Source organism: Streptomyces flaveolus, from assembly GCF_000716535.1.
Lineage (GTDB): Bacteria > Actinomycetota > Actinomycetes > Streptomycetales > Streptomycetaceae > Streptomyces > Streptomyces flaveolus_A.
On sequence record NZ_JNWV01000029.1, the window covers coordinates 56,732 to 114,402 of the forward strand.

48 protein-coding genes (1 of these 48 cut by a window edge) are annotated in these 57,671 nt (G+C 71.4%); 17 read left to right on the plus strand and 31 right to left on the minus strand.

Annotated elements, in window-relative coordinates; all coding sequences use genetic code 11:
- Nucleotides 1-43 carry the final stretch of a DUF397 domain-containing protein gene (locus OO52_RS29500; protein ID WP_030653358.1) on the plus strand. The gene continues 161 nt to the left of window position 1, outside the view, so 43 of the gene's 204 nt are visible here — the last part of the coding sequence; the start codon falls outside the window, past its left edge; it ends in the stop codon at nt 41-43.
- Nucleotides 44-114: 71 nt separating this feature from the next.
- On the opposite strand, the gene OO52_RS29505 is transcribed toward OO52_RS29500, so the two are convergent.
- The 3 genes from OO52_RS29505 to OO52_RS29515 all read right to left on the minus strand — a co-directional run bounded on the left by OO52_RS29505 (nt 115) and on the right by OO52_RS29515 (nt 3,581).
- A complete protein-coding gene (locus tag OO52_RS29505) occupies nt 115-2,058 on the minus strand; it encodes a S53 family peptidase (RefSeq protein WP_030653355.1) in 1,944 nt (647 codons plus the stop codon).
- Between the two features lie 210 nt (nt 2,059-2,268).
- The gene (locus tag OO52_RS29510; RefSeq protein WP_030653352.1) at nt 2,269-2,901 is read right to left on the minus strand and encodes a DUF305 domain-containing protein; all 633 of its coding nucleotides are present in this window, start codon (nt 2,899-2,901) and stop codon (nt 2,269-2,271) included.
- A complete protein-coding gene (locus tag OO52_RS29515; protein WP_030653348.1) occupies nt 2,898-3,581 on the minus strand; it encodes a DUF3105 domain-containing protein in 684 nt (227 codons plus the stop codon). Before OO52_RS29515 ends, OO52_RS29510 begins: the two co-directional genes overlap by 4 nt.
- A gap of 135 nt (nt 3,582-3,716) precedes the next feature.
- Here OO52_RS29515 and OO52_RS29520 point away from each other — a divergent pair, with 135 nt between their 5' ends.
- Complete coding sequence (locus tag OO52_RS29520; RefSeq protein ID WP_030653345.1) at nt 3,717-4,169, plus strand: RrF2 family transcriptional regulator; 453 nt, start codon at nt 3,717-3,719, stop codon at nt 4,167-4,169.
- 114 nt (nt 4,170-4,283) lie between these two features.
- Here OO52_RS29520 and OO52_RS29525 read toward each other — a convergent pair whose 3' ends face one another.
- Nucleotides 4,284-5,468 carry a globin domain-containing protein gene (locus OO52_RS29525; RefSeq protein ID WP_030653341.1) on the minus strand — a complete coding sequence of 395 codons (1,185 nt, stop codon included), beginning with the start codon at nt 5,466-5,468 and terminating at the stop codon, nt 4,284-4,286.
- A gap of 308 nt (nt 5,469-5,776) precedes the next feature.
- Between OO52_RS29525 and glnA the strand changes: the two genes are divergently transcribed.
- A complete protein-coding gene (glnA, locus tag OO52_RS29530; protein WP_030653337.1) occupies nt 5,777-7,138 on the plus strand; it encodes a type I glutamate--ammonia ligase in 1,362 nt (453 codons plus the stop codon).
- A gap of 166 nt (nt 7,139-7,304) precedes the next feature.
- Nucleotides 7,305-8,654 (plus strand): MFS transporter, encoded by a 1,350-nt coding sequence (locus tag OO52_RS29535; RefSeq protein ID WP_030653335.1) that lies wholly within the window; start codon nt 7,305-7,307, stop codon nt 8,652-8,654.
- A 47-nt stretch (nt 8,655-8,701) separates the two neighbouring features.
- Here OO52_RS29535 and OO52_RS29540 read toward each other — a convergent pair whose 3' ends face one another.
- From OO52_RS29540 to OO52_RS29555, 4 genes are all read right to left on the minus strand, one after another.
- Nucleotides 8,702-11,065 (minus strand): Orn/Lys/Arg decarboxylase N-terminal domain-containing protein, encoded by a 2,364-nt coding sequence (locus tag OO52_RS29540; protein WP_030653332.1) that lies wholly within the window; start codon nt 11,063-11,065, stop codon nt 8,702-8,704.
- Nucleotides 11,066-11,207: 142 nt separating this feature from the next.
- Nucleotides 11,208-12,227: a TolB family protein gene (locus tag OO52_RS29545; protein ID WP_030653329.1), complete on the minus strand. Its 1,020-nt coding sequence runs from the start codon at nt 12,225-12,227 to the stop codon at nt 11,208-11,210.
- The gene (locus OO52_RS29550; protein ID WP_030653326.1) at nt 12,224-13,477 is read right to left on the minus strand and encodes an MFS transporter; all 1,254 of its coding nucleotides are present in this window, start codon (nt 13,475-13,477) and stop codon (nt 12,224-12,226) included. The genes OO52_RS29545 and OO52_RS29550 overlap by 4 nt, the downstream gene beginning before the upstream one ends.
- 1 nt (nt 13,478) lies before the next feature.
- A complete protein-coding gene (locus OO52_RS29555) occupies nt 13,479-14,366 on the minus strand; it encodes an alkaline phosphatase family protein (RefSeq protein ID WP_030653324.1) in 888 nt (295 codons plus the stop codon).
- A gap of 128 nt (nt 14,367-14,494) precedes the next feature.
- Here OO52_RS29555 and OO52_RS29560 point away from each other — a divergent pair, with 128 nt between their 5' ends.
- Entirely contained in the window at nt 14,495-15,505 is a 1,011-nt protein-coding gene (locus OO52_RS29560) for a DUF72 domain-containing protein (RefSeq protein ID WP_420711437.1), read from the plus strand.
- Between the two features lie 835 nt (nt 15,506-16,340).
- Nucleotides 16,341-19,361 carry a bifunctional [glutamine synthetase] adenylyltransferase/[glutamine synthetase]-adenylyl-L-tyrosine phosphorylase gene (locus OO52_RS29570; RefSeq protein WP_030656556.1) on the plus strand — a complete coding sequence of 1,007 codons (3,021 nt, stop codon included), beginning with the start codon at nt 16,341-16,343 and terminating at the stop codon, nt 19,359-19,361.
- On the opposite strand, the gene OO52_RS29575 is transcribed toward OO52_RS29570, so the two are convergent.
- Both OO52_RS29575 and OO52_RS29580 read right to left on the minus strand, forming a co-directional pair.
- The gene (locus OO52_RS29575) at nt 19,343-20,203 is read right to left on the minus strand and encodes a phosphatase PAP2 family protein (RefSeq protein ID WP_030656559.1); all 861 of its coding nucleotides are present in this window, start codon (nt 20,201-20,203) and stop codon (nt 19,343-19,345) included. The two genes, OO52_RS29570 and OO52_RS29575, sit on opposite strands and share 19 nt — an antisense overlap.
- 69 nt (nt 20,204-20,272) lie before the next feature.
- Complete coding sequence (locus OO52_RS29580; protein WP_030656561.1) at nt 20,273-21,307, minus strand: LacI family DNA-binding transcriptional regulator; 1,035 nt, start codon at nt 21,305-21,307, stop codon at nt 20,273-20,275.
- Nucleotides 21,308-21,684: 377 nt separating this feature from the next.
- On the opposite strand from OO52_RS29580, the gene OO52_RS29585 reads away from it, so the two are divergent.
- From OO52_RS29585 to OO52_RS29615, 7 genes are all read left to right on the plus strand, one after another.
- On the plus strand, nt 21,685-22,959 hold the full coding sequence (locus OO52_RS29585; protein ID WP_030656563.1) for an extracellular solute-binding protein: 1,275 nt from the start codon (nt 21,685-21,687) through the stop codon (nt 22,957-22,959).
- Between the two features lie 105 nt (nt 22,960-23,064).
- The gene (locus tag OO52_RS29590; RefSeq protein ID WP_030656565.1) at nt 23,065-24,069 is read left to right on the plus strand and encodes a carbohydrate ABC transporter permease; all 1,005 of its coding nucleotides are present in this window, start codon (nt 23,065-23,067) and stop codon (nt 24,067-24,069) included.
- Nucleotides 24,070-24,088: 19 nt separating this feature from the next.
- Nucleotides 24,089-24,994 (plus strand): sugar ABC transporter permease, encoded by a 906-nt coding sequence (locus tag OO52_RS29595; RefSeq protein ID WP_030656567.1) that lies wholly within the window; start codon nt 24,089-24,091, stop codon nt 24,992-24,994.
- A 152-nt stretch (nt 24,995-25,146) separates the two neighbouring features.
- Nucleotides 25,147-26,829 carry a glycoside hydrolase family 13 protein gene (locus OO52_RS29600; RefSeq protein ID WP_030656569.1) on the plus strand — a complete coding sequence of 561 codons (1,683 nt, stop codon included), beginning with the start codon at nt 25,147-25,149 and terminating at the stop codon, nt 26,827-26,829.
- Between the two features lie 177 nt (nt 26,830-27,006).
- Nucleotides 27,007-28,383, plus strand: a complete 1,377-nt coding sequence (locus OO52_RS29605; RefSeq protein WP_030656571.1) for an alpha-amylase — start codon at nt 27,007-27,009, stop codon at nt 28,381-28,383.
- Nucleotides 28,384-28,473: 90 nt separating this feature from the next.
- On the plus strand, nt 28,474-33,873 hold the full coding sequence (gene pulA, locus OO52_RS29610; RefSeq protein ID WP_030656573.1) for a pullulanase-type alpha-1,6-glucosidase: 5,400 nt from the start codon (nt 28,474-28,476) through the stop codon (nt 33,871-33,873).
- Nucleotides 33,874-33,905: 32 nt separating this feature from the next.
- Entirely contained in the window at nt 33,906-34,268 is a 363-nt protein-coding gene (locus OO52_RS29615) for a 5-carboxymethyl-2-hydroxymuconate Delta-isomerase (RefSeq protein WP_030656575.1), read from the plus strand.
- A 1-nt stretch (nt 34,269) separates the two neighbouring features.
- Here the strand turns inward: OO52_RS29615 and OO52_RS29620 are convergent, their stop codons facing one another.
- From OO52_RS29620 to OO52_RS29640, 5 genes are all read right to left on the minus strand, one after another.
- Entirely contained in the window at nt 34,270-34,959 is a 690-nt protein-coding gene (locus OO52_RS29620) for a TetR/AcrR family transcriptional regulator (protein WP_106972082.1), read from the minus strand.
- 36 nt (nt 34,960-34,995) lie between these two features.
- A complete protein-coding gene (locus tag OO52_RS29625; protein WP_030656579.1) occupies nt 34,996-36,057 on the minus strand; it encodes a PDR/VanB family oxidoreductase in 1,062 nt (353 codons plus the stop codon).
- Nucleotides 36,054-36,932: a metal-dependent hydrolase gene (locus tag OO52_RS29630; protein ID WP_030656581.1), complete on the minus strand. Its 879-nt coding sequence runs from the start codon at nt 36,930-36,932 to the stop codon at nt 36,054-36,056. Before OO52_RS29630 ends, OO52_RS29625 begins: the two co-directional genes overlap by 4 nt.
- Nucleotides 36,933-37,001: 69 nt before the next feature.
- A complete protein-coding gene (locus OO52_RS29635; RefSeq protein WP_030656583.1) occupies nt 37,002-38,915 on the minus strand; it encodes a hypothetical protein in 1,914 nt (637 codons plus the stop codon).
- A 49-nt stretch (nt 38,916-38,964) separates the two neighbouring features.
- Nucleotides 38,965-39,465, minus strand: coding sequence for a tetratricopeptide repeat protein (locus OO52_RS29640; protein ID WP_234317125.1), 501 nt, complete (start codon nt 39,463-39,465; stop codon nt 38,965-38,967).
- A gap of 114 nt (nt 39,466-39,579) precedes the next feature.
- Here OO52_RS29640 and OO52_RS29645 point away from each other — a divergent pair, with 114 nt between their 5' ends.
- Nucleotides 39,580-39,972 carry a hypothetical protein gene (locus tag OO52_RS29645; protein ID WP_030656586.1) on the plus strand — a complete coding sequence of 131 codons (393 nt, stop codon included), beginning with the start codon at nt 39,580-39,582 and terminating at the stop codon, nt 39,970-39,972.
- A gap of 80 nt (nt 39,973-40,052) precedes the next feature.
- Here the strand turns inward: OO52_RS29645 and OO52_RS29650 are convergent, their stop codons facing one another.
- The 7 genes from OO52_RS29650 to OO52_RS29680 all read right to left on the minus strand — a co-directional run bounded on the left by OO52_RS29650 (nt 40,053) and on the right by OO52_RS29680 (nt 48,324).
- Entirely contained in the window at nt 40,053-41,630 is a 1,578-nt protein-coding gene (locus tag OO52_RS29650; RefSeq protein WP_030656587.1) for a DUF1996 domain-containing protein, read from the minus strand.
- Nucleotides 41,631-41,766: 136 nt separating this feature from the next.
- Nucleotides 41,767-42,420: a LuxR C-terminal-related transcriptional regulator gene (locus OO52_RS29655; RefSeq protein WP_030656588.1), complete on the minus strand. Its 654-nt coding sequence runs from the start codon at nt 42,418-42,420 to the stop codon at nt 41,767-41,769.
- Nucleotides 42,405-43,691, minus strand: coding sequence for a sensor histidine kinase (locus OO52_RS29660; protein WP_030656589.1), 1,287 nt, complete (start codon nt 43,689-43,691; stop codon nt 42,405-42,407). Before OO52_RS29660 ends, OO52_RS29655 begins: the two co-directional genes overlap by 16 nt.
- Nucleotides 43,692-43,722: 31 nt before the next feature.
- Complete coding sequence (locus OO52_RS29665) at nt 43,723-44,772, minus strand: SDR family oxidoreductase (RefSeq protein WP_030656590.1); 1,050 nt, start codon at nt 44,770-44,772, stop codon at nt 43,723-43,725.
- A 780-nt stretch (nt 44,773-45,552) separates the two neighbouring features.
- Nucleotides 45,553-46,128 (minus strand): winged helix-turn-helix domain-containing protein, encoded by a 576-nt coding sequence (locus OO52_RS29670; protein WP_030656591.1) that lies wholly within the window; start codon nt 46,126-46,128, stop codon nt 45,553-45,555.
- Nucleotides 46,129-46,621: 493 nt separating this feature from the next.
- On the minus strand, nt 46,622-47,653 hold the full coding sequence (glnII, locus tag OO52_RS29675; RefSeq protein ID WP_030656592.1) for a glutamine synthetase: 1,032 nt from the start codon (nt 47,651-47,653) through the stop codon (nt 46,622-46,624).
- A gap of 206 nt (nt 47,654-47,859) precedes the next feature.
- Entirely contained in the window at nt 47,860-48,324 is a 465-nt protein-coding gene (locus tag OO52_RS29680; protein ID WP_030656594.1) for a MarR family winged helix-turn-helix transcriptional regulator, read from the minus strand.
- A gap of 68 nt (nt 48,325-48,392) precedes the next feature.
- On the opposite strand from OO52_RS29680, the gene OO52_RS29685 reads away from it, so the two are divergent.
- Nucleotides 48,393-49,247, plus strand: a complete 855-nt coding sequence (locus OO52_RS29685; protein WP_030656596.1) for an alpha/beta fold hydrolase — start codon at nt 48,393-48,395, stop codon at nt 49,245-49,247.
- A 3-nt stretch (nt 49,248-49,250) separates the two neighbouring features.
- Here the strand turns inward: OO52_RS29685 and OO52_RS29690 are convergent, their stop codons facing one another.
- Nucleotides 49,251-49,946, minus strand: coding sequence for a hypothetical protein (locus tag OO52_RS29690; RefSeq protein WP_030656597.1), 696 nt, complete (start codon nt 49,944-49,946; stop codon nt 49,251-49,253).
- A 97-nt stretch (nt 49,947-50,043) separates the two neighbouring features.
- Nucleotides 50,044-50,445, minus strand: a complete 402-nt coding sequence (locus tag OO52_RS29695; RefSeq protein WP_051818984.1) for an ArsC/Spx/MgsR family protein — start codon at nt 50,443-50,445, stop codon at nt 50,044-50,046.
- A gap of 163 nt (nt 50,446-50,608) precedes the next feature.
- Between OO52_RS29695 and OO52_RS29700 the strand changes: the two genes are divergently transcribed.
- On the plus strand, nt 50,609-50,923 hold the full coding sequence (locus tag OO52_RS29700) for a hypothetical protein (RefSeq protein ID WP_030656602.1): 315 nt from the start codon (nt 50,609-50,611) through the stop codon (nt 50,921-50,923).
- Between the two features lie 54 nt (nt 50,924-50,977).
- Here OO52_RS29700 and OO52_RS29705 read toward each other — a convergent pair whose 3' ends face one another.
- Together OO52_RS29705 and OO52_RS54695 are read right to left on the minus strand one after the other, a co-directional pair.
- Nucleotides 50,978-52,159 carry a winged helix DNA-binding domain-containing protein gene (locus OO52_RS29705; RefSeq protein WP_030656604.1) on the minus strand — a complete coding sequence of 394 codons (1,182 nt, stop codon included), beginning with the start codon at nt 52,157-52,159 and terminating at the stop codon, nt 50,978-50,980.
- A gap of 178 nt (nt 52,160-52,337) precedes the next feature.
- Nucleotides 52,338-52,715, minus strand: coding sequence for a hypothetical protein (locus tag OO52_RS54695; RefSeq protein WP_420711438.1), 378 nt, complete (start codon nt 52,713-52,715; stop codon nt 52,338-52,340).
- 481 nt (nt 52,716-53,196) lie between these two features.
- On the opposite strand from OO52_RS54695, the gene OO52_RS29715 reads away from it, so the two are divergent.
- Nucleotides 53,197-53,472: a hypothetical protein gene (locus OO52_RS29715; RefSeq protein WP_030656606.1), complete on the plus strand. Its 276-nt coding sequence runs from the start codon at nt 53,197-53,199 to the stop codon at nt 53,470-53,472.
- A gap of 18 nt (nt 53,473-53,490) precedes the next feature.
- Here OO52_RS29715 and pspAB read toward each other — a convergent pair whose 3' ends face one another.
- The 5 genes from pspAB to OO52_RS51035 form a co-directional block, all read right to left on the minus strand.
- A complete protein-coding gene (gene pspAB / locus OO52_RS29720) occupies nt 53,491-54,075 on the minus strand; it encodes a PspA-associated protein PspAB (RefSeq protein WP_030656608.1) in 585 nt (194 codons plus the stop codon).
- A gap of 3 nt (nt 54,076-54,078) precedes the next feature.
- On the minus strand, nt 54,079-54,999 hold the full coding sequence (gene htpX / locus OO52_RS29725) for a zinc metalloprotease HtpX (RefSeq protein WP_030656610.1): 921 nt from the start codon (nt 54,997-54,999) through the stop codon (nt 54,079-54,081).
- Between the two features lie 98 nt (nt 55,000-55,097).
- Entirely contained in the window at nt 55,098-55,352 is a 255-nt protein-coding gene (locus tag OO52_RS29730) for a hypothetical protein (RefSeq protein WP_030656612.1), read from the minus strand.
- Nucleotides 55,353-55,711: 359 nt separating this feature from the next.
- Nucleotides 55,712-56,653, minus strand: coding sequence for a reverse transcriptase family protein (locus OO52_RS48045; protein WP_158712577.1), 942 nt, complete (start codon nt 56,651-56,653; stop codon nt 55,712-55,714).
- Nucleotides 56,654-56,791: 138 nt separating this feature from the next.
- Nucleotides 56,792-57,493: a hypothetical protein gene (locus tag OO52_RS51035; RefSeq protein WP_158712578.1), complete on the minus strand. Its 702-nt coding sequence runs from the start codon at nt 57,491-57,493 to the stop codon at nt 56,792-56,794.
- Between the last annotated feature and the right edge of the window lie 178 nt (nt 57,494-57,671).

The window sequence follows — 57,671 nt, forward strand, 5'->3', positions numbered from 1 at the left end:
CACCGCCTGGACCCCTTTCATCACCGCGCTCAAGTCCGAGTAACCGGCAACGCGAACGGGGCGTGAGGTGCCCGGCACCTCACGCCCCGTTCGCGTTACAGCGAGCCCGGCGCCTTACGGCTGCCGGAACGACTGCACGTAGCCGTTGGCCGGCGAGCCGACCCCCGTCACGTCGTCGTAGCCCTTCACCGCGGTCAGCGAGCTGTCCTTGCCCAGGCTGCGGACCGAGGTCAGCAGGCCGTCAGCCGCGTCGTACCCGTTCGCGAAGTCCACACGGGCCACAGCCAGCCCCGACCCCGTCGGGTTGTCCGTGACGTCGTGGAAGACGCCCTTCTTGCCGTACTTGGCGTAGATGGCCGGGTTGGCGAAGCCGAGGGCCTTGCCACCGCGGGCCTCCTGGGCCAGGGCCTGGACCGCCGCGATGACCGGCGCGGCCAGCGAGGTGCCGCCGATGCGGTACTCGCTGTACTGCTCCGTGCCGTCCGGGAAGGTCTGGGTCTGGCCGACCAGGAAGCCGGTGTTCGGGTCGGCGATGGCCGCGATGTCCGGGACGACGCGGTTGCCGGAGGCGTTGTTGGCCGTGGCCAACCCCTGCGGCACGACGCCCTTCTGGTAGTACGGCTGGGGCACCGTCTTGCTGGTGCCGCCGCCCGCGCCCGAGGTGAACGCGCCGGGGAAGCCGACCCAGCTCTTGCCGTCGGGGGACAGCGAGGCCTTCTCGGTGCCCCAGCCGGTCTCCCACTGGTACTTGTCGCCCTTGCCGACGGCCAGCGAGGTGCCGCCGACCGCGGTGACCCAGGCGGAGTTGGCCGGGGTGTCGACCTGCTTCACGCCGGTGTTGGCGACCTGGTCGCCGTCGTCGCCGGAGGAGAAGTAGAAGCCGATGCCCTGGACCGCGCCGAGCTGGAAGACCTGGTCGTAGGCGGCGGCGAGGTCCGGCGTCTGGTTGGCCTCGATGTCGCCCCAGGAGTTGGAGACGATGTCGGCCAGGTGGCTGTCGACGATCTTGCTGAGGGAGTCCAGCAGGTCGTCGTCGTAGCAGGAGGCCGCGCCCACGTAGGTGACGTCGGCGTTCGGCGCGACCGCGTGGACCGCCTCGACGTCCAGGGTCTCCTCGCCGTACCAGCCGGCCGCCCCGCACTCGTCGGTCTTGGTGTAGTTCTTCGGCAGCACCTGGTGGAGCTGGCCGGTCTTCCAGGCCGCGTCACCGTTCTTCAACGCGTACTTGCCGGCGTCGTAGGCGATCGTCGGCGAGGCGTACGCGTCCGTGATCGCGATGCGGACGTTCTTGCCGGTGTACGTGCCGGCGCCGTACGCGGCGCGCAGCTGCTTGCCGGTGTAGCCCTTGATCGCGTACGGGATCTTCTGGCCGTAGGCGTCCGGGAGCGTCGTCGCGACGTTCGAGCCGTAGTACGACGAGAAGGGGCCCGCGTTCTTGAAGACCGCGTCCGGGGGCGGCAGCTGGTCGTCGTGGTTCGCCTTGTGCGGGGCGTTGTCCAGGCCGGTGACGGTGAGGACCGCGCCCTTCAGGGCGGTCGGGGCGGAGGCCGTGCGCGCCGGGGCGCGGTAGGTCTTGGAGCCCTTGGCGTAGTTGTGCAGCTGGGTGCCGAACGCCTTCTCGGCGGCGGCCACGTCACCGGTGACGGCGACGTAGTGCGGGGTGACCGCGGTGACCGTCAGACCGGCCGACTTCAGCCAGGACGTGACGGCGGCCACCTGGGCCTTGGTGGCCCCGAAGCGGGCCTGCGCCTTCTTGGCGCTGAGGTACTTGCCGTACAGCGGCGAGCTGGGGTCGGACACCGCCTTGGCGTAGGCGGCGAGTCCGGCCGCGTCCCGGCCGGCCAGGTAGACGCGGGCCTTGACCTGGGCCTTGTCCGAGGTCGCGCCCTTGTCCGCCTTGGCCGTGGCCCAGAGCGGCTTGGTGCCCTTCAGAACGTCACGAGCGGGGCTGTCCGCGGCGTGTGCCGCGGGTATGCCCAGCGCCAGCGCACCGGCGATCATGGGCAGTGTCGCTGCCATGCTCACACCGGCGCGCACGGTGGCGCGGTTGGATCTCATAGAACCCCCTGCGATGCGGTTCGCATGCATGTAGTGGTTGGCACGTCGTGGAGGCGCGCGCCGGCCCGCGGCGGTGTCGGCCGACGAGTGGATCACACGATGGGGGCCACTCTTGCGATGAACCGTTCATGCAAGGGGAACGTAAAAGTCAAGAGAAGCTCAAGTAACCGCCAGGGAGGGTGATTTGACCCTTTGATCCTTACGGCGGTGTTACGAACGGGCTTGGGCGCCACGCTCCTTGAGCATTCCGGCCATCAGCTCGATCTCCGACTGCTGGGCGTCGACCATGCCCTGCGCGAGCCGCTTCTCCACGCCGACGGTGCACTTGGCGACGCAGCCCTCGGCCATGTGGATGCCGCCCTTGTGATGGTCCGTCATGAGCTGGAGGTAGAAGATCTCCGCTTGCCTGCCGTTCAGCGTTCCGAGTTTCTTCAGCTCGGTGTTGGTCGCCATCCCCGGCATCAGCGCGCCGTCCTTGCCGGAGGCCATGCCGCCCATGCCCATCCAGGTCATCGGCGGGTCGGCGGACACCTTCGGCAGGTCCCACAGGTCCAGCCAGCCCAGCAGCATCCCGCGCTGGTTGGCCTGCGTCTGCGCGATGTCGTAGGCGAGCCGCCGTACCTCCTCGTCCTTCGTGCGGTCGCGCACGATGTACGACATCTCGACGGCCTGCTGGTGGTGGACGGCCATGTCCCGGGCGAACCCGGCGTCCGCCGAGTCCGCGCTCGGCGTCTTCGGGTCCGATCCGCCGGTCTCCTCGGCCACCGCGTAGGTGATCGCACCGGCCGCGACGAGCACCGCCGCCGCGGCCCCGGCGACCCAGCCGACGTGCTGCCGCCTCACTTCATGACCCCGCCGGTGCACGAGGCGCCCGGCTCGGGCGTCTGCCGGCCCTGCACGTACGTGGCGAAGAACTTGTCCACTTCCGGGTCCTTCGCGCTCTTCACCGCCACCTGGTGACCCCAGGCCGACAGGATCAGCGGGGCCTCCTGCTTCTCGTACGGGCTCATCAGCGAGTACGGCGTCTTCTTCACCTTGGCCGCGAGCGCGTCGACGTCGGCCTTGGGCGCCTTGTCGGTGTACGTCACCCAGACCGCGCCGTGCTCCAGCGAGTGCACGGCGTTCTCGTCGGGCACCGCCTTGGTGTAGACGTCACCGTTGCAGTTCAGCCAGACCGGGTTGTGGTTGCCGCCGACCGGCGGGTGCATCGGGTACGACACCTTCGTCGTCACATGCGTCCGGGACAGCTTGCCCGACCAGGTCTTCACCCCGTCCGCGCCGGTGGTGAACTTCCCGGAGTCCCCGGAGCCCTTGGCGTCGCCGCTCGGCGTCGCCTGGTCCTTGCCGGAGTCGCTCTGCGTCTTCACCAGGACCACACCGCCGACGACGAGACCGACGACGACCACCGCACTGGCGGCGATGGTGAGCACCCGGTTGCGGCGCTCGCGGGCACGCTCCGCGCGCCGCATCTCCTCGATGCGCGCCTTGCGCGCCGCGGTGCTGCTGTTCTTGCCGGAACCCATGAGGCGAGTCCTTCTGGAGAAGGGGACGTGGACGGTGGGGCCCGCTGATCGTAATGCGGCGGGAGCGCCCTTCCGTAGGAGGGCACAGGAACCGGATAATTTTGAACTGGGATGCGTATTATCTACGCTCGCGGTATGCGGCTGCTGCGCTCCACCGATCTGGCCCTGCGCGTCCTGATGCGACTCGCGGTCGTCGCCGACGCCACGCCCACGACCCGCCAGGTCGCCGCCGACATGGAGGTGCCCTACACGCACGCCGCGAAGGTCGTCGCCGAACTCCAGCACCTGGGCCTGGTCGACGCCCGGCGCGGGCGGGGCGGCGGGCTGGCGCTCACGGAGCGGGGCCGTACCGCCTCGGTGGGCGCGGTCGTGCGGACCTTCGAGGGCGACGGCGACGTCGTGGACTGCGAGGGGGCACAGGGGACGCCGGCCTGCCCCCTGCGCTCAGGCTGCCGCCTGCGGGGCGCCTTGCGGGGGGCTCAGGAGGCGTTCTTCGCCGCGCTGGACTCCGTCACGATCGGGGAGCTCGTCGCCGAGCCGACGGGGCCGTTGCTGCTGGGGATCTCTCGGCGGCCGGGGCTGGACTGAACGCATCGCGACCAGCCACGAAAGGTCGTCAGGCGTGTGCCGTGCCGTCGTGGCTGGTCGCGCAGTTCCCCGCGCCCCTTCGGGGCGCTCAGCCTCGCGCCGTCTTACGAGCGCTCAGCCCTGCGCCAGCCAGAGGTCCGGGCCGAACACCTCGTAGTGGATGTCGGCCGGGGACACGCCCTTCTCGATCAGCTGGGTGCGGATCGCGCGCATGAAGGGGAGCGGGCCGCACAGGTACGCGCGCGTGCCGGGGTGTACGGCGATGCCGGTCAGGTCGACCAGGCCGGTGCGGGTGCCCGGCTCGGCGTCGCGCTCGTAGAAGAAGTGCGCGGAGGCGTCGGGCAGCTTCTCCGCGTACGCCGTGTGGTCGGCGCGCAGGGCGTGGTCGGCGGGGGAGCGGTCGCCGTGCACGACGGTGACCGGGGCGCCGTGGCCGCCCGCCGCGAGGTCGGCCAGCATCGCGATCATCGGGGTCACGCCGATGCCCGCCGAGGCGAGCAGCAGGGGCGTGTCCGGGTCGCCGGCCAGGACCAGGTCACCGTACGGCTCGGACAGTTCCAGGACGTCGCCGGGCCGCACGCGCGCGTGGAGGTGGTCGGAGACCTCGCCGTCGGGCGTCGCCTCGCCCCGCACGCGCTTGACGCTGATCTGGCGCACGGCCTCGCCCGGTGCCCCGGTCAGGCTGTACTGCCGTATCTGCCGGGCACCGTCGGACAGGGTGACGCCGACGGAGACGTACTGCCCGGCGCGGAAGCCGGCCACCGGGCCGCCGTCGGCCGGACGCAGCCGGAAGGTGACGACGTCCGGGGTCTCCTCGACGCGCTCGACGACCTCCCAGGCGCGCAGGCCGGGGCCGCCGCTCTCCTCGTACAGCCGCTTCTCGATGGCTATGAGGGCGTTGGCCATCAGCCAGTACACCTCGTCCCACGCGGCGGCCACCTCGGGGGTGACGGCCTCGCCGAGGACCTCGGCGATGGCGGCGAAGAGGTGCTCGTGCACGACGTCGTACTGCTCGGGGGCCACGCCCAGGGAGGCGTGCTTGTGCGCGATGCGGCCGAGCATCGCGTCCGGCCGCCGGTCCGGGTGGTCCAGCAGGTGCGTGGCGAAGGCGGCGATCGAACCGGCGAGGGCCTGCTTCTGGGTGCCGGAGGCCTGGTTGCCGCGGTTGAAGAGGTTGCGCAGCAGGTCGGGGTGGGCGTCGAAGAGGCGGGCGTAGAAGCGCTCGGTGATCTCGCCGATCGCCGCGCCGACGGCGGGCAGGGTGGCGCGGACGGTGGCTGCGGACTGCTCGGTCAGCATCGGGACTCCTCGGAGAACTCGGCTGATCAACACGCTATGAAAACTTGCATCTGAGATGCAAATTTAACGGGCGTGGTGTCGGTCACGGCGGAAGCGGACCGGCCATTACGGATGTCGGTCCGAGCAGGCAAGATGGGGCGAGAGCGCAGTACACCTGCCGTACGACAGGCGTTCAGGGCGAGGACGCTCGGGCGATCAAGGTCCGCAACGCGCGTGAAATGGTGTTGTGGTGGGATGCTCAGGTGCCCGACCGCCTCCCGTGGTACGGGGGACAGGCGGCCTGACCAGCAAGGATGGGGAAGCGGAAGATGGACAAGCAGCAGGAGTTCGTGCTCCGGACCTTGGAGGAGCGCGACATCCGGTTCGTACGCCTGTGGTTCACGGACGTGCTGGGCTTCCTCAAGTCCGTCGCCGTGGCCCCCGCCGAGCTGGAACAGGCCTTCGACGAGGGCATCGGCTTCGACGGCTCCGCCATCGAGGGCTTCGCCCGGGTCTACGAGTCCGACATGATCGCCAAGCCGGACCCGTCCACCTTCCAGGTCCTGCCGTGGCGCGCGGAGACCCCCGGTACGGCCCGCATGTTCTGCGACATCCTCATGCCGGACGGCTCACCGTCCTTCGCCGACCCGCGGTACGTCCTGAAGCGCGCCCTCGCCCGCACCTCCGACCTGGGCTTCACCTTCTACACCCACCCGGAGATCGAGTTCTTCCTGCTGAAGGACCGCCCGCTGGACGGCTCCCGCCCGACCCCCGCCGACAACTCGGGCTACTTCGACCACACCCCCACCAACGTCGGCATGGACTTCCGCCGCCAGGCGATCACCATGCTGGAGTCGATGGGCATCTCGGTGGAGTTCTCCCACCACGAGGGCGCGCCGGGCCAGCAGGAGATCGACCTGCGCTACGCGGACGCCCTCTCCACGGCCGACAACATCATGACCTTCCGCCTGGTCATGAAGCAGGTGGCGCTGGAGCAGGGGGTGCAGGCGACCTTCATGCCGAAGCCGTTCTCCGAGCACCCCGGCTCCGGCATGCACACCCACCTGTCCCTCTTCGAAGGCGACCGCAACGCCTTCTACGAGTCCGGCGCCGAGTACCAGCTCTCCAAGGTCGGCCGCTCCTTCATCGCGGGCCTGCTGCGGCACGCGGCGGAGATCTCCGCGGTCACCAACCAGTGGGTGAACTCCTACAAGCGCATCTGGGGCGGCTCCGAGCGCACCGCCGGCGCCGGCGGCGAGGCCCCCTCCTACATCTGCTGGGGCCACAACAACCGCAGCGCCCTGGTCCGCGTCCCGATGTACAAGCCCGGCAAGACCGGCTCGGCCCGCGTCGAGGTCCGCTCCATCGACTCCGGCGCCAACCCGTACCTGGCCTACGCCGTCCTCCTCGCCGCCGGCCTGAAGGGCATCGAGGAGGGTTACGAGCTGCCGCCCGGCGCCGAGGACGACGTCTGGGCCCTCTCCAACGCCGAACGCCGCGCCATGGGCATCGAGCCGCTCCCGCAGAACCTCGGCGAGGCCCTGACCCTGATGGAGGGCAGCGACCTGGTCGCCGAGACCCTCGGCGAGCACGTCTTCGACTTCTTCCTGCGCAACAAGCGGCAGGAGTGGGAGGAGTACCGGTCCGAGGTGACGGCGTTCGAGCTGCGGAAGAACCTGCCGGTGCTGTAAGCGCAGGTCACGGCGGGTTTCCGCTGAAACGATCCCCTGGGGCCGACGGTCGTGGACCGTCGGCCCCGCGGCGTCCCACGGCCGTGTGCCATGACACCGCCGAGCCGCGGACTGACACGCACCCGAAGTCGTCGATCCGGCCCGCGTCCGGCCCTAGCATGCGCCTGTGGCACCGCTGCTCGCCGTGTGCGCCGGGTACTTCATGGTCATCCTGGACGTCACGATCATCAATGTCGCCGTGCCCTCGGTGGGCCGGGAGCTGGCGGCCTCGCTCACCGGCATCCAATGGATCACGGACGGCTACACCCTCGTGTTCGCCGGGTTCCTGATGACGGGCGGCGCGCTCGGTGACCGGCTGGGCAACCGGCGGGTCTTCTGCTCGGGTGTGGCGCTGTTCGTGGTGTCGTCGGCCGTGTGCGCGGGCGCGCCCAGTGCCTCCGTGCTGGTCGCGGCCCGGCTGGTGGAGGGGCTCGGCGCGGCGCTGATCGTTCCCGGCTCGCTCGCCCTGCTCCAGGAGGCCTACCCCGAGCCGGCGGCACGCTCGCGCGCCTTCGGGCTCTGGGGGTCGATGGCGGGGATCGCCGCCTCCGCCGGGCCGCTGCTGGGCGGTCTCCTGGTGTCCACCGTGGGCTGGCGGTGGGTGTTCCTCATCAACGTGCCGGTCGGCGCGGCCTGCCTGGTCCTGACGGCGCGGTACGTCGCGCTCTCGCCGCGGAACCCGGACCGGGCCGTGGACTGGCCGGCGCAAGCCGCCGTGGTGGCGGCCGTGGCGCTGCTGACCACCGCCCTGAACGAGGCCGGACGGCGCGGCTGGTCCGATCCCGCCGTCCTCGCCGGGCTGGGCCTGGCCGCCCTGGCCGTGGCCGGGTTCGCGGTGCGTGAGCGGCTCGCCCGGGCCCCGGCCCTGTCGCTGCGGCTGCTGCGCCCTCCGGCGATGAGCGGAGCGGCCGTCGTGGGGCTTCTGTTCAACTTCGGCTTCTACGGCATGGTGTTCACCGCCAGCCTGTACTTCCAGCACCAGCGCGGCTTCAGCGCCCTGCGGACCGGGCTGGCGTTGTTCCCGGCCGTGGCGGTGACCATGTTCGCGTCCGTCCTGTCCGGGCGCCTGACCCGCCGTACCGGAGACCGCCCGCTGGTGGTCTCCGGCATGCTCCTGGGCGCGCTCGGGCTGGCCGGCTGGGCCGCGGCCGGGACCGATCCGGCCTACCCGCTGCTGGTGGCGCCGATGATGGCCACCGGGTTCGGTACGTCCTTCGCGCTGACCGGCTCGACCGCCACGGTGATGGGCGCCGCACCCCGGGCGTACGCGGGAGCCGCCTCCGCCCTGTTCAACACCACCCGCCAGATCGGCAGCGCCACCGGCGTCGCACTCGGCGGCAGCCTGCTGGCGACCAGCACCGACTACGGCACCGGGGTGCGCCTCAGCATGGCCGTCGGCGCCCTCGCCTATCTGGCCGCGGCCTGCCTCGCCTGGCGGTGCGTGCCGGCCAAGGAGGCCCACGCCGCCGCCCGGTGACCGCGGACCGTACGCGTCGCGCGTGCCAGGCCGGGCCGACGGTCGGCTCAGTGATCGCGCAGGCACTCGATCTCGTAGTCCCCGCTGTCCTCGTCGATCGTCACCCCGTGCGTCTCGCTGCGGAAGCCCGGGAAGTGGCGGTCGAAGGTCTCCAGGGCCGTGAGGTAGCGCAGGAGGGGGCCGTCGGGGGCGCCGGTGGACTCGCCCGGCATGAGGACCGGGATGCCCGGCGGGGTGACCGTGACCATCGCCGCCGCCACCCGGTGCGCCGCGTCGGCGACGCGGACGCGTTCCGTGCCGCCCCGCACCAGCCGCTGGTAGCAGTGCTGGGGCGGGTGGACCGGCTCCGGCAACTGCTGGAACGCGGTGTCCAGCAGCTCCACCAGGCGCGCCGAGCGCAGCTGCTCGTGCATCTGCCGGCACAACTCCCGCAGGGTCAGGCCCGAGTAGCGGCGAGGGTGCGCGGCGACCGCCTCGGGAAGAACCCGGCCGAGCGGGGCGTCGGCGTCGTACAGGGCCTTGAAGTCCATCAGGGCGTCCAGCAGCGTGCCCCACTTGCCCTTCGTGATGCCCATCGAGAACAGGATCAGCGTGGTGTAGCTGTCGGTCTTCTCGACCACGATGTTCCGGGTGGCCAGATAGGCGGTCAGGACGCGCGCCGGGATGCCCTCCTCGGCCATCTCCCCGGTCGCGGTGATGCCGGGACAGGTCAGCGTGACCTTGACCGGGTCCAGCATGCAGTGACCCTCGGTCAGCCCGGGGAAGCCGTGCCAGGCCGCGCCCGGCTCCAGCAGCCAGCAGGACTGCTCCGTGCGCAGCAGCTCCGGCGGGGCCTCGTCGAAGGGCAGGCGTTCGCCGGTCGCCGGGTCGGTGACCTCCTCCGGCTGCCAGACGCCGAAGAACCACGGCGGCCGGTCCCCGGCGCTCTCCACCCGCCGGCGCAGCCGGACCATCTCCTGCCGGAAGCGGATCGCCTCCGTCACCGCCTCGTCCACCAGCCACTCGCCCTGCGGGCCGTCCATCATCGCCGTCGCCACGTCCAGCGAGGCGATCATCGGGTACAGGGGCGAGGTGGTGCCGTGCATCATCAGGGCCTCGTTGAACCGGTCGTGCTCCACCGGCGCCCGGGGCGCGGGCCGTACGTGCACCATCGCCGACTGGGACAGCGCGGCCAGCAGCTTGTGCGTGGACTGGGTCGCGAAGACCGTCGGCCGGTCCGGCCCGGGGAAGGCGTCCGCGTCCACCGACATGCCGTACCGGCCCCGGTACAGCGGGTGGAAACGGGCGTACGCGAACCACGCCTCGTCGAAGTGCACCCGGGGAGTGCTGGCCGCGAGCGCCCGCGCGGTCGGTACGGCGGCGTAACTCAGGCCGTCGTAGGTGGAGTTGGTGAACACCGCGTACTGCGCCTCGCGGGATGCGGCCCCCTCGGCCAGCGGGTGCGCGGCGATCCGGGCCGCGATCGAGTCCGCCGCCAGCTCGGCCGGGGGCAGCGGCCCGGCGAGACCGTACCCGTTGCGCGTGGGCACCAGGTAGACGGGCCGGGCGCCGGAGACCACCAGGCCGTGCAGCACCGACTTGTGGCAGTTGCGGTCCACCAGCGCCAGTTCGTCACGGGTGACGCTGAAGTGGCCCACCAGGCGGTTGCAGGTGGAGTCGCCGTGCAGCACGAAGTAGGTGAGGTCGGAGCCGAAGACGCGGGCCGCGTTGCGCTCCGCCTCCCCGATCGGGCCGGTGTGCTCGAAGAGAGAGCCCAGCTCCTCCACCGAGATCGACAGGTCGGAGCGGAGCAGCCGTTCGCCGAAGTAGTCGTGGAAGGCGCGCCCCGCGGGCGACTTGAGGAAGGCGACGCCACCGGAGTGGGCCGGGGTGTGCCAGGAGTACTCGTGGGCGTCGTCGAAGCGCCGCAGCGCCCGGAAGAACGGCGGCAGCACGTCCTCCCGGTAGGCGCGGGCGGCGCTGGTGATCCGGCCCGCGATGAACCCCGGGGTGTCCTCCAGCGGCCACACGTACCCGACGACCGTCTCCGACACCCACAGCGGCAGTTCCCGCACGCCCTCGTCGGCCATGACCAGGAACACCGGCAGGTCCCGGAACCGCCGCCCGATCCGGCGCAGTACGGCGGCCCCGCCCGGGGCCCCGTCGAGGGTGCCGTCCGCCGGGGCGAGCGCGGCGCCGGGACCGTCACCGCCCCGCCGCACCGCGTCCCCGGGCAGGTCCCAGGCGACCACGGCCGCCGCGAGACCCGCCTCGGTCCGCAGCACCGCCTCGGCGTCCTCGGCGCTGACCGCCCAGCGCACCTCGAAGCCGTCCGCCTCCACGGCGTCCCGGATCTTCCGCAACTGCTCGGCTCCGGCGCCCTCGGCGCGTGGATGCTGCGGTACCGCGACCAGGATCCTGCTGTCGGCCATCCCGTGCCCTCGCCTTCCCCGGCGGCCACGCGGCCACCACGCCGGAAGTCTCGGGCGTGACCGCCGGCCACGACGGGGGCCGCGTACGGCAAACCACCGGGATGACGGAAAAGCCGGGCTGCCGCGTTGACCCCCGAAGGGACTAACCGAGGTACGCCGGTGACACCGCGGCCGAGCTGATCCGGTGGGCCCGTCCGGAGCCGTCCGCCGGGACCTCGTACAGGTCGGCGCCGTAGTCCCCGGGCAGCGCGTACACGAGCGTGCGGGTGTCCTTCCACACCGCCTGGTCGTCCACGCTGCGGGTCTCGGCGAGCGGGGTCTCGCGCATCGTGCGCAGGTCGAGGACGTACAGCCGCCAGGGCGCGTCCTTCGGCAGCCCCGCGACCCGCTTCTTGTACGCGACCCGGGTGCCGTCGGGCGACAGCGACGGGCACTCCACGTTGGTGTGCAGCGTGCTGACCGTACGGCGGCGCAGGTCGCCGCGGACCAGATACGTCCGGCCCCCGGTGGCCAGCGTCGCGTAGAACGTGCGGTCGTCGGCCGCGAACGTCACTCCCCAGAAGTTGACGTCCGCCGCCCGGTACGGATGCCCGTCCCTGACGATCCGGAAGTCCTCGAGGGACGGGATCAGCTTCCCGCTGCGGGTGTCCACGACGGCCGCGCGCGTGGAGAAGTTCGTCCCGGCGTACGAGTCGCCGCCCACGAACGCCGTCCAGGCGGCGAAGTGTCCGGTGGGGGAGACCCGCGCGCGGGAGGGGATGCCCGGCACGTCGTAGCGGTCCACGGTCCGCAGGCGCGCGTCCAGGATCAGCGCGCGGTAGGTGTCCGAGACGGGCCCGTGCACCGCCTGGAGGCACACCCCGGTGCCCGAAGCGGCGTAGAACCGCAGGCACTTGAGGCCGGACGCGGTGCGCGGCGCGTCCGGGGCCGAGGCCGGGACGCTGGTCAGCTCGTCGCGGTGCGGCCCCCACGCCATGTTCCGGAACACCAGCCGGCCCGACTGGCGCAGCGTCACCGTCCCCGGTGTGACGCTCGGCCCGCCGGCCTGTGTGTGGTCACGGCGGTCCGCCCGCGCGGAGGCGTGCAGCACCGACGCCAGCCCGACCGCCGCCAGCACGCAGACGGCCGAGACCAGGATCAGGATGCGGGTGCGTACGGTCATGCGGGCACCGTTCCCTTCGGGCGCAGGGTGAGGGAGAACGCGGCACACGCGGCCAGCGCCACCGCCGCGCCCGCCAGCGCCGCCCGGTCGCCCCACACCGTCCAGGCGGCGCCGAACAGCAGCGAGCAGGCGAACCGGGTGAGCGCCTGCCCGGTCTGTACGACGGCCAGCCCGGAGGAGCGCAGCCCTTCCGGCACGCTGTCCGAGGCGGCGGCCATCAGCACCCCGTCGGTGGCCGCGTAGAAACCGCCGTGCAGGGCGAGCACGAGATACGGCAGACCCGAGCCGTGCCAGGAGGTGAGCAGCAGCGCGTACACGACGAGCAGGGCGCCGTGGCCGGCCAGGAAGACCGTCCAGCGGCCCACCCGGTCCGCGAGCCGGCCGAGCGGCACCGCCAGCAGCAGGAAGGCCGCGGCCGTGCCCAGGGGCAGCAGCGCGAACCAGCGGTCGGGGACGCCGAGGCGGCGCTGGAGCAGCAGGTAGACGAAGGAGTCGCTGACCGTGGCGAGGCCCAGAAGCAGCGCGCACACGGTGATCCGGCGCAGCTCACGGCCGCGCAGCAGGGCGAGGGCCGCGCGGACCGTCGGCCGTTCGGCCGGGGCCGCGTCACCCCGCCCGCCCGGCACGAACAGCACCAGCACCAGGACGCCCAGCACGGCGACGCAGAAGCTCACGGTGAACACCGCGTCGTACCCGTCTACGGTGGCCCGCAGGATCAGGAACGCCACCAGCGGCCCGAGCAGGGCCCCGGCCGTGTCCATCGCCCGGTGCACCCCGAAGGCCCGCCCGCGCGTCTGTGGCGTACTGGCCAGCGAGATCAGCGCGTCCCGGGGCGCCGTGCGCAGCCCCTTCCCGGTCCGGTCGGCGGCGAGCACGACGCCGATCGGGGTCAGCGTGTGCGCCACCAGCAGCAGGGGCTTGCACACGGCCGAGATGCCGTAGCCCAGCCCGGCGACCCACTTGTGCCGTCCGCCGCCCCGGTCGGCGAAGTGCCCGCCCACCAGGCGCACGAGCGCCGAGAACCCGTTGTAGATCCCGTCCAGCAGCCCGAAGCCCAACGGCGACAGACCCAGGCCGGTCACCAGGTACAGCGGCAGTACCGCCGTCACCATCTCCGACGAGACGTCGGTGACCAGGCTCACCGTCCCCAGGGCGAGCACGGTCGGCGCGACCGCCGCACGGCGCCGCCCGGCCGGAGGCCGGACGGCACCATGAGCGGACGTACTCGCACGGCTGTCCGCTACGTACACGTCAGGACGTCCAGATGCCGGTGATGTCCTTGGCGGAGGCCGCGTTGCCCGCGTGCGTGGTCAGGCCCTGGGTGTCCTCCAGGGTGCGCAGCAGGTCGTAGTGGTTGTACGTGGTCGAGGAGCTGGACCCGGCGGCGACGGGCTGCCCGTAGAACACGGTCGGGATCTTGTTCCCGCTCAGCCGGTTGTCCTCGTCGAAGGTGACGACGAGCAGGCTGTTGTGGGACTTGGCCCAGGTCGCGTACGCGCCCAGGTTGTTCTTCAGCCAGGTGTCACCGGTGGACACCGAGCAGTCGTGCATGTCGCTGCACAGGTTCGGCACCACGAACGACATCTGCGGCAGCGTCGAGTAGTCCGTCGGGAACTGGGCGAACGTCTTCGCGGTCGAGGTCGGTACGTTGCTGAATCCGAACCAGGGGTTGTGCTTGCGCGCGTAGTTGCCGCTGCTGCACGTCGTGGAGCCCTGGCTCGGCAGCGTCTCGTTGTAGCTGGCCCAGGTGCGCCCGGCGCCGATCACCTCGGACGCGAGGTTGCGCGCCGAGGAGAACCCCGGGGTGTAGCAGCTGTCGTCGGTGATCCCCTGCGTCGAACCGGAGAACAGCGCGAAGTAGTTCGGCTGGCTGGGGTGGGTCACGGCGTACGACTGGGTCAGGTTGGCGCCCCCCGCCTTCAGCGAGTTGATGTACGGCGCGCTGGAGGAGCCGATGACCTGGCTGTAGGCATGGTTCTCGAAGACCACGACGACCACGTGGTCCGGGCTGGGCACGGCGCCCGCGGCATGCGCGGACCCCTCGCCGAGCCCGGTCCACAGCCCGACCGCGGCCGCGGCGAGGGCGGCCGCGGACGCCACGACGGCGCGGGCACGGCGGTACACGGAACTGCCGGACACATCAACCTCCGGGTAAGGATGGACAGGCTGGCGGTGTGGACAGAGCATGCTCACGCCAACGTGCCGGTGGCCCACGCGTGCCAACCTCACGGGTGAAGACCCGATGAACGCCGGGTACTCGCGCCCGCATGGCGGACATCCTCATCGGCACCTGCGGCTGGACCGACCCGGCACTGCTCAGGAGCGGCTGGTACCCACCCGGCCACCGCGACGCGGAGAAGCGGTTACGCCACTACGCCACGCGCTTCCCGCTGGTCGAGGCGGACTCCCCGTACTACGCCCTGCCGGGCCCGCGCACGACCACCCTCTGGGCCGAACGCACACCCCCCGGCTTCCGTTTCGACGTCAAGGCGTTCTCCCTGCTCACCGGCCACCGCACCCGCCCCGCCACCCTCCCCCCGGACCTCCGCGGCCACCCCCACGACGAGGCCCTGCGTACGGAGGTGTGGACCCGTTACGCCGAAGCGCTGGCCCCCCTCCGCGACGCCGGACGCCTGGGCACCCTCCTCTTCCAGTACCCGCCCTCCCTCACCCCCGGCCAGAAGGCCGAGGCCTTCGTCCGCGCCGCCCGCGAACGCGCCCACGACTGGCCGTTCGCCGTGGAGTTCCGTGATCCCGCCTGGTGGCACCCCGACCGGGCGGCCCGTACGGCGGCGTTCCTGAGGGACCTGAACGCGACGGCGGTGGCCACGGACAGCCCCGACGCCCCGCCCCCCGCCCCCGTCACCACCCCCCACCTGCACCTGATCCGCTTCCACGGCCGCAGCCCCCACTGGGGGAAGGGCACGAAGGAGGAGCGCTTCCGCCACGCGTACACCGAGCGGGAACTCTCGGCCTGGCTGCCCCCCATCCGGCAGGCAGCCGCACAGGCCGAGGAACTGCACATCCTCTTCAACAACTGCTGCGGGGACGCGGCACCGAGGGCGGCCCAGACCCTGCACGACCTCTTGGCGAGGACGCGGGATCGGCGCGGGCCGGAGGAACCGAGGGAACCCACGACGGCCATCGGCCGCCCACGGCGGGAAGGTGACGTGCCGTCTGGTGTCCGCGACTGCTGCGCGGAGGGGGCCCCGGGGGCCGGCCTTGCCGGCGAGGCAGGACCGGCGCGGGCCTGCGGGAGGGTGAGCGGGAGCCCGTGACGGCCCGCGCCCGCGTACGGCGGGAAGGTGACGTATCGGGTGGTGTCCGCGACTGCTGCGCGGGCGCGGCCCTGGGGGTCGGCCTTGCTGGCGAGGCGGGACCGGCGCAGGCCGACGGGAGGGCGAGCGGGAGCCCGTGACGGCCCGCGCCCGCGCACGGCGGGTGGTGTCCGCGACTGCTGCGCGGGCGCGGCCCTGGGGGTCGGCCTTGCCGGCGAGGCAGGACCAGCGCAGGCCGGCCGGAGGGTGAGCGGGAGCTCATGAGGGCCCGCGCCCGCGCACGGCGGGAAGGGGACGTGTCGGGTGGTGTCCGCCCGCAGCGGCCGGCGATAACCCCGGTACCGCACGAGCGACAGCCCGCCGGACCGAGGACGGACACCACCCGGCGCGGCCCCGACCCACACTCCACGGCAGGCGCGACCCAAGCCACGAGGCACCCGCAGCGGCCGCCGCAGGCACAGGACCGCCACCCTCCACGGACCCACCGCACGGCGCCCGACACGGACCCGCCACCGCGCCCTGGCACGCTCGGGAAGCCTTACCCGCCCAGGCCGTCGCATGGCGCTCCGGCACGGACCCGCCACCGCGCCCCGGCACGCTAGGGCCGCCGCACTGCATCCGGCACGGACCCACCGCACGGCGCCCCGACAGGGACCCGCCACCGCGCCCCGGCACGTTCAGGAAGCCGCACCCGCCCAGGCCGCCGCCCCGCGCCCGACAAGCCCCCCCCGAAGCCCCGCCCGCCGAAGACGCCGGACGGCAACCCACCCCACCCCGCCCCCCTCCGGTTAGGCTCTGGCCAGGACGACAGAAGATCCGAGGGGAGACCACGGACATGACGCCGGGGCGCAGAAGCAGCACTTTCACCCGTCTGCTGCGGCACGGCTTCACCGACCCGTCCGCCGCCGAACGCCTCCTCGACGGCCCCGAACTGGCCCCCGTCCGCGACGACCCCGTCCTCCTCGAAGCCCTCGGCGCCACCGCCGACCCCGACCTCGCCCTGCACGGCCTGGTCCGCCTCCTGGAGGCCCAGCCCAGTCCCACCGCCCACCGCGAACTGCTGGACACCCTCATCGCGGCCAAGCCGCTGCGCGACCGCCTGCTCGGCATCCTCGGCGCCTCCGCCGCCCTCGCCGACCACCTCGCCCGCCACCCCGGCGACTGGCACGCCCTGGTCACCTACGAGCCGCACGACCTCCACCCGGGCGTCGCGGAGTTCGAGCGCGGCCTGGCGGACGCCACCGACCCGGTCTCGCTCCGCGTCGCCTACCGCCGCTGCCTGCTGTCCATCGCCGCCCGCGACGTCTGCGGCACCACGGACGTCGCCGAGGCGGCCGCGGAGCTCGCCGACCTGGCCACCGCCACCCTCCGCGCGGCCCTGTCCCTCGCCGAACGCGCGGCCCCGGAGGACGCCGCCGCCTGCCGCCTGGCGGTGATCGCGATGGGCAAGTGCGGCGGCCACGAGCTGAACTACGTCTCCGACGTGGACGTGATCTTCGTGGCGGAGCCGGCCGAGGGCACCCCCGAACCCCAGGCCCTCCGGTCCGCGACGAAGCTCGCCTCCCACCTCATGCGGATCTGCTCGGAGACCACGGTCGAGGGCTCCATCTGGCCGGTGGACGCCAACCTCCGCCCCGAGGGCCGCAACGGCCCCCTCGTGCGCACCCTCAGCAGCCACCTCGCCTACTACCAACGCTGGGCGAAGACCTGGGAGTTCCAGGCCCTCCTCAAGGCCCGCCCGGTGGCCGGCGACACCGCGCTCGGCGAGGCGTACATCGACGCCCTCGAACCCCTCGTGTGGAAGGCGGCGGACCGCGAGAACTTCGTGGTGGACGTGCAGAAGATGCGCCGCCGCGTCGTGGAGAACATTCCCGCCGCCGAGGTCGACCGCGAACTCAAGCTGGGCCCCGGGGGCCTGCGCGACGTCGAGTTCGCCGTGCAGCTCCTGCAGCTGGTGCACGGCCGCACCGACCCCGCCCTGCGCAGCGGCACCACCCTGGACGCCCTCCAGGCCCTCGCCGCGGGCGGCTACGTCGGCCGCGAGGACGCCGCCCGCCTGGACGAGGCGTACCGCTTCCTGCGCTCCATGGAGCACCGCATCCAGCTCTACCGCCTGCGCCGCACCCACCTCGTGCCCGAGGCGGAGCCCGACCTGCGCCGCCTCGGGCGTTCCCTGGGCCTGCGCGCCGACCCGGTGGCCGAGCTGAACCGCGAGTGGAAGCGGCACACCGGCGTCGTACGCCGGCTGCACGAGAAGCTCTTCTACCGCCCGCTGCTCGACGCGGTCGCCCAACTCGCCCCCGGCGAGGCCCGGCTGCGCCCGGAGGCGGCCCGTGAACGCCTGGTGGCGCTCGGCTACGCCGACCCGGCCGCCGCCCTGCGCCACCTGGAGGCCCTGGCCTCCGGCGTGACCCGCAAGGCGGCGATCCAGCGCACCCTGCTCCCGGTCCTCCTCGGCTGGTTCGCGGACTCCGCCGACCCGGACGCCGGCCTGCTGAACTTCCGCAAGGTCTCCGACGCGCTCGGCAAGACCCCCTGGTACCTGCGCCTGCTGCGCGACGAGGGCGCGGCGGCCGAGAACCTGGCCCGCGTGCTGTCGGCGGGCCGCCTCGCCCCGGACCTGCTGATGCGCGCCCCCGAGGCGGTGGCCCTGCTGGGCGACGGCAGCGGAGCGGGCCCCACGGCGGTCGGCGGCGGCCTCGCGCCACGGCAGCGGGCCGCGCTGGAGCAGGAGATCCTGGCGGCCGTGGGCCGCGCGGAGAACGCCGCGCAGGGCGTCACCGCGGCCCGTGGCGTCCGCCGCCGCGAGCTGTTCCGCACCGCCGCCGCCGACATCGTCGGCTCCTACGGCACCGAGACCAGCCCCGCCGAGGCCGACCAGGGCGCCCTGGTGGACCGGGTCGGCGCGGCCGTCTCCGACCTGACCGCGGCCACCCTCGCCGGCACCCTGCGCGCGGTGGTCCGGGAGGGCTGGGGCGACACCCTGCCCACCCGGTTCGCGATCATCGGGATGGGCCGCTTCGGCGGGCACGAGCTGGGTTACGGCTCCGACGCGGACGTGCTGTTCGTGCACGAGCCGCAGGACGGCGTGGACGAGCACGAGGCGTCCGCCGCCGCGAACAAGGTCGTCGCCGAGATGCGCCGGCTGCTCCAGCTGCCCAGCGCCGACCCGCCGCTGCTGATCGACGCGGACCTGCGCCCGGAGGGCAAGTCGGGCCCGCTGGTGCGCACCCTGAAGTCGTACGAGGCGTACTACCGCCGCTGGTCCCTGGTCTGGGAGTCACAGGCGCTGCTGCGGGCCGAGCCGGTCGCCGGCGACGCGGAGCTGGGCCGGCGGTTCGTCGAGCTGGTCGACCCGCTGCGCTACCCTGCCAAGGGTCTCACCGAGGACGGGGTCCGCGAGATCCGCCGGCTGAAGGCCCGCATGGAGTCCGAGCGGCTGCCGCGCGGCGCCGACCCCAAGCTGCACACCAAGCTCGGCCCCGGCGGCCTGTCCGACGTCGAGTGGACGGTCCAGCTGCTCCAGATGCGCCACGGCCACCACGAGGCGGGCCTGCGCACCACCCGCACCCGCCAGGCCCTGGCCGCCGCCCGTGAGGCCGGGCTGCTGTCCGCCGAGGACACGGAGATCCTGGACGAGGCGTGGGTGCTGGCCACCCGGGTGCGCAACGCGGTCATGCTGGTGCGCGGCCGGGCCGGGGACACCTTCCCGACCGAGCCGCGCGAGCTGGCCGCCGTCGGCCGCTACCTGGGCTACGGCTCCGGGCACGCCGGGGACATGCTGGACGCGTACCGCCGTACCACCCGACGGGCGCGCACGGTGGTGGAGGAGCTGTTCTACGGCGACAGGGCCTGAGCCGGCGCGGGGGTCCTGGACGGGACCAGCCGGGGCAGGGCGTAGGGCAGACTGCCGTACCACACCCGCGCCACCGTGAATCCGAAGGTCAGGCAGAGCACACCGCCCACCGCGTCCAGCCAGAAGTGGTTGGCGGTGGCGACGATCACCAGCAGGGTGGCCGTCGGGTACAGCAGCCCGAGCACCCGTACCCACGGCACCGACGCCAGCGCGAAGACCGTCAGCCCGCACCACAGCGACCAGCCGATGTGCATCGACGGCATCGCCGCGTACTGGTTTGACATGTGCTTGAGGTCGCCGGAGGCCATCGAGCCCCAGGTGTGGTGCACCATCACGGTGTCCACGAAGTGCCCGCCGCGCATCAGCCGGGGCGGTGCGAGCGGGAACAGGTAGTAACCGACCAGGGCCACACCCGTGGTCGCGAAGAGGACCATCCGGGTCGCCGCGTAGCGGCCGGGATGCCATCGGTACAGCCACACCAGCACCCCGATCGTGATGACGAAGTGCAGTGTGGCGTAGTAGTAGTTCATCCCGATGATGAGCCAAGGCGCCGAGTTGACCGCATGGTTGACCGACTGCTCGACGGCGATGCCCAGCGCGTGCTCGGCGCGCCAGATCCAGTCCGCGTTGCGCAGCGCCGCGGCCCGCTGCTCCGGCACGGCGTTGCGGATCAGTGAGTACGTCCAGTAACTCACCGCGATCAAAAGGATCTCGAACCACAGCCGGGGCCGCCTCGGCCGGCGCAGCCGGCCCAGCGGACCCCGTGGGACCTCGCCCGTGACGGCCCGCGGAACGGCCACCTCCTCGCGACCTTCCGGCTCTGTCACGGTCGAGTCACTCATAGGCACAGAGTCTGCCAGACAAGCCTTCCCTCGGCCGATCATCCCAAGGTCGGGTCCGCGGCGCACCTTCTACGACGTACGGAGGACATTCGGGGCCGAAGCGGTGGAACCGCGCACCACCAGTTCCGGCATGAACACGAACTCGCTGTGCGGCGCCGGTGTCCCGCCGATCTCCTCCAGCAGCGTGCGCACCGCCGCCTGACCCATCGCCGGGACCGGCTTGCGGATCGTGGTCAGCGGCGGGTCGGTGAAGGCGATCAGCGGTGAGTCGTCGAACCCGACCACCGACACGTCCCGGGGCACCTCCAGGCCCCGCTGCCGGGCGGCCCGTATCGCACCCAGCGCCATCATGTCGCTGGCGCAGACCACCGCCGTGCAGCCCCGCTCGATCAGCGCCGTCGCCGCCGCCTGACCGCCCTCCAGGGTGTACAGCGAGTGCTGGACCAGCTCCGTCTCGACGGTCTGGGCGGGCAGCCCGAGCTGGTCCTGCATCGCCCGGACGAAGCCCTCGATCTTGCGCTGCACGGGCACGAACCGCTTCGGCCCGAGCGCCAGCCCGATCCGGGTGTGCCCCAGCGACACCAGGTGCGTCACCGCCAGCGTCATCGCCGCCCGGTCGTCGGGGGAGATGAACGGCGCCTGCACCTTCGGCGAGAACCCGTCCACCAGCACGTACGGCACGCCCTGCGCGCGCAGCCGCTCGTAGCGCTGCATGTCGGCGTTGGTGTCCGCGTGCAGCCCGGAGACGTAGATGATCCCGGCGACCCCGCGGTCCACCAGCATCTCGGTCAGCTCGTCCTCGGTCGACCCGCCCGGCGTCTGCGTGGCGAGCACCGGCGTGTAGCCCTGGCGGGTCAGCGCCTGGCCGATGACCTGGGCCAGGGCCGGGAATATCGGGTTCTCCAGCTCCGGCGTGATCAGGCCCACCAGGCCCTCGCTGCGCTGCCGCAGCCGTACCGGGCGCTCGTAGCCCAGGACGTCCAGAGCGGCGAGCACGGACTGGCGGGTGGTGGCGGCGACTCCCGGTTTGCCGTTGAGGACCCGGCTGACGGTCGCTTCGCTCACCCCCGCCTGCGCAGCGATGTCGGCAAGCCGTGTGGTCACGGCACCGGACTGTACCGGTCGTATCTCCCCTTGCACACCGGCCGGACGCCGGGCGCGGGCGGGCGCACGGCCTGCCGTGGGTTGCTGCGTCATCGCGCTCCCTCGGGTTTCTTGGTGGCAAGAGCTTGCAAGTCTTGCACAAGTGTCGTCATCGCCGCTCAGCGCCTGCGCCACTGGGTCGCGCCGCGGTCGACGGCTGGTCACGACGGGGTAACCATCGTGTCCCCTTGCACTTTTTTTCTGCAAGGTCTTTCGCAACGCTTACATGGCTGTTACGTTCCCAGTCGCCCGGCCGCGGCAACGGCGCAGTCGGCAAGTCGCAGGGGCGGACGGGACCGTCCTCTGTACCACTCGGGCTTAACCCTCAAGGAGAACTCATGCGGCGTGGCATAGCGGCCTCCGCGCTGGTGGCGTCCCTCGCCCTGACGGCGACGGCGTGCGGCGGGAGCGACAGCGACAGCGGGAAGTCGGACGGCCCGGTCACCATCACCTGGTGGGACACCTCCAACGCCACCAATGAGGCGCCGACGTACAAGGCCCTGGTCCAGCAGTTCGAGGCTGCCAACAAGGACGTCAAGGTCAAGTACGTCAACGTCCCCTTCGACCAGGCGCAGAACAAGTTCGACACCGCGGCCGGTGCCAAGGGCGCCCCGGACGTGCTGCGCTCCGAGGTCGGCTGGACCCCCGCCTTCGCCAAGAAGGGCTTCTTCCTGCCCCTCGACGGCACCGAGGCCCTCGCCGACCAGGGCAAGTTCGAGCCGAACCTGATCAAGCAGGCCCAGTACGAGGGCAAGACCTACGGCGTGCCGTTCGTCACCGACACCCTCGCGCTGGTCTACAACAAGGCCCTGTTCAAGAAGGCCGGCATCACCGAGGCCCCCAAGACCTGGGACGAGCTGAAGGCCGACGCCGCCAAGATCAAGGACAAGGCCAAGGTCGACGGCTACTGGGGCTCCACCCAGGCCTACTACGCCCAGACCTTCCTCTACGGCGAGGGCACCGACACCGTCGACGTCGCCGCCAAGAAGATCACGGTGAACTCGCCGGCCGCCAAGAAGGGCTACGGCACCTGGCTGAGCCTGTTCTCCGGCAAGGGCCTGCACAAGGCCGACGCCACCGCCGACGCCTACGCCCACATCCAGGACGCGTTCGTCAACGGCAAGGTCGCCGCGATCATCCAGGGCCCCTGGGAGATCACGAACTTCTACAAGGGCAGCGCCTTCACGGACAAGTCCAACCTCGGCATCGCCACCGTCCCGGCCGGCTCCACCGGCAAGGCGGGCGCCCCGACCGGCGGCCACAACCTCTCGGTCTACGCCGGCTCGGACAAGGCCCACCAGGCGGCGGCCCTGAAGTTCGTCAAGTTCATGACCTCGGCGCAGTCCCAGGAGACCATCGCCCTGAAGAACTCCACCCTGCCCACCCGCTCCGACGCCTACACCGACAAGGTCAAGGCCGACCCGGGCATCGCCGGCTACCAGGGCGTCCTCGCCGCCGCCCAGCCCCGCCCGGCGCTGCCCGAGTACAGCTCCCTGTGGGGTCCGCTCGACACCGAGCTGCCCAAGGTCGCCAGCGGCAAGGAGTCGCTGGACAAGGGCCTGGGCAACGCCGAGCTGGCCATCTCCAAGCTGGTCAGCGGCTTCAGCAAGTAAGCCCGCGTGGCCGTCGGATCCTTCCGGTGAGAACGGGGGGAAGGATCCGACGGCCACCGCCCTGTGCCCGGCCCAACCCCTTGATCTTTTTGAAGGTGTCGAACCATGACAGTCGCCATCGACCGCGCGACCGGCAAGCGCCGCGGTGACCGCGCGCCTCGGCCCGGGCTGGGGCAGCGCGTCAGAAACGGTTTCCAGAAGTACTGGTACGCCTACGCGATGATCGCCCCGGTGGTCGTCGTGCTCGGCGTCCTCGTGGGCTACCCGCTGGCCCGGGGCTTCTACCTCACCCTCACCGACGCCAACAGCCTGAACTCGGCGCGCACGATCGGCGTCAACCACATCGACGCCACGTACAAGTTCATCGGCCTGGACAACTACCAGGACATCCTGTTCGGCCCGACGGCGTACGACCGGTTCTGGTCGCACTTCCTGTGGACCGTGTTCTGGACGGTCGCCTGTGTGGCCCTGCACTACGGCATCGGTCTCGGCCTCGCGCTCATGCTCAACCAGAAGCTGCGCGGCCGTACCGTCTACCGGCTGCTGCTCGTCCTGCCCTGGGCCGTGCCGACCTTCGTCACCGTCTTCTCCTGGCGGATCATGCTCGCCGACTCCGGGGTGCTCAACCAGATCCTCGGCGCTCTCCACCTGCCCCAGCCGGAGTGGCTCGAGGACACCTTCTGGCAGCGGTTCGCGGCGATCATGGTCAACACCTGGTGCGGTGTGCCGTTCATGATGCTGTCCCTGCTCGGCGGCCTGCAGTCCATCGACTCCTCGCTCTACGAGGCCGCCGAGATGGACGGCGCCAGTGCCTGGCAGCGGTTCCGGCACGTCACCCTGCCCGGCCTGCGCTCGGTCAGCTCCACCGTCGTGCTGCTCGGCATCATCTGGACCTTCAACCAGTTCGTCATCATCTTCCTGCTGTTCGGCAAGAACTCCGCCCCGGACGCCCAGATCCTCGTCACCTGGGCCTACCAGCTCGGCTTCGGCCAGCAGCCGCGCGACTTCGCCCAGTCCGCCGCCTACGGCGTGCTGCTGCTGTCGATCCTGACCGTCTTCACCTCCTTCTACTTCCGCTGGCTGAAGCGCAATGACCAGCTCGCCGTCTGACGCCGCAGGAGCCGCCGCCATGAGCACCCCGACCCTGGACAAGACCGACACCGCCCCGGCCCCCGCACCCGCGCCCCGGCTCCGCGTGCGCCGGCGCGGCGAGCGCGGCCCGGCCGGCGCCGCCCTGCTGCACGGCGGCCTCGTCGTGGCGAGCCTGATCGCCCTGGCCCCGGTGGCCTGGCTGTTCTACCTGTCCCTCGGCCCGGACAAGGAGGACTACCTCCACCCGGGCGGGATCGCGAGCAAGCTGACCTTCTCGAACTACAGCTTCGTGCTGGAGCACACCGGCTTCCTCGACTGGTTCAAGTCGACGATGATCGTGGCCCTCGGCACGACCCTCATCGGTGTCCTCGTCGCCGCCACCACCGGCTACGCGGTCTCCCGCATGCGCTTCCCCGGCTACAAGCAGCTCATGTGGGTCCTGCTGCTCACCCAGGCCTTCCCGATCGCCGTCCTGATCGTGCCGATGTACGAGATCTTCAGCGAACTCGGCCTCATCGACACCTACTGGGCGCTGATCCTCGTCAACTGCACCACCGCCGTGCCGTACAGCGCCTGGCTGCTCAAGGGATACTTCGACACCATCCCCTTCGAGATCGACGAGGCCGGACGCGTGGACGGACTCAGCCCCTTCGGCACCTTCTTCCGGCTCATCCTGCCGCTGGCCCGCCCGGGCCTGGCCGTGGCCGCGTTCTACAACTTCATCACCGCCGTCGGCGAGGTCGCCTTCGCGACCACCTTCCTGCTGGACGACTCCAAGTACACCTTCGCCGTCGGCCTGCAGACCTTCGTCAGCGAGCACGACGCCCAGTGGAACTACATGGCCGCCACCGCGGTGCTGATCGCGATACCCGTGACCGTGTTCTTCTACCTCGTGCAGAAGAACCTCGTCACCGGTCTCACCGCCGGCGGCACCAAGGGCTGACGCCCGCACCGACCAGGCGGGCCGCGGTGCCTCCCCCAGCTCTCGGCTTCGCTCGACCCGGGGGGACCTCCAGACCCCGCTGTCACCGCGGCCCGCCTCGCCGCCGCACCCCACCGACTGCCCACATGCCCCAGTTACGTATCAAGGACGCCATGAGCCAGCAGCAGCCTGCCGCACCGGCCCGCCACTTTGCCGTCACCGTCGCCGACCGCCGCGACTGGTGGCGGGACGCGGTCATCTACCAGGTCTATCCGCGCAGCTTCGCCGACAGCAACGGCGACGGCATGGGCGACCTGGAGGGCGTACGCTCCCGTCTGCCCTACCTGCGTGACCTCGGCGTCGACGCCGTGTGGCTCAGCCCCTTCTACGCCTCCCCGCAGGCCGACGCCGGCTACGACGTAGCCGACTACCGGGCCGTCGACCCCATGTTCGGCTCCCTGCTGGACGCCGACGCGCTCATCCGCGACGCCCACGAGCTGGGCCTGCGCATCATCGTGGACCTGGTCCCGAACCACTCCTCCGACCAGCACGAGTGGTTCAAGCGCGCCCTCGCCGAGGGGCCCGGCTCGCCGCTCCGCGAGCGCTACCACTTCCGCCCCGGCAAGGGAAAGAACGGCGAACTGCCGCCCAACGACTGGGAGTCCATCTTCGGCGGCCCGGCCTGGACCCGGGTGACCGAGCCGGACGGCACCCCCGGCGAGTGGTACCTGCACCTCTTCGCCCCCGAGCAGCCCGACTTCAACTGGAACCACCCGGCCGTCGGCGACGAGTTCCGCTCCATCCTCCGCTTCTGGCTGGACATGGGCGTGGACGGCTTCCGCATCGACGTCGCCCACGGCCTGGTCAAGGCCGACGGCCTGCCCGACCTCGGCGCCCACGACCAGCTCAAGCTGCTGGGCAACGATGTCATGCCGTTCTTCGACCAGGACGGCGTGCACGAGATCTACCGCCAGTGGCGCAAGATCCTCGACGAGTACGCGGGTGAGCGCATCTTCGTGGCCGAGGCGTGGACCCCGACCGTCGAGCGCACCGCCAACTACGTCCGCCCCGACGAGCTGCACCAGGCCTTCAACTTCCAGTACCTGGGCACGGAGTGGGACGCGGAGGAGCTGCGGACGGTCATCGACCGCACGCTGGAGGCCATGCGCCCGGTCGGCGCCCCCGCCACCTGGGTGCTGTCCAACCACGACGTCACCCGGCACGCGACCCGCTTCGCCAACCCGCCCGGCCTCGGCACCCAGATCCGCACCGCCGGGGACCGGGAGCTGGGCCTGCGCCGGGCCCGCGCGGCCACCCTGCTGATGCTCGCCCTGCCCGGCTCGGCGTACATCTACCAGGGCGAGGAACTGGGCCTCCCGGACGTCGTGGACCTGCCCGACGAGGTGCGCCAGGACCCGGCGTACTTCCGGGGCGCCGGCCAGGACGGCTTCCGCGACGGCTGCCGGGTCCCGATCCCGTGGACCCGTGAGGGCTCCTCCTACGGCTTCGGCACCGGCGGAAGCTGGCTCCCGCAGCCCGCCGACTGGGCCGAGCTGAGCGTGGCGGCGCAGACCGGTGTCCCCGGCTCCACGCTGGAGCTGTACCGGGCCGCGCTGCGCGCGCGCCGCGCCCACCCGGACCTCGGCGCGGGGGAGGCGGTGGAGTGGCTGCGGGCGCCCGAGGGCGTCCTGGCCTTCCGGCGCGGGGAGTTCGTGTGCGTCGCGAACACCACGGGCGAGTCGGTGACGACCCCGTCGTACGGCCGCGTCCTCCTCACCAGCGGTGAGGTGACCGAGGCGGACGGCGAGACGAAGGTGCCCGCCGACACCACGGTCTGGTGGACGACGACGGACTGACAGCCGGACGCGGGGCCCGTCCTGAGGCCCCGTCTGAAAGTTCTGGCATCAAGTTCACAACGGCCCGCTGCGCTTCGGCCAGCGGGCCTTTAACATCTGCGTCACCGCAAGCTTGCTGAAATATTTCAGCAAGCGCCTTCAGCGGTCCAGTTGCCTTCAACGTCGAAGGAACCCCACATGGCACGCAGAACCCTCCCCACGGCGGTCGCCCTCACAGCCGCCGCTCTGGTTGGCATGACCCCGACGGCCGCCGAGGCCTCCCCGCCCGGCACCAAGGACGTCACCGCCGTCCTCTTCGAGTGGAACTACGCCTCGGTGGCCAAGGAGTGCACCACCACCCTCGGCCCCGCCGGCTACGGATACGTCCAGGTCTCCCCGCCCGCCGAGCACATACAGGGGGCGCAGTGGTGGACGTCGTACCAGCCCGTGTCGTACAAGATCGCGGGCCGCCTCGGTGACCGCACGGCGTTCCGGAACATGGTGAACACCTGTCACGCGGCCGGTGTGAAGGTCGTCGTCGACACCGTGATCAACCACATGTCGGCGGGCAGCGGCACCGGCACCGGCGGCTCGTCGTACACGAAGTACGACTACCCGGGCCTGTACTCGGTCTACGACTTCGACGACTGCACCTCCCAGGTGTCGAACTACTCCGACCGCTGGAACGTGCAGCACTGCGAACTCGTCGGCCTCGCCGACCTGGACACCGGCGAGGAGTACGTCCGCAAGACCATCGCCGGGTACATGAACGACCTGCTCGGCCTCGGTGTCGACGGCTTCCGCATCGACGCGGCCAAGCACATACCGGCCGGTGACCTGGCGAACATCAAGAGCCGCCTGACCAACCCGTCCGCATACTGGAAGCAGGAGGTCATCTACGGCGCGGGCGAGGCGGTCCAGCCCTCCGAGTACACCGGCAACGGAGACGTCCAGGAGTTCCGCTACGCCTACGACCTCAAGCGCGTCTTCACCAGCGAGAAGCTGGCCTACCTCAACAACTACGGCGAGGGCTGGGGCTATCTGGGCAGCTCGGTCGCGGGCGTCTTCGTCGACAACCACGACACCGAGCGCAACGGCAGCACGCTGAACTACAAGAGCGGCGCCAACTACACCCTGGCCAACGTCTTCATGCTCGCCTGGCCGTACGGCGCACCGGACGTCAACTCGGGCTACGAGTGGTCGGACGCCGACGCCGGCCCGCCCAACGGCGGCCAGGTGAACGCCTGCTGGCAGGACGGCTGGAAGTGCCAGCACGCCTGGCCGGAGATCAAGTCCATGGTCGCCTTCCGCAACGCGACCCGCGGCCAGGCGGTCACCAACTGGTGGGACAACGGCAACAACGCGATCGCGTTCGGCCGCGGCGGCAAGGGCTACGTGGCGATCAACCACGAGTCCTCGTCCCTGACCCGCACCTACCAGACGTCCCTCCCGGCCGGGACGTACTGCAACGTCCAGAACAACACCCCGGTGACCGTGAACTCCAGCGGACAGTTCACCGCCACCCTCGGCTCGAACACGGCCCTGGCGCTCTACGCCGGCAAGTCGAGCTGCTAGCACCCGCCTGACGGAGAGTGAAACCTCTTACGGGAGGTTTCACGCCCCTTGCTGCAAACCCTCAGCCACCCTCGCAAGGAGTCATCCCCTGTGATACCGAGATGGCCGGCGCCCCGCAGGCGCCGCACCCCGTACCGCGGACGGGCCGCGGCCGTCACCGCCACAGCACTCGCCGCCGCGCTGCTCCAGCCACTGGCCGCCCACGCGGCCACCCCGCCCGCGCCCCCCTCGGACGCGAAGCTCGCCGCCGTACCGGCCCGGCACGACGACACCCGCGAGCAGTTCTACTTCGTCATGCCGGACCGCTTCGCCAACGGGGACACCTCCAACGACAGGGGCGGCCTGACCGGCTCCCGCCTGTCCACCGGGTACGACCCCACCGACAAGGGCTTCTACCAGGGCGGCGACCTCAAGGGCCTGACGAAGCGGCTGGACTACATCAAGGGGCTCGGCACCACGGCCATCTGGCTGGCGCCGATCTTCAAGAACCGCCCGGTGCAGGGCACCGGCAGCAACGCCTCGGCCGGCTACCACGGTTACTGGATCACCGACTTCACCCAGGTCGACCCGCACTTCGGCACCAACGACGACCTCAAGTCCCTCATCTCCAAGGCCCACGCCAAGGGAATGAAGGTCTTCTTCGACGTCATCACCAACCACACCGCCGACGTCGTGGACTACGAGCAGAAGTCCTACGACTACCTCTCCAAGGGCGCCTTCCCCTACCTGACGAAGGACGGCAAGCCCTTCGACGACGCCGACTACGCCGACGGCAGCCGGAAGTTCCCGGCCGTCTCCGGCGCCTCCTTCCCGTACACCCCGAGGGTCACGAGCGGGAGCAAGGTCCCGGCCTGGCTCAACGACCCGACGATGTACCACAACCGGGGCGACTCGACGTACGCCGGCGAGTCCACCACCTACGGCGACTTCTCCGGCCTGGACGACCTGTGGACCGAGCGTCCCGAGGTCGTCCACGGCATGGAGAGGATCTACGAGCGGTGGGTGCGGGACTTCGCCGTCGACGGCTTCCGCATCGACACCGTCAAGCACGTGAACATGGAGTTCTGGACCCAGTGGGCCACCGCGCTGGACCGGTACGCCGCCGAGCGCGGGCGGAAGAACTTCTTCATGTTCGGCGAGGTCTACTCCGCCGACACCGCCGTCACCTCCCCGTACGTCACCCAGGGCCGCCTGGACGCCACCCTCGACTTCCCCTTCCAGGACGCGGCCCGCGCCTACGCCTCCCAGGGCGGCAGCGCGCGGAAGCTCACGAGCGTCTTCGGTGACGACTACAAGTACACGACCGACAAGGCCAACGCCTACGAACAGGTCACCTTCCTCGGCAACCACGACATGGGCCGCATCGGGTACTTCCTGAAGCAGGACAACCCGAAGGCGACCGACGCCGAGATCCTGAAGAAGGACGGGCTCGCCAACGAGCTGATGTTCCTCAGCCGGGGCAACCCGGTCGTCTACTACGGCGACGAGCAGGGCTTCACCGGCTCCGGCGGCGACAAGGACGCCCGCCAGACCATGTTCGCCTCCAAGGTCGCCGACTACCTGGACGACGACGAGATCGGCACCGACCGCACCCACGCGAGCGCCGCCTACGACACCAAGGCCCCGCTGTACCGGCGGATCGCCGCGCTCGCGGGGCTCCGCAAGGCCAATCCGGCCCTGACCGACGGAGTGCAGACCGAGCGGTACGCGGCCGACGGGCCCGGTGTCTACGCCTTCACGCGCACCGACGCCCGGACGGGCAAGGAGTACGTCGTCGCCTTCAACAACGCCGGCTCCGAGAAGACGGCGACCTTCGCGACCGGGTCCGCGGACATGTCGTACCGGGGCATCCACGGCGCCACCGGCACCGTGAGGACGGACGGCGACAAGAAGCTCACCGTCACCGTCCCGGCCGGTTCCGCCGTCGTCTACGCGGCGACCGGGAAGCTCGCCGCCCCCGCCGACAAGCCGTCCCTCACCCTGAAGGCCCCCGCACCCGGCGCCACCGGCACTGTGGAGCTGAGCGCGGACGTCACCGGCGGACAGCTCGACCGCGTCGTCTTCGCCGCCCAGGTCGGCAACGGCACGTGGAAGACGCTCGGCTCCGCCGACCACGCCCCCTACAAGGTCACCCAGACCCTCGCCAGGGACGTGCCCGCCGGCACCGCCCTGCGCTACAAGGCCGTCGTCATCGACTCGGCCGGGCGCACCGCGAGCGCCACGGCGAGCAGCACCACCGGCACCCCGCCCGCGCCCGAGGTCCCCACGGCCTCCTCCCGGGACTACGCCATCGTCCACTACAAGCGCACGGACGGGGACTACGCCGACTGGGGCCTGTACGCCTGGGGCGACCTCGCCGACGGCGAGGCCACGAACTGGCCGGCCAGCCACCCCTTCGTGGGCCGGGACGCCTACGGCGCCTTCGCCTACGTCAAGCTCAAGCCCGGCGCCTCGAACGTCGGCTTCCTGGTCATCGACAAGGGCGGCGACAAGGACGTCTCCGCCGACCGGTCCATCGACGTCACCAGGACGGGTGAGGTCTGGATCGAGCAGGGCAAGGCCGAGGTACGGACCGAACGGCCCGACTATCCCGCCCAGGACAAGGCCAAGGCGGTCCTGCACTACCACCGCGCCGACGGGAACTACGACGGCTGGGGCCTGCACGTCTGGACGGGCGCCGCGCACCCCACCGACTGGTCGGACCCGCTGGAGCCGGTGAAGACTGATGCCTATGGCGCGGTCTTCGAGGTGCCGCTCACCGAGGGTGCCACCAGCCTCAGCTACATCATCCACAAGGGCGACGAGAAGGATCTCCCGGCCGACCAGTCCCTGGACCTCAAGGCAGCCGGCAACGAGGTGTGGCTGTTGAACGGCCAGGAGCAGTACCTGCTGCCCCAGCCGGCCGGCAGTGCCGCCGCGCTGGACCCGACCACCGCCAAGGCGGTCTGGATCGACCGGAACACCCTCGCCTGGAACGGCGTCGACGGCGCCGCCTCCACCCAGCTGCTGTACTCCCGGGACGGCTCGATCACCGTCGAGGACGGGACGCTGACCAGTGACGACGAGCGCTGGATCCGGCTGGAGAAGACGGCGCTGACCGACGCGCAGAAGGCGAAGTTCCCGCACCTGAAGGACTACACCGCCTGGTCCGTCGACCCGCGTGACCGGGACCGGGTCCGTGCGGCGGTCAAGGGCCAGCTCGTGGCCTCGCAGCGCGCCGCCAACGGTGCCGTGCTGGCCGCGACCGGCGTGCAGATCGCCGGTGTGCTGGACGACCTCTACCCCGGTGCCACCAAGGCGAAGCTCGGCCCGGTCTTCCACGACGGCCGGCCCACGCTCTCCGTCTGGGCGCCGACGGCCCAGTCCGTGCGGCTGGACCTGGACGGCAGGACCGTGCCGATGCACCGGAACGACACCACCGGCGTCTGGTCCGTCACCGGCCCCGCCTCCTGGAAGGGCAAGCCCTACCGGTACGTCGTCAAGGTGTGGGCGCCCAGCGTCCGCAAGCTGGTCACCAACAAGGTCACCGACCCGTACTCGGTCGCGCTCACCGCGAACTCCGAGCGCAGCCTCGTCGTGGACCTGAACGACCCGTCCCTCGCCCCGGCCGGCTGGTCGGCGCTGCGCAAGCCCAAGGCCGTACCGCTGAAGGACGCGCAGATCCAGGAGCTGCACATCCGGGACTTCTCCGTCGAGGACCGCACCGCGAAGCACCCGGGCACCTACCTGGCCTTCACCGACAAGGACAGCGACGGCTCCAGGCACCTGCGGGCGCTGGCCGGGGCCGGGACGTCGTACGTGCACCTGCTGCCCGCGTTCGACATCGCCACCATCCCCGAGCGGAAGGCCGACCAGGCGAGGCCGGACTGCGACCTGGCCTCCTACCCGGCCGACTCCGACCGGCAGCAGGAGTGCGTGGCGAAGACCGCCGCCAAGGACGCCTACAACTGGGGTTACGACCCGTACCACTACACGGTCCCCGAGGGCTCGTACGCCACCGACCCGGACGGCACGGCCCGTACCGTCCAGTTCCGCGAGATGGTGCAGGCGCTCAACCAGGACGGGCTCAGGGTCGTCATGGACGTCGTCTACAACCACACGGCGGCCGCCGGTCAGGCGGACACCAGCGTCCTGGACAGGATCGTTCCCGGCTACTACCAGCGGCTCCTCGCCGACGGCTCGGTGGCCAACAGCACCTGCTGCGCCAACACCGCGCCGGAGAACGCGATGATGGGCAAGCTGGTGGTGGACTCGATCGTCACCTGGGCCAGGCAGTACAAGGTCGACGGGTTCCGCTTCGACCTCATGGGCCACCACCCGAAGGCCAACATCCTGGCCGTCCGCAAGGCCCTGGACGCGCTGACCCCACAGAAGGACGGCGTCGACGGCAAGAAGATCATCCTGTACGGGGAGGGCTGGAACTTCGGCGAGGTCGCGAACGACGCCCGGTTCGTGCAGGCCACGCAGGCGAACATGGCCGGCACCGGCATCGCCACCTTCTCCGACCGCGCCCGTGACGCGGTGCGCGGCGGCGGCCCCTTCGACGAGGACCCCGGCGTCCAGGGCTTCGCGTCCGGGCTCTACACCGACCCCAACGCGTCCACGGCCAACGGCACGACGCAGGAGCAGAAGGCACGCCTGCTGCACTACCAGGACCTGATCAAGGTCGGCCTGACCGGCAACCTGGCCGGGTACCGGTTCACGGACACCGACGGCAAGGAGGTGACCGGCGCCGGGGTCGACTACAACGGCGCGCCCGCCGGGTACGCGGACGCCCCCGGCGACGCCCTCGCCTATGTGGACGCGCACGACAACGAGTCCCTGTTCGACGCGCTGACCTACAAGCTGCCGAAGGACACCTCCGCGTCCGACCGGGCCCGGATGCAGGTCCTCGCGATGGCCACGGCCGCCCTCTCCCAGGGCCCGGCGCTCTCCCAGGCGGGTACCGACCTGCTGCGCTCGAAGTCCCTGGACCGCAACTCCTTCGACAGCGGCGACTGGTTCAACGCCATCCACTGGAACTGCGCCGACGGCAACGGCTTCGGCCGCGGGCTGCCCCCGGCCGCCGACAACCAGTCCAAGTGGGACCACGCCAAGCCGCTGCTGAGCGCGGTGAAGGTCGGCTGCGAGCAGATCACCGGCGCCTCGGCCGCCTACCGGGACCTGCTGAGGATCCGCACGACCGAGGGGGCGTTCTCGCTCGGTACGGCCGCGCGGGTGCAGGAGCAACTGTCGTTCCCGCTCTCCGGGAAGGACGAGACGCCGGGCGTGATCACCATGCGCCTCGGTGACCTGGTCGTCGTCTTCAACGCCACCCCGCAGCGGCAGGAGCAGAAGATCGGCGCCCTCGCCGGGACGCCGTACCGGCTGCACCCGGTGCAGGCGGCGGGCGCCGACGAGGTGGTGAAGACCGCCGCCTACGCGGCCGGCTCGGGCACGTTCACCGTGCCCGCGCGGACCGTCGCGGTGTTCACCCGCGCGGGGAACTAGGGTGAGGCCGTTGCCGTAGAACAGGAGTGCGCATGCCGCAGATCACCATCGACTACTCCGACACCATGGAGAACGCCTTCGACCGTGCGGGTTTCGCCCGGGCGCTGCACGAGGCGACCGTGGAGATCGCGGCGGCGAAGCCGGAGGCCTGCAAGACGCAGTTCCGGCCGAGCGCGTACACGGTGTTCGGGTACGAGGACCCCGAGGCGCGCGGGCACGCCGTCGTGCACGTGACGATCGGGCTCCTCGCCGGACGCGGTGACGAGACGAAGGCGAAGCTGACGGAGACGGTGCTGGAGCTGCTCCGCGAGCACGTGGCGGACGCGGCGTTCACCCTGCACGCCTCCGTCGAGATCCGCGACCTCGACCCGTCGTACCGGAAGTTCGACCGGTAGGTCAGGGCGCCAGGGACAGCAGCCGGCCGACCAGCTCCGCGAAGGGGCCGTCGGCCGGCTCGCCCTTCACCATCGTGCGGAGCAGGACGGCCAGGTCCTCGTCGTAGGCGGCGCTGACGGCGGCCAGCGCGGCGAAGTCGTGCACGAGCTGCCTCTCCAGCTCGGCGCGCGGGATGCGCCGGCCGTCCAGCCAGATCAGGGCCGTGGACTCGGCGAGCGAGATCCAGGAGCGGACGACCAGCTCCAGGCGCGGAGAGGCTTCGGCCACGCCCAGATGCGACAGGATCTGGTCGTACGCGGCCTGCCGGACGGAGTCGACGAGCGCGTTGGTCGTCGTGGAGCCGACGGCCGGGCCGCCGCGCATCAGGGCCGAGAAACCGGGGCCGTGCTCGTCCACGAAGTCGAAGAAGCGGCCCATCACCCGCAGCAGCCGGGCGCCCAGCGGGCCCTCGTGCGGCTCGGCGAAACGGCTCGCGAGATCCGCCGACGCACGCTTCAACGCGGCCTCGTACAGGCTGAGTTTGCCCGGGAAGTAGTGGTAGACGAGTGGCCGTGAGATGCCCGCCGCCGAAGCTATCTCGTCGATGGAGACCTCGTCGGGCGAGCGTCGGCTGAACAGGTCGAGGGCGACGCCGATCAGCTGCTGCCGTCGCTCCTCGACACCCATCCTGCGGCGAACCCCGGTACTCATACGAACACTTTACCGATCGGTTCCGGCCGCCCGTGATCACATGTCGAGCACCAGGCGATCACTCCGTGCCCGTGAGACACAGATCAGCATCGCGTCGCGCCGTTCCGCGTCGGTCAGCAGCTCGTCCCGGTGGTCGATCTCCCCCTCCAGCACCCGCTGCCGGCAGGTCCCGCAGAACCCCTGCTCGCAGGAGTAGACGGTGTCCGGCAGCTCCCGGCGTACGGCGGCCAGCACGGTGGAGTCGGCGGGAACCGTCACCGTCCGCCCCGAACGGCGCAGTTCGAGCGTTAACTCGCCGTCGCCGTCGCCGTCGCCGTCGCCGTCGCCGTCGCCGTCGCCGCCGACGCCGGCGCGGGGTGCGAACCGTTCGAGCCGGACGTCCGGAAAGCGTTCCGCGACGGCCGCCATGAGCCCCTCGGGGCCGCAGCAGTAGACGGCGGTCCCGTCGCCCACCTCCAGCGCGTCGAGGTCGGGCCGCCCCTCCACGACGGTAACCCGGCCGCCGCCCAGCTTCTCGACCTCCTCCAGGAACGGCATCGAGGCCCGCTCGTGTCCCGCGTAGAGCAGCCGCCAGTCGGCGCTGTCCGGGAGCGCCCGCAGCATCGGCAGCAGCGGGGTGATCCCGATCCCGCCGGCGACGAAGACGTACGACCCCGCCTCGACCAGCGGGAAGCGGTTCCGCGGCCCCCGCACCTGGAGCTCCATGCCCTCCGTCACCTGCTCGTGCACCTCGCGCGAGCCGCCCCGCCCGTCCTCCACCAGCCGGGCCGCGACGGTGTACGAGGAGGTGTCCTCGGGATCGCCGCACAGCGAGTACTGCCGGACGAGCCCCGAGGGCAGGACGAGGTCGATGTGCGCGCCGGGCTCCCAGCGCGGCAAGTCCCGGCCCGCGAGCCGGAGTCGGACGACCCCGTCGGCCACCGTCTCGTGCGAGGTGACCAGCAGCCGCAGGGCCCGCGGGCGCGGCCGGCCCGACGTGGGCTCCTCCAGGGCGGGCAGCGGCCACAGCGGCGAGACCCGGACGCGGCGGCGCAGCGCCCCCCGGGTGAGCAGGGCGGCGCCCGCGACGAGCGCGACGGTGAGCGGCCTCGGCGTCACGCGGCCCTCTTCTCCGCCGCCGTGGCCGCGGGCGAGGCGGCCAGGTAGGCGACGGCCTGCTCGGTGTCGCCCTCCTGCGAAGGGTGGTAACCGCGGCTCAGATAGCGGGGGACGGACCTGAGTATGTCCCCGGTCGCGGGCAGCAGGCCCCGCCTGCCACGGACGTGGAAGTCCCTGAACGTGGCCCTGCCGTCGACGAGGGTCGGGTCGTTCTCCATGAAGAAGCGGGTCCCGCGCTGCCACAGGAACACCAACGCGGTGAAGGCGGTGGCCCAGGTCCGTACCCGCCGGCGGTAACCGCCGTCGACGTGCGTGAACAGCTCGAAGGCGACCGAGCGGTGCTCGACCTCCTCCGCGCCGTGCCAGCGCAGCAGGTCCAGCATGGTCGGGTCGGCACCGCGCCGGTCCAGTTCCTCCGCGTTGAGCACCCAGTTCCCCAGGAACGCCGTGTAGTGCTCGATGGCCGCGATGAGAGCGACCCGCTCCATCAGCCACCACCTGCGCGGCCTGCCCGGCGGCAGGGTCCGGTCGCCGAGCAGCTTCTCGAAGAACCAGTCGACCTGCGCGGTGTACGGCGTCGGATCCAGCCCCAGCTCGCGCAGGTGCGGCAGCACCTCGTCGTGGGCCTGGGAGTGCACGGCCTCCTGCCCGATGAACCCGATGACGTCCTCGCGGAGCCGGTCGTCGCGGATCAGCGGCAGCACCTGCTTGTACACGTGCACGAACCAGCGCTCACCGGCCGGCAGCAGCAGGTGCAGCACATTGATGGTGTGCGTGGTGAAGGGATCACCCGGCACCCAGTGCAGCGGCGTGCCGTCCCAGGAGAAGGACACCTTGCGTGCCTTGAGCGGCACCCGGGGCTGCTTGTTGGACATGGCGTCAATGTACTGACGGGTAGGGCCGCTGAGAAGCCTTGCGCGCCACCTTGTTGACACTCGTGTCAGCTAGTGCAGTCCGCTGATCTCCCGCCCGTCCGCCAGGGTGCCCTTCAGATCGGCCCGCGCCCCCTGCTTCGCCTTCGCCGCCAGCAGCCGTCCCTGCCCGGACGCCGTGACCCCGCCCGTCGCGGAGACCGACGACGTCCCCTCGCTGCCCGCCGCCAGCAGGTACCAGCTCCCCGCCGCCGACTTCCACAGCACCCCGGCCAGCACATGCGGATCACGCGGCCCGCAGGCCGGCACATCCGTGGCCTTGGCGACGACCGCCCCGGCCGCCCCGCCCGGCGTGCGGAACTGGGCCAGCGCGGCCGTGCCGTCGCCGCGCCAGGTCTCCGCCCGGGTGCACACCCACGCGCCGGACCCACTGCCGTCGGGCAGCGGCTGCTCGGCGTACGCCCACGCGTTCACGCTCCGGATGCCCGACGAGCGCTCGGCCGCCAGGGAGCAGGCGAACGGCGCCCAGGTGCGCAGTCCCCACGCCCCGGACGCCTCCCCGGCCGCGCCGGGCCGCCCGGCCGTGAGGTGGGCCGGGACCAATTCGCCGAGGTCGGTGGTGAGCCGGGTGCCGGAGGCGTCGGTGAGCTGGAGCACGGTCCACGAGGTGCAGCCGCCGGTCCGCACGGCGGGGCTGGCCAGCGGCGCGGTGACGCCGTCGGCGAGGACGAGCGGTGTCGCGGCCGCGTCCGGCTTCGTCAGGTCCCGCTGCGCCGCCTTCGTCACCCACGGGGCGGTCAGGTAACGGACGTTGCCGTCGGAGCGGCCCAGCACCAGCGCGCTCGCCCCGGCGCCCGTCGCGCCGTCGACCCGGGCGAAGTCCAGCGCCGCGCCCTGCGTGCCGTTCCCCGGCTCGGCGTAGCGGGCGATGCGCAGGCCGTCGTAGAGGATCACCACCCGGGCGGCGTCGACCTCGCCCGCGTACAGGAGCTGGGGCGGGCCGGCCGGGCCGCCGGTCTGGGTGCCGGGGGTCGCCGAGACGCGGACCCTGTCCCCGGGGCGGGCCCAGACGGCGAGGGCGCGGCGCAGCAGGGCCTTGTCGCCGGTGAGCGGGCCGCGCGCGGGCCACACCGAGAAGTCGGTCCGGGCCGAGGTCCGCCAGGCGGTGGGGGCGGCCCGGGTCACCTTGCCGGGGTCGAGGGCGGCCTCGGCGGCCGGGTTCTCGGCGTACGAGGGCGCGGCGGCGCCGTCGGGGCCCCAGCCGTCGCCCGGCAGGGCGACCAGCGCGCCGCACACCGCGAGCGCCGCCGCGGCGGCGAGGGCGGCCTTGGTGTGCTGGCGGCGGCGCATCAGATCGGTGGGCCGGGCCTGCAGCGAGCACGGGTCGAACTCGGGGGAGGAGAGCAGCCCCGGCTGCATGGGCACGCTGTTCGCCGAGGCCAGCGCGCCGCCCGGGTCGGTCACCCCGGTGGCGTCGAGCAGGTCGCGGATGTCCGGGTCGGGCAGCTTCTCCAGGCCGCGCAGCACGTAGGCGGCGCGGGCCGGGCCGGACAGCGCGGACAGCCGCTGGTCCAGGGCGAGTTCGTCGGCGCCGCCGGAGCGCGGGAACAGCCTGAGACCCCAGACCTGGGGGAGCAGCGGCGGGATGAGCCGGGGCAGGCCCTTGCGGGGACGGGCCGTCTCCAGGGCCGTGCGCAGGACCCGCTCGCGCAGGTAGGCGTACCCGGGGTCGCCCTCCCGGCCGGCGGCCTGGGCCGGGATCACGGACGGCTGCTTGCGGCCCCGGGGCAGGGCGCGCTGGACGAGGGCGTGTGCGGTCAGGACCCGGCGGCTGCGGCCGAGGCCCGGCGGCAGCACCAGGTAGGCGAGCCGGACCAGCCGGGGGTAGTGCTCGACGAGCGCGGCCTCGGCCTGCTCGACGTCGACCGGGCCGGCGCTCCCGGCGGGGGATGGTGCGTGACGCTGGGATACATCCTGTGACTGCACGTCCGGGAGAACGAGCGAGCCGGCGGTTGGTCACCGCCGGACGAGTGATTCACACCCGGGGTTCGACCAGGGCCCGCGCGTAGTTCGCCATCGACCGCTGGTAGCGCGGCAGATGCGGGGCGAGCGCGCCGAGCACCAGGGACAGGCCCTCGCGGTCGCGGCCGAGACTGGACAGGCACAGGGCGAGACAGGCCCGCACCGCGTCGTCCAACTCGTCCGACGGCGCGTCCAGTTCGGGGGTGAGGAGCTCGACGCCCGCCTGCGCCTGCCCGATGTTGCGCAGCGAACTCGACAGCTGGATCTTCGCCCGACGGCCCTTGTACCCGTCGAGTCCGCGGGCCAGCGCCTCCCGGTACAGCGGCACCGCCTTGTCGGAGTGCCCGGTGGAGTCCCAGGCGCAGGCCTGCTCGAAGGGACCGAGCGGGCTGTCGTCCGGCAGTTCGGCGACGAGGGTGTCGATCAGCGCGCGGAACTCGTGCGCGCGCTCCTCCGGATACTCGTCGAAGGACGCCCAGGCGGCGGTCACGCGGTCTTCCCAGTTCTGGTTCACCGCGTCACCTTCGCACAGCCGTGCGCCCCCGGTCACCGGATTTGAGCGCAGCGCGCGCGGGAGCCGTATCCGAAGGCGCTGGGGCATGCTTGGCACACCGGACCGGAGGAACAGATGAGGTTGACAGGACTGCTGCTCGGCGCGGCGGCCGTACTGACGCTGGCGGGCTGCGGCTCGGGCGGGAAGACGGAGTCCGTGCCGCCCACCGCGACCGGCAGCCTGGAGCATCTGGCCGCCGAGGTGAAGTGCGAGCCGAACATGCAGACCGACGCGGACGAGATCCGCCAGGCCATCTGCCGTACCGGGGAGGGCAGATTCATCCTCGCCACCTTCGCCACCGACCGCGGCCAGCGCGAGTGGATCAACGACGCCAAGGACTACGGCGGTCACTACCTGGTCGGCCGCAAGTGGGTCGCCGTCGGCGACGACGGGGTGGTCAAGGCGCTGCGCGGCACGCTCGGCGGCGACCTGGAGGACGGCGCCGACCACCACGCGCACGGCGGCTGACGAGCGCGCCCGGGCACGACGAAGGCCGGTGACGGGAGGGGGGTTCGTCACCGGCCTTCTGTCCTGCGCCCGTTACGGGATCACGAGCAGTTCTGACCGCGGTTGACGCAGTTGGCGATCTTGTTGGCCAGACCGTTCTTCGTGACGCTGATGAAGTCGTCGTGGTCCGTGGCCGCCTTGTGGAGCTGCTCCGGGAACCCGTCCACCGCGTAGGCGTTCTTCACCTGGCCGTTCTGGACGGTCGGCGGCGTGATGTTGTACACCAGGCGCATCGTCAGCTGCGGGATCGCCTTGAAGCCGTTCTGGCAGTTGCCGCTCGCGTCGGCGAACGCGACGTGCGTGCGGTGGTTGGCGCTGTCGACGTTCTGGCCGTCCCAGCAGCTCTGGAAGGCGAACGTGCGCACCACCTTGCTGCCCTGCGGACAGATCGGGTACTGCGTGGTGAGCTGGACCTTGTTCTCGAAGCCGGTGCAGCTCCAGTGCGCGTTGGCGTTGGCCAGACCGTTGGTGGTGGTCTTGGCGTCACCGGTGATGATCCGCAGGAACTGCGGCATGGCCACGACCTTGCTCCGCGGGCTGCCCACGTACTTGATCTGCGCCTGCACCGGGGTCAGGATGCGGCCGACGTTGCCTTCCTTGCCACCGCCGTCGGCGTTCTGGTCGAAGTCCTGGGTGCCGTCCTGGACGCGGACCACCGGCCAGTAGTACGACGACAGGTCGTTCTGGTTCTGGCAGCTCGTGGCGGCCTGGAGGAACGTCTGGTTGCTGGAGAAGGCGTTGACCTTCTGGTTGCCGACGTAGTCGTGCAGGTGGTGGGCGCCGTTGGCCACACCGGGCGCGACGATCACGTTGTCGGTGTTGTGGTTCTTGTTGGCGTTCACACCGCAGCGCGTGGTGAACGTGCCGGTCGAGGCGTTGCGGCCGGCGCGCGGCTTGGCCTTGACGTTCGCCTGGACCTTGGTGATGTCCACGAAGTCGGCCGCGACCGGGCCGTTGCCGGCCTGCCCGCCGATGTTGCCCTGCTGGCCGTTCTGCCCCTGCTGCTGGCCGCCCTGCTGCTGGCCGCCGTTCTGCTGCTGACCGCCGTTCTGCTGCTGGCCACCTTGCTGCTGGCCGCCCTGCTGCTGACCACCCTGTTGCTGGCCGCCGTTCTGCTGCTGGCCGCCGGCGGTGGTCTGGTTGGCGTTCTGCGTCGTGCAGGTGGCGAGGGTGTCCAGGCTGCTGGGAGCGGTGCCGCCGACGCGGGTGATCTCCAGCTTGATCCGGTCGAGGATCACCTTCCGCCGGTCCTGGAGCGGCTGCAGGATGGAGTTCTGCACGAAACTCGCGTCCCTGGCCTGCGCGTCCCGCGTGGTCGCCAGCCGCTGGTAGGCGTCGGTGATCTGGCGGTCGAGGTTGGCCAGTTCCCCGGCGACCTCGGTACGGGCCTGCGCCGGCACGTTGGTGAGCTTCTGGCCCACGTCCGGGCAGGAGATGGTCGCGACCTGCGCCGTCGCGGCCTTCGTCTGGTTGCCTCCCCACGACTGGTTGTCCGACTCGTGAGCCGAGGCGTAGAAGTTCGCCCAGATCAGCCCGCCCCCACCGAGCGCTAGGGCCGCCGATGCGGCTATGGCCTTGGTGGCCAGCGGCGTACGGCGTTTTCGTGTGTTGCGTCCCATGGAACTCCTCTGACTTCCTTGCGGGGCAGCATCGAGGCGCCCGACAGGAGTGAAGCGGCGCCCCTACATACGGGCGCCGTCCCAGAGGTGTTCACCGGTCCCGCAAATTCCTCACGGCAACAAGGGAGTTGGCAGGTCACCGGTCCTGGTCCAGATGGGCGAGGACCGCCAGGACGCGCCGGTTGTCGTCGTCCGACACCTCGAGTCCGAGCTTGGCGAAGATGTTGGAGGTGTGCTTGGCGACCGCCCGTTCCGTCACCACGAGCTGCGCCGCGATGCCGGCGTTGGAGCGGCCCTGCGCCATCAGCTCCAGCACCTCCCGCTCACGCGGGGTGAGACGGCCGAGCGGCGTCTCGCCGGCCGACCGCCGGGACAGCAACTGCTGGATCACCTGCGGGTCCATGGCCGTACCGCCGGCCGCCACCCGCCGTACGGCGTCGATGAACTGCTCCGCGTCGAACACCCGGTCCTTCAGCAGGTAGCCGATCCCACCGTTGCCGTCCGCGAGCAGCTCGCGCGCGTAAAGCTGCTCCACGTGCTGGGAGAGGACCAGCACCGGCAGACCCGGCCGCGCCCGCCGCGCCGCGAGCGCGCACTGCAGGCCCTCGTCGGTGTGCGTCGGCGGCAGGCGTACGTCGACCACCGCGACGTCGGGCTGCAACTCCGCGAGCGCCCGGGCGAGTTCCGGTCCGGACTCCACGGCCGCCGCGATCTCGAAGCCGAACGCCTCCAGCATCCGCACCAGCCCGTCGCGCAGCAGGAAGAGGTCTTCGGCTAGGACAACACGCACGGGATCTCCAGGGTCACCATGGTGGGACCGCCGGCGGGGCTGCTGACGGCCAGGACGCCGTCGAATGTACCGAGCCGGCGTTCGATCCCGGCCAGTCCCGAGCCCGCCCCGACCACCGCCCCGCCCCGGCCGTTGTCGGTGACGGTGACCCGCAGCCGGCCGTCGGTGTGGTGCACGTCGACCCAGATCCGGTCGGCGCCGGAGTGCTTGACCGCGTTGGTGAGCACCTCGTTGACCGCGAAGTAGGCCGCCGACTCGACCGGCGCGTCCGCACGGCCGGGCAGCTCCACCGTGACCTCCGTGGCCGGCGGCAGCCGCAGCGCCAGCGCCCGTACGGCGTCGCCCAGCCCGCGTTCGGCTAGGACCGGCGGATGGATGCCGCGCACCAGGTCGCGCAGCTCCTCCAGGGCCTCGGCGGAGTTCCGGCGGGCCTGCGCGATCAGCCTCTTCGCCTGCGCCGGGTCCCGCTCGACCAGCATCTCGATCGTGCCGAGGTCCATGCCCATGGCGACCAGCCGGGCCTGTGCCCCGTCGTGCAGGTCCCGTTCGATGCGGCGCAGTTCGGCGGCCGAGGTGTCGACCGCGTCCCGCCGGGTCTCGGTCAGCACCTGGACCCGCTCGGCGAGTTCCCCCTGGCTGCCCTCGAGCACGGCCCGGGTGAGCCGGAAGTGGGCGGTGAGCAGCCGCGGGGTGAAGCGGTAGGCGACGACGAGGAGCACGGCTCCCAGAGCGCCTGCCGCGAGGGCCGTCGCCTGTCCGCCGACCGGGACGAAGGCGTACCAGTACGGCCCGTAACTCCCGTACGGGCCGCCGGTCATGGTCCGCCACAGCCCCGCCGCCAGCGCGAAGCCCTCGAAGGGGTAGAACACCAGCAGGGCCGGCGCCAGCGCGGTGACGAAGCCCGCGGTCATGTCGACGGGCAGCCAGAGCACGTCCCGCCGTACCTGCGGGTCCTGGAGCAGTGCGACCGTGCGCGTCCAGGGGCCGGCGCTCTCCGGGAGCGGCCGGTACACCGCCGGGATCCGGATCCCGCACCACTGAGCCGCGAGCCTCCTGCGGGTGTCCGCCAGCGCCCGGACGCCGGTGAGGATCGCGGGGGTGGTGAAGAGGCCGACGCCGAGCGGTATCAGCGCGACGGAGACGAGGGTCAGGACGAGGAACGCCACACCGCACGGGAGCATGACGACGGCCAGCACCAGCCCCTGCACGGCGGTCAGCAGCACCTCCCTGGCCCGGGCGCGGAAGGCGGCTCTGTCTTTGTCGGTGTTCATGCCGTCAGTCTTGCCGACGGCCGCGGGCGGGTCAGTCGTCCGAGGGCCCCTCTTCGGGGGTGGTGCCAGGTACACCCCCGGCCCGCGCCAGCAGCTTCGCCTCCACCTCCGGGTCCAGGCCCTTGCGGGTCCGGTCCGGACGCTGGGGCGCGCTGCCGCCGATCTCCGTCAGCCACCGCCAGGTGTCCGCGACGGTCTCGCCCACCGGCCGGCACCGCAGTCCCGTCGCGACCGCCCGCGACACGTCCGCGCCGTGCACGGCGTCGTACATCTCGCCGCCCGGCGGCACCCACACCGGCAGCTCGGTCCACGGCTCGATCCCGGCCTCCAGGATCGGCTCCGGGTCCGTCCAGCGCAGTTCCGCGTCCGCGCCGGTGACCCGCAGGCACGCCTGGAGCAGCTCGCCCATGGTGGTGTGGCCGGGCGGACCGACCAGGTTGTACGGCCCGGACAGCCCGCGCTCCAGGGCGCCGAGCAGCCAGTCGGCGAGGTCGCGTACGTCGACGTACTGCACCGGCAGTTCGCGCGGGCCGGGGGCCAGGACCGGCCCGCCGCGGGCGATCCGGGTCAGCCACCAGGGCAGCCGGCCGACGTTCTCGTACGGGCCGAGGATCAGCCCGGCCCGGACCAGCAGCGAGTCCGCCGTGCCGAAGGCACCGACGGCTGCCAGCTCGCCGCCGCGCTTGTCGCGCGCGTAGTCCGTCGCCTCGGCGTCCGCGGCGGCGCCCTCGACCAGCGGGGCGTCCTCCGCGCTGCCGCGCGGCCAGGGCCAGGCGTACACCGACCGGCTGGAGACGTACGCGTACCGTCCGGCCCGGCCGCGTAGCAGCCGGGCCGCCTCGTGCACGGCGCGCGGAGCGGCCGACCAGGTGTCGACCACGGCGTCCCAGCCCTCGCCGCCGTCCGCCGCGAGGGTGGCGAGACCGTCTGGCGCGGTGCGGTCGCCGTGCAGCGACCGCACCCCGGCCGGGGGTGCGTGCCGTCCCCGGTGGAAGACGGTCACCTCCCAGCCGCGTCCGAGTGCGGCCTCCACCACGGCCCGTCCCACGAACTCCGTCCCGCCCAGCACAAGAAGTCTCATGCCGGGATCGTGCCCGGTCCGGGGCCGCGGCGGCGCGGGGCTCTGCCGAGGGCAGAACGGCCGGCGAGGAGGGCGCGTCGCCGCGGGGACACCGGAGCCGGGGGCCCACCAGGGGCTTCCGCCGGGATTGGGCGATTGGCGGAGCCGGGGCTTGCGCTGGGGTCGTGGGGTTGTTGGGGGCCGGGGCTCTCGCCGGGATTGGGTGATTGGCGGTGTCGGGGGTTCCGCTGGGGTCGTGGGGTGATTGGGGGCCGGGGCTTCCGCTGGGATTGAGGGATCGGCGGAGCTCGGGATTCCGCCGGGCCCGAGCGGTGGTTGGAGGCCGGGGCTCCCGCCGGGATTGAGGGATCGGCGGAACTCGGGATTCCGCCAGGCTCGTGCGGTGATTGGCGGCCGGGCCCGCCGGGACCGAGCGATCGGCGGAGCCCGGGGCCCCGCCGGGCTCGTGCGGTGATTGGGGGCCGGGGCTTCCGCCGGGATTGAGGGATCGGCGGAGCCCGGGGTCCCGCCGGGCTCGTGCGGCGATTGACGGCCGGGCCCGCCGGGATTGAGCCATTGGTGGTGCCGGGGATTCTGCTGGGGTCGTGGGGTTGTTGGAGCCCGGGGTCCCACCGGGCCCGAGCGGTGGTTGGCGGCCGGGGGCCCCGCCGGGACCGAGCGATCGGCGGGGCCCGAATTCCACTGGGGCCGTGTAGTCGTTGGAGGCCGGGGGCCCGGCGGGGCCGGAGTGGGCGGCGGGGCCCAGGGCCCGGCGGCCGGGCCCTGGCGGTGGTGGGGCGGTCAGCGGGTGGTCGGCGGGGTGTACTTGTAGCCCACCCGGCGCACCGTCTGGATCGCCTGGCGGTGCTCGGCGCCCAGCTTGCGGCGCAGCCGGGCGATGTGGACGTCGACGGTGCGGCCGTCGCCGACGTGGCCGTAGCCCCACACCGTGCTGACCAGCTGGTCGCGGGTGTGCACCCGGTGCGGGTGCGCCACCAGGTGGGCCAGCAGCTCGAACTCCAGGTAGGTCAGGTCGAGTTCACGGCCGTCGACGCTGGCGGTGCGGCGCACGGCGTCGATCCGCACCAGCGCGTCCGTGCCGGGGTCCGCCTCGGCCTCCTGCTGCTCCGGGACCGCGACCGGCAGGAACGGGGGCCGCTGGTCGGCGGGGACCAGCACGAGGTAGCCGACCATCGGAGGCCGGCCCGGCAGTGTGGGCAGGGTGTGCTGCGGCGCGGGCAGCCAGGTGGCGCCGGGCGGCAGGAAGTCCGCGACGTCCACCACCTCGTCCCGGTCGACGGCGCGCAGCCGGTGCCGGGTGCCGTTCGCGGCGGGGGCGGTCAGGGCGGCGGTGGAGAGGGAACGGGAGGTCGCCATGAGAGGTCAGCTCTTTCGCGCGAGGAGTTCGTCGGAAGGTGCGGCGGCCGCGATTCGTGGTCGGGCGCGCCGGAGGACGTACGTCGTTCCGCGCTGGCCGAAGGCCGGGGTGTACGGCTTTAGAGGGCCCGCGCGTTCCTCGCGCGGCAACACACACGGTCGAAGTCGTGGTGCTGACGGGAAGGCCAGAACGGCTCGAGGTCGTGGCGACCCGTCGCGGTGATCTGTTGGAAGCCGGCCATGGGCCCATTGAAGCAGAGGCGTGCGCCGGGCAGGAGCCTGCTCTCACTGCTTGGACGCTTCCTTGGCGAGAAATTGACGTCGCGTCCACCGTGAACCTCGGCTTTCCGCCCTGGTCAGCGAGTTGCCGCGGCCCGTGGGTGGCCGGATCGCCGTCTCACTCCTCGGACAGCGGCGGGGTGCGGAGGGGGCACAACGCGCGCGAGGGGCGTCCGCCGTGACGGCGGACGCCCCTCCGAGGCGGCGGGACGGATCAGACCTGGCCGGCCTTCTCCAGCGCGGCGCAGCAGGTGTCCACCAGCAGGCGGGTCACCACGTACGGGTCGACGTTGGCGTTCGGGCGGCGGTCCTCGATGTAGCCCTTGCCGTCCTTCTCGACCTGCCACGGGATGCGGACCGAGGCGCCGCGGTCGGAGACGCCGTAGGAGAACTTGTCCCACGGCGCGGTCTCGTGCAGACCCGTCAACCGCTCGTCGATGCCGGCGCCGTAGCTCTTCACGTGGTCCAGGGGCTTCGAGCCCTCGCCGAGCGACTCGCACGCGGTGATGATGGCGTCGTAGCCCTCGCGCATGGCCTTGGTGGAGAAGTTGGTGTGCGCGCCCGCGCCGTTCCAGTCGCCCTTGACCGGCTTCGGGTCCAGGGTCGCGGAGATGCCGAAGTCCTCGGCGGTGCGGTACAGCAGCCAGCGGGCCACCCAGAGCTGGTCGGAGACCTCCAGCGGGGCGAGCGGGCCGACCTGGAACTCCCACTGGCCCGGCATGACCTCGGCGTTGATGCCGGAGATGCCGAGACCGGCCTTCAGGCAGTTCTCCAGGTGGGCCTCGACGATCTCCCGGCCGAAGATCTCGTCGGCGCCGACACCGCAGTAGTAGCCGCCCTGCGGGGCCGGGAAGCCGCCCTCCGGGAAGCCCAGCGGGCGGGAGCCGTCGAAGAAGGTGTACTCCTGCTCGATGCCGAAGATCGGCTCCTGGGCGGCGAACCGCTCGGCGACCTCGGCCAGCGCGGCGCGGGTGTTGGACGGGTGCGGCTGCATGTCGGTGTCGAGCACCTCGCACAGCACCAGCACGTCGTCGCCGCCGCGGATCGGGTCCGGGCAGGTGAAGACCGGCTTGAGCACGCAGTCCGAGGAGTGGCCCTCGGCCTGGTTGGTGGAGGAGCCGTCGAAGCCCCAGATCGGCAGCGCGTCGAGACCGGCCGGGGCACCCGTGATGATCTTCGTCTTGGAACGCAGCTTGGCCGTCGGCGCGGTGCCGTCGATCCAGATGTACTCAGCCTTGAAGGTCACGGGGCCACTTCCTTCGGGGGTGGGTCGGGCTCACTCGTCGTCGCGAGTGGTGCGGCGCTGCGGCACCGGTGCGCCGCTCGATCTGCCGGGCAGCCTGTCAACAGGCCATTTCCCGGTCATTGCTCCTCTGTGAACCCCGTGTTACCTGGTGATTCTGTGCTCCGGCTCACGTGGTGAGACCGCGCCGGGTGAGGTAAGGGGGCCGTTCACCCCGCTTCGGCGGTGGCCTCCCGTACGCCGGTGAGGAAGTCCCGGATCGCCGCCCGCTGGTGGTCGTCGTAACCGCGCAGCAGCTCCACCGACCGCCCGATCAGCGGCCCGAAGAAGGCCCAGCCGAGCTCCACCGCGCGGTCCTCCACCTCGATGACGACCCTGCGCCGGTCCCGCTCCCCGCGCGCCCGCCGCACCAGCCCAGCCCGCTCCATCCTGTCGACGAGCGCCGTCGTACCGGCCGAATTGAGCCCGAGCGCGGCGCCGAGACGCCCGGCGCTCATCTCCTCGCCCGCGCGCCGCGCGTCCATGAGCGCGATCAGGGCGCGCACGTCCGTGGGGTGCATGCCGTTGCGGTGCGCGAACCGGGCGCTGTGCAGGCCGAGTTCGACGGTGGCGGCACGCAGCAGGTGGACGATCTCCAGCTCGGGCCCCGGGGCGGGGCCGGACGGGGTGGACACGCGGAGCCTCCCGGCTATCATCTCGCTCGGCGAATATCTTGCTGAGCGAGATGATAGGGGGAGGCGCCATGACCGGACACGACCGTGCGGCGTACCGGGTTGCGTACGACGAGGTCCTGGCGAAATGGCCGGCCGACCGCGAGGCGCTGACGGTCGCCACGCCCTTCGGCGAGGCCCACGTCACCGTCTGCGGCCCGCGTGACGCGCCGCCGCTGCTCCTTTTGCCGGGCGGCGGCGGAGCGACCTCCGCCTCCTGGTACGCGCAGGCCGCCGACCTCGCCCGGATCCGCCGGGTGCACGCCGTGGACCTGCCCGGCGCGCCCGGGCTGAGCCGGGCCGGCGACCGCCACCCCCGTACGGTCGCCGACCTGGCTGACTGGCTGGACGCCGTCCTGGACGGCCTCGGCGTCACCGTGACCGACGTCGGCGGCCACTCCTACGGCGGCTGGATCGCCCTGCACCACGCGCTGCGCGCGCCCGCCCGGGTGCGCCGTCTGTTCCTCCTGGACCCGACCCAGTGCTTCGCCGGGTTCAAGACGGCGTACCTGCTGCACGCGCTGCCGATGCTGCTGCGGCCCGCGCCCCGCCGGATCCGCGCCTTCCTGGAGTGGGAGACCGGGGGAGCGGTGCTGGACCCCGACTGGCTGGCGCTCCAGGAGGCCGCCGCCGGCTTCCCGGCCGCCAAGCCGGTGACCGGCCCCCGCCCGGCGCCGGACGCGCTGCGCGGCCTCGGGGTGCCGGTCCTGCTGCTCGTGGCCGCGAACAGCAGGACCCACGACCCGCATCAGGTGGTGGCGCGGGCCGGCGCGCTGCTGCCGCGCGTGGAGACGGCCGTCCTGCCGGACGTCTCCCACCACGCGCTGCCGCAGTCGGCACCGCCGGCCCTGATCCGTCACCTCACCGGTTTCCTGTCGGCTCCCTGAGCCTCACCCCACCTTCTCGATCACCGCGCGCCGGATGAGGAACTTGCCCGGTTCCCGGACCTGTTCGAAGGCGGCGTTGTTGAGCAGGACGCAACTGCCGGAGACGGACGTCACCTTCACCGTGGTGGACTTGTCGTTGTCCAGGTTGGTGACCTTCAGGGTCGTCCCCGCCGGGAACTGGTTGCTGGACGCGGCCGGGGCGCCGCCTTCGCCGGAGAGCGTCACGGTGGAGCCCTTGCACACCTGCTCACCGGCCGCCTGCTGACCGCCGCCCTGCTGGGCGCCACCGGCCTGCTGACCGCCGCCCTGCTGGCCGCCCTGCTGCTGGCCCGCGCCCTGCCCGGCGTCGCCGCCCTGCGCCGCCTGGGAGCCCTGAGCCGACTCCCCAACGGTGCAACCGGACGCCTTCTGCTGGACCTTGATCTGCTCGATGACCGCCTGGCGGTTGGCGATCCGGGCCGCCGACTGCGCGTCCGGTTTCGCCTTCTGGTCCGCGATGAACCGCTCGTTGTTGCCGAGGGCCGTGGCCAGCCCCTGGCAGACCGTCGAATCCCCGGCGGACAGCGTCTTGGCGTTCGGCGGGCTCTGCGCGGCGTTGGAGGTGGACGCCAGGGCGAAGGCCCCGCCGCCCGCCACCGCCGCGGCACTGACGAGCAGCGCGAGCTTCTTCTTCGTACCGAGAGTTCTCCTGCGCGACATGCGCGCCTCCTGAAGAGGTAGGGGAGCGTACGCCGCTATGTACGAGATACCGAACGAGGTTACTCAGCGGTTACAGGAGTCAGTGAAGTGACCTGCGTCACGCAGGAGTTGACCCGTCCTCAGTCGCTCGATCCTTGCCGCTGTGGGAGAGGGCCTCCCGCACGGCCTCCTCGCTGCGGGCCACCAGCGCCGTACCGTCGTCCGCGGTGATGATCGGGCGCTGGATCAGCTTGGGGTGCTCGGTGAGCGCCGTGATCCACCGGTCCCGCGCGCTCGCGTCGCGCGGCCACTCCTTGAGCCCCAGTTCCCTGGCGACCGGCTCCTGGGTGCGGGTGATGTCCCACGGTTCCAGGTGCAGCCGGTCGAGCACGGCCCTGATCTCCTCGGCGCTCGGCACGTCCTCCAGGTAGCGCCGGACGGTGTACTCGGCCCCCTCGGCGTCGAGCAGGCTGATCGCGCTGCGGCACTTGGAACAGGCGGGATTGATCCAGATCTCCATGCCGCACACGGTACGCGAAACCCGTTCTGCACCCCCGTCACTGGAGCCCCGAAAGCCCTTGTGGCCAGGGGCTTTTGTCAGTGGTGGCCCGTAGAATAGAAGCAGTGTTCGAGGGTGCGCGCCGGACCCCGGTGTGCGCCCTGACCGCGACAGGAGGATGCCTGTGCCCGCTGCCGCCCTGAAGCCGAAGCCGTTGCCGACCCAGTCCACCGCCCAGCGTTCCGTGCTGTTCGACTCGCCCTACGAGCCCGTGGCGAAGCGACCGCTGCCGGCCGGACGGCCGCGCGAGTGGTACGTCACGCACAACCGGCGTCTGAAGGCCATGCGCCTGGCCATAGCCCTGCTCGACTCCGGGGTGTACCTGCCGGACCAGGCCCGGAACGAGACGATCCGCAGCACGGCGGAGCGGATCGGGATGCGCCCGCCGTCCGACACCACCTGCCACATGGTGCGGGCGCTGATGCGTTACTCGCGCTGAGCCGGCCGTGATGCCGGGTGTCCCGCGCCGCCGGTGCGGGGCACCCGGTACCCGTCACGCCGTCAGTTCCCGCTCCAGCGGGGTCCGGAAGCGCGGGGTGATCCGGGTCGCGCCCAGCCAGGAGCGCAGGCGCTCCGCCTCCGCCGTCACCCCGGCCGTGGCCTCCCGGCGGACGCCCTCCTCGGGGATCCGCCAGACGATCTCGCCGTCCGCGCGCTGGGCCCAGCCGCCCACCACCCGGCCGTTCCACCACACCGTCGGGCCCACGTTGCCGCTGCGGTCGAAGAGCAGCGGGCGCAGCGCCGGGTCCAGGTACCAGTCGCGCTCCCGCCAGGCCATGGCCGTGGGATCCAGCGCGGGCAGCAGCGCCGCCCAGGGCGCGCCGGGGCCCGTCACCGGCTCCGCGTCCCCGGCGCCCACGTACCCCGTGCCCTCGTCCAGGGAGACCTCCTCGGCGCCGGTCGCCGCCAGCGCACGGCGGACCTCCCTGAGCGTCCAGCCCGTCCACCACTTCAGGTCCGCCTCGGTGGCCGGACCGCACGCCCGCAGCCAGTGGCGCAGCAGGGCCGCCTGGGCCTCGGCCGCGTCCAGCTCGGGGTGGGGCGGCGCCGGCGCCCAGCGGAACTGGCTGGACGTCCAGGAGCCGAGCGGGCGGCCCCGGACCACCTTGCCCTCCACACCGAGCACGCGCAGCAGGCGGGTCGAGACCGTGTGGACGCCCTCGTAGCTCTTCCCGGCCGCGTAGGCGAACCGCTCGCGCAGTCGGGGCTCGTCCGCCGCCAACTCCGTCGCCGTCGCCTGGCCGCGCCGGGCCAGCGCGGCGAGCGTGGCCTCCTCGACCTCCGCCAGCCAGGCCGCGTCCGGGGCGCCGGCGCCCGCCATGTCCCGCAGCAGGCTCGCGCGCTCACGGGCCGCCACCGTCAGGCCCGTCGAGGCGTGGACGACGGCCGTCAGGTCCGCGGGGAACACGAACACCGTGTGGCGCATGCCGTGCATCCGCACCAGCGTGCGGTCCTCGTACAGCGCCCGCTCGGTCTCCTGCACCGCCTTCGCGGGATCGGTCAGCCGGGCGGCCACCGCCAGGTGCACGGTCGCCGGGTCCGAGCCGTGCAGGGCGACCAGGCAGGCCGCGACCTCCTCGGGCGTCGCCACCCGTGCCGTCCCGGCCAGCCGGTGCCGTAGCGCCAGCCGGGCCCGCCGTTCCGCCACATCGATGTGCCGCCGTTCCTCCGCCATGTCGGCCTCCCCTTCGGCTTGCGGTGCGTTGTCGCCATGGTCGCCGGTGCCACTGACAACGCGCGCGGGGGAGCGAGGTCCGCCGTCCGGCGCCGCGCCGTCGTGGCTCGTCGCGCCACGTGGCGCAGCCGCACAGGGATACGGCCCCGCGCTCCTTCGGGCGCGAACTCCGGGCGGCCTACAGCAGGGTCTTCACGAACTCCCGGCGGTCCTCGGGGTGGTCGTGGAGCCACAGGCCCAGCATGTGGTCGGCGTCGGGGAGTTCGAGGCGGGCGTAGTCGGCGCGGGCCGAGAGCGCGTCCTGGACGGCCTGGGTCACCGCCGGCGGGATGACCGTGTCCGTGCCCGGGACCGCCAGCACCGCCCGGCCCTCGTACGTGCGGAACGCCTCCAGGGCGGGGGAGTCGCGCCAGCTCCCGGGCGTGCGGATCAGCTCGGAGAAACGGCCCTCGCCGGTGCCGAACGGGACGTCCCAGGCCTCGGGCGTGTAGACGGCGGGCGCGCACAGGCCCACCGCCGCCACCCGGCGCCCGTAGTGCCGTACGAGATCCGCCACGGTCTGACCTCCCCACGCTCGGCTTCGCTCGCGCGGGGGGACCCCCATTGCCAAAGCCGACCAGGATCAGCGGGTCGTCCCCCGGGACGTGCGCGTCGAGCACCGCCACCGCCTGCTCGTACCGTCGGCGCAGGCTCAACTCGGCGAGGTGGCCCGTGCTTTCCCCGTGGCCGGAGAAGTCGAAGGCCGGGGCGCGGCAGCCGCGGGCGGCGAAGTCGGACAGGAGCGGCAGCAGCCGTTGCTTGCTGCCGTTGCCCGCGCCGTGCAGCAGGAGGGCCGTGGTCAGGCCCGGCCGTCCGGCGCCCACCCCGCTGAGCCGTTCGCCGTCGTACTGGTAGCTGAAAGCGGTGAGTTCGTCCATGCGGGCCATTCACTCACGCCCGTCCCCGCCCCGGAAAAACGGGGTGCACCGACCGTAACGACCTCCCTACGCTGAGCAAACAGAAGCAAGCCCCCTCGACTCACCCCACGGAGGTCCGTCATGCGTGGCATTCTCGCGACCGGGACCGTCGTCCTGGTGATCCTCGGAACCGGAAACCATCTCTGGTGGCTCGCCGCCGTCGCCCTGCTGTATCTGTACGCGACGCACGGCCGTGGCTCGCCCGGCACCACCCCGCCGGCCGGCACCGGCGCCCTGCCCGACAGCTACCGGGCGTACCGGGACCGCCGGGACCGGCAGGCCAAGTGGGAGCGCCGCTACCGCCGCGAGCGGCCCTTCGAGGTCCGGCGGCAGGAGCGGGACAAGAGCAGGAAGTGAGCGGGGCGTCGCCGGCCGTCACAGGCCGGGGGCGCCCCACACCGGGAACCAGCGGCCCAGGTCCTGCTCGATCCGCAGGTCGTTCCCGAGTGTGGCCTTCAGTTGCAGTTCCAGCGCGGTGTCCCGCCGCTCGGCGGCGCCGGGCAGCGGGGCGAACGGATAGAACGTGCCGCGCTTGTAGAGGTAGACGAGCGCCAGCTTCCGGCCGGTGCCGTCCGTGAACCCGGCCAGCGAGCACAGCAGCTGCGGGCCGAAGCCGTTGACCTCCAGCGAACTGTTCACCGCGTGCAGATCGTTGACCAGCTCGGGCAGCTGGCCGGGGGAGCGCTGGGACACCAGCCAGGAGTAGCCGTAGGCGTCCCGGCGCAGCTCCACCGGCGGACCGGTCCGGTCGATGTCCGCGTCCAGCAGCGCCTGCACCTCACGGTGCATCTGCTCGAACGCCGCGCCCTCCACCGTGGCGAAGCACACCGCCCCGCCCCCGGTCGGCGTGAAGCCCGCCGCCACCTCCAGCGTCACGGCCGCCGACGGCAGCGCGAAGAGCTGGTCGAGATCGGGCGCGACCGGCTTCGTACGGCCCAGCAGGATGTCCAGCAGACCCACCGGTCAGCCCGCCTTCCCCGGGGTGGCGGCCTCGCCCAGCTCCGCCGAGATCCGGCCGAGCTGCTCCAGCCGCTGCTCCAGGGTCGGGTGCGTGGAGAAGAACCGCTCGATGCCGGGCTCCCGGCCGGTCGCCGGGGTGAAGTAGAACGCGTTGAACGCCTGGGCCGTGCGCAGGTCCTTGGTCGGGATCCGCGCGATCTCCCCGGAGACCTTGGTGAGCGCCGCCGCCAGCGCCGAGGGCCGGCCGGTCAGGTGCGCCGCCGCGCGGTCGGCCGCCAGCTCCCGGTACCGGGACAGCGACCGGATCAGCAGGAAGCTGATCGCGTACACGGCCGCCGAGACGCCCAGGACCGCGGCGAAGACGGCGGCGGTGTTCTGGTCCCGGCGGCCGGAGCCGAAGACCTGGGAGTAGAAGGCGAACCGCACGATCAGGCCCGCGAGCACCCCGAGGAACGACGCGACCGTGATCACGGCGACGTCCTTGTGCGCCACGTGCGACAGCTCGTGCGCGAGCACGCCCTCCAGCTCCGCCGGCTCCAGCCGGCGCAGCAGCCCGGTGGTCACGCAGACGACCGCGTGGTCGGGGCTGCGCCCGGTCGCGAACGCGTTCGGCATGTCCATCGCGGACACGGCGACCACCGGTTTGGGCAGGTCCGCGATCGCGCACAGCCGGTCGACCACGGCGTGCAGCTCGGGATACTCCTCCCGCTCCACGACCCGCCCGCGCATGGCGAACATCGCGATCCGGTCGGAGAACCAGAACTGTGCCACGAACAGCGCCCCGATCAGGACGGCGACCAGCACCCAGGACTTCAGCAGCACGATCAGTGCGGCGACGAAGCCCACGTACAGCAGCCCGAGCAGGAACAGCGTGAGACCCATGCGCACGGTCAGTCGCCGATCGCTCCGGAACCGGCTCTGCATCTTGCATCACCCCGCAGTCAGGCACTCGTCCCGCTGTCCAGTGTGCACCTGCCGATTCCCATGAAGTGGTCCGGAACCGCCCTAGGCGGGGCAAAGGGTCAGTACGGAGAGCGCATCTGCGCGTACCCCAGCAGCACGATGACCACGGCCACGCAGCCGAGCACCACGGCCGTCGAGACCCAGGAGGACCGGCGCGGCACCGGGTCCGGGTCGGCGCGGAAGGGTGCCGGTTCCGGCGGGTTCTCCTTCCAGCGGGCGGCGAGCATCCGGGCCCGGGCGGAGGGCTCCTTGTGCTCGGCCGAGTTCGCCCAGGTGTGATCGAACTCGCGCTCCCAGTCGTCCTTTTCCGACATCCCCGTTCAACCTCTCTCGTCCGACACGGTCCGGAGGGATGATCTCCCGACAATAGGAAGCCTGGGAAGCGGGAAAGGTTGCACGGATGGCGGAAGCGGGCCGGGTCGTACCGCCGGCGTCCGCACCGACCCGGGCCCGCGCACGCCGAGGCCCCGCCGTCCCGGGGGAGCGGCGGGGCCTCGGTCAGCGCGTCAGCGCGTCTGTCACACGTCGAAGAAGTGATGATGCAGCGCCGCTACCTCGGGGCCCTATTCAGGAGGCCGCTGTGACCTGCGAGGACACTGTCGTTGTTCGTCGTTGTTGGTAGTCCTTGGCCACCCTCGGACGGCCCACAGACGGCCCGGTGATGGGTGCAGATCTAGTAGAGGAGATCGTATATATCCTCATCCGGCTCCGGAACCAGCTCATCGAATGCCCGCAGTAGTGGGTAACCGACGTCTGGCTCGACTGCGGCGATATAGCATGCCCAGCCCAACAGGCGATTCCGAAGCATCACCTCGCCCGCGCCGCCGAACTCTTTCATATAGGTGTAGTAACCGAATTTCGATATTACATGCAAGATCCATCGCATCTTACGCTTTACCTGACGCGGGATCCGTGGCCTGTCCGGATCGCCGACATACAAACCAGTGACGTATTGCGGACCGCCGCGGCGCATGAAAGCGGTTTTGCGCGTGTTTACCGACCAGCCGGCGTCGTCGAGGATTTGAGCGATATCCACTGAATGGCGGTCAGTGACATCGCCGGAGAATGTCAGATCGTCCACATAGCGCGTAAACGACAAGCCCTCTGACTGTGCGTACTCGGCGAGGGACCGGTCTGTGCCCAGGAAGGCCAAATTGGACAAGAGGGGTGAAGTACTAAGTCCGATTGGTAGCTTGCCGCCGATGGTGACGAGATTGACGGCAATGTCCGCGGCTTTCTCTTCGTAGCCTTGCTCTCGCAACGTAGTCTTTATTGTTGCGGCGCCAATTGACGGAAAGAAATCCTCAAGATCGATGCGCAAAACGCACGGTTTTGCTAGGTGCTGACTGGCGTTGCTGATCGTAGAACGTCCGCGAACAAATCCGTGAACATGATTGGGCGGATCATACGAGAACAGGTGTAGAAAGCTTCGATGTAAATTCTTGCTAATGGTAGCGAAGGGTTCTCTCGGATTGAATACTTCTCGTATTCCGCCGTGCTTCTTGCGGTATATCCGCTGATCGTAGAGCCGCCCGGCGCCCGCAGGAAGAGCCAAGGATAGCGCTTCTAGAATTTCGACCGATACGCCGGCTTGCTCCGCCAGGTCATCAACCAAGTATGGCACTGCCCCCCCCTGTGATGGGACAAAGCGAGGTAGGGTCGCACTCCCATGCAAGGACTATCATGCAACGCACGCGAACTCGCGCACAACGTTGACCGCGACCCTACCTCGCACGCACGATTGTATCATGCTTCAATGAAGTGGGTCTTTGCGGCTAGAGATGCGACCGTGCTCGAATGAATAGAGCATGGAAATGGACGGCTCGATCTCGCGGAATGCCCTATAGGCCCAGTCTTTCGGTTTTGTGGTGCAGCCCGCTTGGAGCCATCTACTTACTGCTGCCATGACATAGTCGATGATGGCCGTAGACATGTAGTCACTCTTGGCGACCATTGTGATCTTCAACTGCGGCAATGGTGTGGCTTTGCCGATCGTTTTGTAGGCCTGCCTGGCGACGTTACCGGGAAGTCGACGAATGATTGCCGCCATGCCCTCGCTCTGTTCTATGTAGCAAAGCAACTCAGATTCGCGGCGATGACGGATCAATAGATCACTCAGCAATTTCACATACATGGACTCGATCGCCCCGGATTCCGTGTCGCTAGGGACACCTGTTCGATCGGTTACGACCATGTATGATCGAAAGAAGATGGTCCGCATGAGCTCTAGAAATGGACCGGAGACTTCTAGTGGATCGGTCGAGCTGTGAAAACCATTCTTGCGAAACTCTTCGAAGCTGGGAAGTCCGGCCAGGCTGCTCTTCGCAGATAGTCTTTTATGCAAATCCCGAATCTTCCCCTCTATGTCATCTGCGTCTTCACCCAGTTCAACCGCGCCGACGATCAGCGGCTGGGAGGTATTCCCGTTTCCTGACTCGTCCATAAATAGCTTCACCGCAAAGAGCCTTTCGTGAGGCCTGCTGCACGGCCGCCAAGCCGCCCAGCCGCGAGAGTTGCACCTTCATCGGATACGGGACAACCCCTAGGTGGGAACTCGAAGAGCCATCGGGCCCCCCGCATCTCACGGGCCACGTCCCCACCCTCACCATTGGCAATAGGCCACTGTCGCATCA

Bases quoted from the DNA above. Each gene is read 5' to 3' on its own strand.
- OO52_RS29600 (WP_030656569.1), top strand. From the start codon at position 25,147: ATGAGCCAGCAGCAGCCTGCCGCACCGGCCCGCCACTTTGCCGTCACC.
- OO52_RS29670 (WP_030656591.1), bottom strand. From the start codon at position 46,128: ATGGCGACCTCCCGTTCCCTCTCCACCGCCGCCCTGACCGCCCCCGCC.
- OO52_RS29695 (WP_051818984.1), bottom strand. From the start codon at position 50,445: ATGGAGATCTGGATCAATCCCGCCTGTTCCAAGTGCCGCAGCGCGATC.
- OO52_RS29545 (WP_030653329.1), bottom strand. From the start codon at position 12,227: ATGACCGTACGCACCCGCATCCTGATCCTGGTCTCGGCCGTCTGCGTG.
- OO52_RS29715 (WP_030656606.1), top strand. From the start codon at position 53,197: ATGCGTGGCATTCTCGCGACCGGGACCGTCGTCCTGGTGATCCTCGGA.
- OO52_RS29585 (WP_030656563.1), top strand. From the start codon at position 21,685: ATGCGGCGTGGCATAGCGGCCTCCGCGCTGGTGGCGTCCCTCGCCCTG.
- OO52_RS29685 (WP_030656596.1), top strand. From the start codon at position 48,393: ATGACCGGACACGACCGTGCGGCGTACCGGGTTGCGTACGACGAGGTC.
- OO52_RS29620 (WP_106972082.1), bottom strand. From the start codon at position 34,959: ATGAGTACCGGGGTTCGCCGCAGGATGGGTGTCGAGGAGCGACGGCAG.
- OO52_RS29525 (WP_030653341.1), bottom strand. From the start codon at position 5,468: ATGCTGACCGAGCAGTCCGCAGCCACCGTCCGCGCCACCCTGCCCGCC.
- OO52_RS29630 (WP_030656581.1), bottom strand. From the start codon at position 36,932: ATGTCCAACAAGCAGCCCCGGGTGCCGCTCAAGGCACGCAAGGTGTCC.
- OO52_RS29660 (WP_030656589.1), bottom strand. From the start codon at position 43,691: ATGAACACCGACAAAGACAGAGCCGCCTTCCGCGCCCGGGCCAGGGAG.
- OO52_RS29690 (WP_030656597.1), bottom strand. From the start codon at position 49,946: ATGTCGCGCAGGAGAACTCTCGGTACGAAGAAGAAGCTCGCGCTGCTC.
- OO52_RS29520 (WP_030653345.1), top strand. From the start codon at position 3,717: ATGCGGCTGCTGCGCTCCACCGATCTGGCCCTGCGCGTCCTGATGCGA.
- htpX (WP_030656610.1), bottom strand. From the start codon at position 54,999: ATGCAGAGCCGGTTCCGGAGCGATCGGCGACTGACCGTGCGCATGGGT.
- OO52_RS29515 (WP_030653348.1), bottom strand. From the start codon at position 3,581: ATGGGTTCCGGCAAGAACAGCAGCACCGCGGCGCGCAAGGCGCGCATC.
- OO52_RS29705 (WP_030656604.1), bottom strand. From the start codon at position 52,159: ATGGCGGAGGAACGGCGGCACATCGATGTGGCGGAACGGCGGGCCCGG.
- OO52_RS29645 (WP_030656586.1), top strand. From the start codon at position 39,580: ATGAGGTTGACAGGACTGCTGCTCGGCGCGGCGGCCGTACTGACGCTG.
- OO52_RS29595 (WP_030656567.1), top strand. From the start codon at position 24,089: ATGAGCACCCCGACCCTGGACAAGACCGACACCGCCCCGGCCCCCGCA.
- OO52_RS29590 (WP_030656565.1), top strand. From the start codon at position 23,065: ATGACAGTCGCCATCGACCGCGCGACCGGCAAGCGCCGCGGTGACCGC.
- OO52_RS29560 (WP_420711437.1), top strand. From the start codon at position 14,495: ATGGCGGACATCCTCATCGGCACCTGCGGCTGGACCGACCCGGCACTG.
- OO52_RS29615 (WP_030656575.1), top strand. From the start codon at position 33,906: ATGCCGCAGATCACCATCGACTACTCCGACACCATGGAGAACGCCTTC.
- OO52_RS29730 (WP_030656612.1), bottom strand. From the start codon at position 55,352: ATGTCGGAAAAGGACGACTGGGAGCGCGAGTTCGATCACACCTGGGCG.
- OO52_RS29650 (WP_030656587.1), bottom strand. From the start codon at position 41,630: ATGGGACGCAACACACGAAAACGCCGTACGCCGCTGGCCACCAAGGCC.
- OO52_RS29570 (WP_030656556.1), top strand. From the start codon at position 16,341: ATGACGCCGGGGCGCAGAAGCAGCACTTTCACCCGTCTGCTGCGGCAC.
- glnA (WP_030653337.1), top strand. From the start codon at position 5,777: ATGGACAAGCAGCAGGAGTTCGTGCTCCGGACCTTGGAGGAGCGCGAC.
- OO52_RS29505 (WP_030653355.1), bottom strand. From the start codon at position 2,058: ATGAGATCCAACCGCGCCACCGTGCGCGCCGGTGTGAGCATGGCAGCG.
- OO52_RS29665 (WP_030656590.1), bottom strand. From the start codon at position 44,772: ATGAGACTTCTTGTGCTGGGCGGGACGGAGTTCGTGGGACGGGCCGTG.
- OO52_RS29605 (WP_030656571.1), top strand. From the start codon at position 27,007: ATGGCACGCAGAACCCTCCCCACGGCGGTCGCCCTCACAGCCGCCGCT.
- OO52_RS29575 (WP_030656559.1), bottom strand. From the start codon at position 20,203: ATGAGTGACTCGACCGTGACAGAGCCGGAAGGTCGCGAGGAGGTGGCC.
- OO52_RS29540 (WP_030653332.1), bottom strand. From the start codon at position 11,065: ATGGCCGACAGCAGGATCCTGGTCGCGGTACCGCAGCATCCACGCGCC.